The sequence below is a fragment of the Nucisporomicrobium flavum genome (assembly GCF_016464385.1).
Lineage (GTDB): Bacteria > Actinomycetota > Actinomycetes > Mycobacteriales > Micromonosporaceae > Actinoplanes > Actinoplanes flavus_A.
Map to the genome: position 1 here is coordinate 200,775 of NZ_JADMLH010000009.1, position 57,291 is coordinate 258,065.

The following is a 57,291-nucleotide window of genomic DNA, read 5'->3' on the forward strand; positions in this document are numbered from 1 at the left end:
GTTTGGGCGGGGGGGCTCCCCCCCAAGGTTGACAGCGCCGACCTGTCAACGTAAGTTGACACCATGACCGAAGCAACCGATCTGGCCGCCGCGGCGGGCAGCGCCGACCCGAGGGTCGGGCTGCGCGCGGTCGTGGCGCTGCGCCGCCTCCTGGAGGGCCTCGAGCACCTCCAGGTGGCAAACGCCCGCCGGAAGGGCTGGTCCTGGCAGGAGATCGCCGACGCCCTCGAGGTGACCCGCCAGGGCGTGCACAAGAAGCACGCGAACCGGATGCCGATGCACGACCCACGGGAGGACTGAGATGCTGGAGCGATTCACCCAGGCCGCGCGCGACGCGGTCATCGGCGCCCAGGAAGCGGCGCGCGACCTGCGACAGTCCCCGATCGGGACGGAACATGTCCTGCTCGCGATGCTCTCCGCCACGGACGGCCCGATCGCCACCGCCGCCGCCCTGCGCGAGAAGGAGGTGGATGCCCGCTCCTTCCGCGCGGAGATCCTGCGCCGGGTCGGGCCCGGGACCGCCCCGGCGGACCCGCTGCCGGACGCCGACGCCGAGGACAAGGCGGCGCTCAAGTCCATCGGGATCGACCTCGACGCCGTCCGGCGCGCGATCGAGGACACCTTCGGGCCGGGATCGCTGCACCTGCCCCGCGAGACGCCCCGCCGCAAAGGCCTGTTCGGCCGCTTCTACGGCAGCGGGCACATCCCCTTCTCCCCGCGGGCCAAGAAGGTCCTCGAGCTGGCGCTGCGCGAGGCGATCCGGCTCAAGCACCGCTTCATCGCGCCGGAGCACCTCATGCTGGGGATGATCCGCGACGACGGTGGACTGGCGATGCAGATCCTCGCCGAGCGCGGGGTCGACCTGACGGAACTGGGTGCCGAGATGGCGCGCTCGCTGAAGTCGCAGGCCGCCTGACCAGGTCTACTTTGAGTCGCCGCGGGGTACAGGCACGCCCATGACGTACCGGGTCGAGTACAACGGCGACGACATCGAGCTCGCCACCCTGGACGCCGCCCTGGACAACGCCAAGCACGCGATCGCCGACGACGTGGGCCCGGTCAGCGGCTGGGCCGTCGAGCACGACGAGACGATCAACGACTGGTTCGTCCAGGGCGTCCGCGACGGCCGGGCCGTCGGGCCGACCGCGGTGGTCACCGGGCCGGAGCCGACCATGGCGGCGCAGACGTTCCCGCGACACGCCCCCGCGGCGGCCGAGGATTCGGCCCGGCGCATGACGTTCACCGGCAAGACGCCGGCGGAGGCCCTGGAGATGGCCGCGGGCTGGCTCGCCGGCCGCCCCGAGGTGGTCGACGTCGACGACGTGGGCTGGCATCCCACGCGCACCGGATATGAGGTACGCGTCTACTACCGGATCTGACTACCCTGCCCATGTGACGGATTACGCCCGCTTCGTCGCCGCCGCCTCCGCCGACCCCGGCGTGCTCGGCATGATCCTCACCGGCTCGCACGCCCGGGGCACGGCGACCGTCCATTCCGACCACGACGTCGTGCTCGTCGCGGCGGACGGCCACGAACCTCGGCGTACGGCCACGCTCGACGTCGCGGTCTGCACGGTCGAGGCTCTCGCCGACACCTCGGTCCTGTGGCCCCGGTACGGCTTCCGCGGCGCGAAGGTGCTGCTGGACCGGCTCGACGGCCGGATAGCGGAGCTGGTGTCCCGGCAGGCGACGCCCACGCCCGACGAGGCGGCACAGTGGGCTCGCGAGGGCCTCGACGGGTACGTCAACTTCCTCTACCGGGCCGCGAAGAGCCGCCGCGACGGAGACCCGGTGGCCGCGCGCCTGGACGAGGCGGAGAGCGTGTCGTGGCTGCTGACCACGGTGTTCGCGCTGCACGGGCGGCTGCGGCCGTACAACAAGTACCTGCGGTGGGAGCTGGAGACGTACCCGCTGGCACCGCCGTGGGATGCGACGCTGCCTGAGCGGGTGGCCGCGGATCCCGCTTCGCTGTTCCCCGACGTGGCGCGGCTCGCGCGGGATCGCGGCCACGGCGACGTCCTCGACGGATGGGGAGACGACCTCACGCTTATACTCCCCTGAAGAGGAAAACTGGGGGACGCGTGGATCCGACCACCATCGAGGCCGTGCTGTTCGACATGGACGGCACCCTCGTCGACTCCGACGCCGCCGTGGAACGGGCCTGGCGGGTGTGGGCGCGCGAGCACGGAGCAGACCCGGCGGCGGTGCTGGAGATCGCCCATGGCGCGCCGGCCGAGCGTACGGTCCGCCTCATCCGCCCCGACCTGGACGAGGCCGGGGTGACCGCCGCCGCGGCCCGCCAGCTGGAGCTGCAGTACGACGACCTGTCCGACGTCGTGGCCACGCCCGGGGCTCATGAGCTGCTGGCCGCTCTGACGCTGCCATGGGCGGTCGTGACCAGCGCCGACGTACGCCTCGCGAAGGCCCGGCTCGGCGCGGCGGGGATCGCGGCACCGGTGCTGGTCACCGTCGAGGACATCACCGCCGGAAAACCCGACCCCGAGGGATACGTACGCGGCGCCGAGCTGCTGGGCGTGGCACCGTCGCGGTGCCTGGTGGTCGAGGACGCCGAGGTGGGCGTGACGGCCGGCCGGGCCGCGGGGGCGACCGTGGCGGCGCTCAAGGGAGTGGACGGGGACCTCGCGATCCGGGACCTGCACGAGCTGGCCCGGCTGCTCGGCGTGTGACCGGGGTCCCGTACCCCTGGTATTTCAGATTTTAAAGAGTTAGCGTCGGGGCATGGCCGAACCGCTCGACGCCGCACAGCAGGCTTGCTGGCGCGCCTACATCGAGAGCAGCTGGGCGCTGCAGACCCGACTCGAGGACGACCTGCGCGCCGCCACCGGCCTCAGCATGGCCGACTACCACGTTCTCGTGGTGCTCTCCGAGGCATCGGGACGCCGGCTCCGCATGGGCGAGCTCGCCAGCCGGATGGTCTTCTCGCCCAGCCGTGTCACGTACCAGATCACCTCCATGATCAAACGCGGCCTGGTCCGCAAACAGAGCTGCCCGGCCGACGGCCGCGGCCAGGAGGCCGTGCTGACCGACGCCGGCATGGCGGCGCTCGTCGCCGCGGCGCCGCTGCACCTGGCCACCGTGCGGGACAGCTTCATCGACGACCTCGACGACACGGAGATCGCCGTCCTCGCGGAGGTGTTCTCCCGGCTCGGCGCGCGGCTCCGGCCCGGCACGGCCGCCTCGACCTCCGCTGCGGCTTCGCCTTCCTCCGGCCGCACTCCCCCGGCGGCTCCTTCCTCCGGCCGCGCCTCGCCTGCTTCTTCTTCCGGCCGCACCTCATCCGCTGCTTCTTCTTCCGGCCGCATCTCGCGGTCGTCAACCACCGCCTGAAGGGGGCTGTCATGCCCGCGATCACCGTCGACGACGTCCTCGTCCTCCCCCGCCTGCCGCGGCTCGACGAGGCCACCACCCGCTACCGCCCGCTCCGCCGCCTCACCACCGCGCCCACCGGCTACGAAGGCGAGGGCTTCCCGGTCCGTCGCGCGTTCGCCGGCGTACCGCTGAGCGAGCTGGACCCGTTCATCCACCTCGACCAGATGGGCGAGGTCGACTACGCGCCGGGCGAGCCGAAGGGCACCCCGTGGCACCCGCACCGCGGCTTCGAGACCGTCACGTACATGATCGACGGCACGATGGACCACCAGGACTCCAACGGGGGCGGCGGCACCATCACCAACGGCGACACCCAGTGGATGACAGCGGGCGCGGGCATCCTGCACATCGAGGCCCCGCCGGAACGCCTCGTCATGAGCGGCGGCCTCTTCCACGGCCTGCAGCTGTGGGTGAACCTCCCCCGCACGGCCAAGATGATCGCCCCGAAATACCAGGACATCCGCGGCCGCGAGGCGGCGCTCCTGACCACCCCGGACGGCGGCAGCCTCATCCGAGTCATCGCCGGCACGGTCGCGGGCCACGACGGCCCCGGCTCCACCCACACCCCGATCAACCTCGCCCACGTGACCCTCCAGCCCGGCGCGCAACTCGACCTGCCCTGGCAACCGGACTACAACGCCCTCGTGTACGTCCTCGCCGGCCGCGGCACGATCGGCACGGACCGCCGCCCCCTGCAATCCGGCCAGCTCGCCGCCCTCTCCGCCGGCGACGCGATCCGGGTGACGGCGGACGCGGACCAGGACAGCAACACCCCGGCGATGGAGCTGTTCATCCTGGGTGGACGCCCGATCCGCGAACCGGTGGCGCACTACGGGCCGTTCGTGATGAACACGCGGGAAGAGCTGATGCAGGCGTTCGAGGACTACCAGAAGGGGCGGCTGGGGGTCATCCCGGCGGAACGGCTCCCGCACACGAGCTGAGCGGGGCCGGTCCTGACGTGGTGTGCGGCGCCGGGCCACCTCGCGGTACTCGGCGCCGGCTCGCCGCGCCGTCGCACGGGGGTGGGCCGGGCGGGTCGCGTTGCGCGGAACCGGCTCGCCTACCTTGCGCGGGAGGCGAGCCGCGTCGCGTTCCGGCGCGTTCGTGAGGCCCGCGGTTTTGTCGGTGGTCGCCGATAGCCTGCGGGGCATGGCTGTGGACATCGGCGAAATGCTGGATCGGCTCCTGACCGAGGGCGCGCGACACTCCGACGACGCCCACGACTACGAGCTGACCATGGTCCCGCTCGGCGACGTGACCCTCCCGACGGGCCGCGTCGTCGCGTGCGACCCCCTTGCCCGCACCGGCGAGGCGCTGCCCTTCACCGTCAGCGTGCCCCCGGGGCGCTACCCGCTTCGCGCGTGGGTCGCCGTCGCGTACCTGGCCGTGAGCGGGCTCATGCCTTGTCGCAGCCTCGCGACCGTCCCGGCCGCCCCCGGGCCACTGTGGCTCAACCGGGTGGAGGCGGACCGGCGCACGGCGGCTCTCCACCTCGTCATCCGCGACGAGCCGATCACATCCTGGGAGCCGGCGCTCGTCACGGGTCCGGCCGAGCTGGACGAGGACGGCTTCGTCGTGCACCCGGTCGACACGGGCCTCGCCACGCTCGCCGACGAGCGCGCGCTGGAGGCGCTGTCCACATGGGACTATGCGGATGTCGAGAAGGTCTTCGTGCCGTCCGTCCCGCCCGACACCCCCGGATTGGTGGGCACGGTGACCGATCCCGCGACCGGCGCCACCGTGCTGGCGGTCGAGCCGGGGAGCGGCGACGGGGCGTATGCGAGCTTTGTCGGGCGTACGGCGACCGGAGAGGTGGCCGCCTTCGTCACCGACTTCCGCGTGCTCTGACAGCTCCCGGAGCGGCCGCGGCCCATCCGGCCCAGCTCGGGCCGCCGTGCCGTATGCCGACCAACCGACGGGACGAGGCGGTCGGCCGCGCTGACGCCCCGCCGGTCGGAGAACCGCCACGGACGCAGGCCAGCCGCCCCGAGCCACGCCACGGTCGGGCAACCGCACAGAAGGGGAGCGCGGAACAGGCGCCAGACCTCCGCAAGCCGGCCGGGAGCAGAAGCCCCGCACGCCGCAGCCCGAGGGCTGAAACCCGCACCCCACGAGCCCGGAGGCGGAAACCCGGGAGCAGAAGCCCCGCAAGCCGCAGCCCGAGGGCGGAAACCCGCACCCCGGAAGCGAGAACCCCGACCCCACGAGCCCGGGGGCGGAACCCCGCACCCCAGACGCCGGAGCTCGGACAAGCGCCACCGTCGAACCGAGCCGCCCACCCCGACGCCGGTGCCGGCGCCGCGCCCGCCCACCCCGACGCCGGGCGCCGGGCGTCGGAGCGGGAGGGGTCAGTTCGGGAAGTTGTTCGGGTCGACGTCGCTTGTTGAGGCGTTGCCGCCGATGATCGGGGTGAGCGTGATGGTCCAGATCGACGACGAGTACGACGTGGTCGTGAACTTGAACGTGTCGTCGAACTTGCTGAACGCGCAGTCCCGGGTGAAGCCCTTGCCGGCCTTGTCCCAGTCCTCGCCCGACGCCGAGTAGATGCGGTACGTGCCGTCGCGGATGCCCTTGGCCGTGAACGAGCCGCCGCCGCGGACGTAGACGGTGAAGATCGGCTTGGGCTTCTTGCCCTTGGCGGGGACCAGCGAGATCGTCGTGTCGTCCGCGCCGTTCTTGATCTTCAGGTGGCCGAGGCCGCCCGTGCTGGTCCGCTTGATGAACGTCCCCGTCTTGAGGCGGCGGTTCTGTTCCTTGGGGGCGGCCGGCAGGAACGTGCCGAACTTGTACGCAGGGTCGGCGGACGCGAGCTTGCGTGCGTCGGCGCGCAGGTTGTCCGCCCAGCCGGACTGGAGCACCGACGTGTACGGCGACGCCGCGGGACAGTCCTGCTTGGCGCTCGCGGTCTCCTCCACCATGTCACCGAGGCTCTGCAGCTCGAGGGCCAGCTGGGCGTGCGCGGCCTCGGCGCCCGGCGGAGGTGTGGTGGCGCGCAGCTTCTGCGCCTCGGCGCGGATCGTGCCGGCCGCCGCCGGGGCCGCCCTGGCGAACGCGGCGTCGTCCGAGGTGTTGAGCTTGACGAACGTGGCCTTGATCGCGTTGTCCGAGCCGGCCAGGAGTTGCGCGTACTGCTCCTTGGTCACCGGGCCGGAGGTGGTGGCCCCGGTCGTGACGGTGATCCGCCGGGGGTCGGCCTGCGGGGTGTCGTCGTCGCCGCTGGTGACGAGACGGATCGCGCCGCAGCAACCGACGATCAGGACCGCCGCGAGCGCGATGCCGATGATCTGGTTGCGCCGGCCCGTGCGCGGGGTGGCCTGGGGCGGCCCGGCGAAGGCGGGACCGGGACCATAGCCGGGCGGATAGGCACCGGGCGGATACGCGCCAGGCGGATAGGCACCGGGCGGGTAAGCGCCAGGCGGGTAAGCACCGGGCTGCCCGGGCGGGTAGCCACCGGGCGCCCCCGCAGGGAAAGCGCCGCCGGGCCCGGGAGGGTACGCCCCGGGAGGATAGGCACCCTGCGGAGAACTCCCGGGCGGAGGGAACCCGCCCGGAACGGGAAAGCCGCTGGAAGGCGCCGGAGGCCCGGACGCAGGCGGCCCGGAAGCCGGGAACGGAGGTGGCGGCGTGAACGGCGACGACACCCGGATGGTCACCGCCACCCGGCCGGCCGGCGAGTCGACCCACACCACCGCGCCGTCGACCGTGCCCGGCGGCACCGTCACGGTGAGCGAGCCGTGGGTGGGCGACCAGAGCGCCCTGGTCGTGCCCGTCGCCGCCTCCGCGGGCGGGACTTCGATCATTGCGCTGCTGAAAGCCGGCTCCCCCGTCATGACGACGAGTATGGATGACCCGTACGACAGAATGCTGCCCGGTTCCCGTCAGCCGGGTCGCGCCGCGGGACAAGCCGGGCGCTTCGGATCACCCGGCTCCCGGAAAACCCTCCTGGGTGATCAAGAGCACAGCGTCAGGACATCAGGAACATGGCTCCGACGCCCAGGACGACCAGGAGCAGCATCGCGATCAGCAGGCCGCGCTCGGAAGCGGCGGCGGCGTCGGTCGGGGTGGCGGTGGTGGCGAGGGGTTCGCTGCTCATGAGGGGTCCTTAACAAGGGGATTACCTGCGGCTCAGGGTGCGGGCGGCCGTCAAGGGGCCTACCGTGAGGGCGTCGTCGACCTCGGAAGGGCTGCCCCGTGTCACTGGAGGACTGGCTTCTGACTGCGGACGAGCGCGGCAACCCGGACTCACAGATACCCACCTGGTGCCGGGGAAACACCGCCGAACCGCTGTTTCACGGCGCAACGTATTTCGACCGTCTGGCGACCGAGGTGGAAACGCTGGGTGACGGCGACCATCTGTTCTTCACCGACTGGCGTGGCGACCCGGACGAGCGGCTGCGCGACGAGGGACCCACCATCGCCGAGCTGTTCTCGGCCGCCGCCAAGCGCGGCGTCGTCGTCAAGGGCCTGCTGTGGCGCTCGCATCTCGACAAGATGCAGTACAGCGAGGAGGAGAACCGCAACCTCGGCGAGGAGGTCGAGGCCGCGGGTGGCGAGGTGCTGCTCGATCAACGGGTACGACGGGGCGGCTCGCACCACCAGAAGGTGGTGATTCTGCGTCACCCGAACGCACCGGAGCGTGATATCGCGTTCGCCGGCGGCATCGACCTGTGTCACAGCCGGCGGGACGACGCCGACCACCGTGGTGACCCGCAGGCGGTGAGCATGTCGTCCGCGTACGGCAAAAATCCGCCCTGGCACGACGTGCAGCTGGCGTTGCGCGGCCCGGTGGTCGGCGCGCTGGATCTGGCGTTCCGTGAACGCTGGAACGATCCCACGCCGCTCGACCAGCACGGCCCGATCTCGACGCTGACCGACAAGCTCAAGCATGCCGACCTGCGCGCCGACCGGTTGCCGCCGCAGCCGCCGGACCCGCCGGAGTGCGGGCCGCACGACATCCAGGTGCTGCGGACCTATCCGGCGATGCGCCCGCCGTACCAGTTCGCGAAGCTGGGCGAGCAGAGCATCGCGCGCGGCTACACCAAGGCGATCAAGCGGGCGCGGCGGTTGATCTACCTCGAGGACCAGTACCTGTGGTCCAGGGAGGTCGCGCAGCTGTTCGCCGACGCGCTCAACGACAACCCCGGGCTGCACCTGATCGCGGTGGTGCCGCGGCATCCGGACGTGGACGGGCGCTTCGCGCTGCCGCCCAACATGGTCGGTCGGGAGGAGGCGATCTCGCTGTGCCGCCGGGCCGCTCCGGACCGGGTGCACGTCTTCGACGTGGAGAACCACGAGGGCACGCCGGTGTACGTGCACGCGAAGGTCTGCGTCGTGGACGACGTGTGGGCCAGCGTGGGCAGTGACAACTTCAACCGTCGTTCGTGGACACACGACAGTGAGCTCTCGTGCGCGGTGCTCGACCGTACGCGTGACGAGCGCTCCCCCACCGATCCCGCCGGTCTCGGCGACGGTGCGCGCGTCTACGCGCGCGATCTGCGGCTCGCGCTGCTGCGCGAGCACCTGGACCGGTCCGACGACCAGGACCTTCTCGACCCCGATTCCGTCGTACGGGCGGTGAACGCGTCCGCCGATGCGCTGCGTGACTGGCACCGTGACGGCGAGAAGGGTCCCCGCCCGCCGGGGCGCCTGGTGCCCCACGAGACCGAGCGGCTCCCGTGGTACCAACGGCTGTGGGCGATCCCGGCGTACCGGTTGATGTACGACCCGGACGGGCGTCCCTGGCGGGCCCGTCGCGCCGGCACCTGGTAGAGCTGGGTATACCCCGGAAGCTATGCCTGGTGGGCTGGGGTCATCCACCCCCGGCTGCCTACGGTGACCGGGTGACCACGCCAGAAGCTCCGCTCCGAGCCGTCCTGAACCGCCGCTACCTCGCCTCGGCAGGTCCCTGGCGGGCCCTCGTCTACGTCCTGACCACGCTGCCGATCGCCGCGCCGGTGAGCGCGGCCATGGCGGTACTGGTCCTGCCGTGGCTGGCCGCGCTCTCCCGGCTCATCGACGGCAACCTCCCGACCCGCACCGTCTTCATCCTCATGACCGTTTCGCTGCTGCTCTTCACCGGGCTCGGCCCGCTGGCCGCCGTCCCGCTGGCCATGATCGAGCGGGCCCGCCTCGCCCTCATCGACCCCCGGCCGCTGCCATCGGCGCACGCGCCGGCGCCGCAGGACCCCTTCCGATGGGTACGGACGCGCTACGCCGAGACGGCCACGTGGCGTGAGCTCCTGTACGCCGCCTTCCTCGGCCTGATCGTCCCCGCGGTGTACGGCACGTACGCGCTGCTCGTCCTGTTCGACGTGGCGTTCGTGCTGAGCCCGTTCTTCGCGAGCACCGGCACGGCCACCTGGACGTTCGGCGCGTTCACCGTGCACTCCGCCGCCGAGGCGACGCCGTTCGCGATCCTCGGCGTGCTGTTCGCGCCGGTCCTCGCGTACCTGTTCGGACTGATCGGAGCCGGTCAGGCTGCGACCGCCCGCGCGCTGCTGGGCGACCGTACCGGCATCGCCCTGCGCGAGGTGGCCCAGTCCCGCGCCCGCCTGGTGGACGCGTTCGACCTGGAACGGCGGCGCATCGAACGCGACCTGCACGACGGGGCGCAGCACCGGCTGACCAGCCTCACCCTGCAGCTCGGCATGGCGCGGCTGGACGTACCCGAGGACTCACCCGCCGCCGGGCCGCTCGGCCAGGCCCACGACCAGGCCAAGGACCTGATGGTCGTGCTGCGTGACCTGATCTACGGCATCCGCCCGCAGGAACTGACCGACCTCGGACTCCCGGCCGCCCTGCGCGAACTCGCGGGCCGGTCACCCCTGCCGGTCGCCGTCACGGTCGCCGACGGCGTTCCCCGCCCCGCCGAGCAGATCGAGGGCACGGCGTACTTCGCCGCGTCCGAGGCGCTCGCGAACGTGGTCAAGCACAGTGGCGCGACCAGGGCGGACATCCTCCTGGCCCGGGCCGGCGACGTCCTCGTCGTGGAGATCCGCGACGACGGCCAGGGCGGCGCGGACCCGGCACGCGGTACGGGATTGACCGGGCTGGCCGACCGGGTCGCGGCTGTGGGCGGCCGGCTGCTGGTGTCCAGCCCCGCGGGCGGCCCGACGCTGCTGCGCGTGGAGTTGCCGTGGCGTTCGCCCGGGCTGGTGCTGCCTGCCGCAACCACCCCGGGACAGGCATGACCAGCGGCGCGGCCGCGGGCGGGACCGGCGGCGCGGCCGCGGGCGGGACCGGCGGCGCGGCCGCAGGTGGGATCCGGGTCGTGCTGGCGGAGGACGGGATCCTGCTGCGGGAGGGTCTGCTCGGGGTGCTGTCGCGGTTCGGCTTCGAGGTCGTCGCCGCCGTCGGGGACGCCGAGGAACTGGTCGCGGTGGTCGCCGAGCACGCACCCGACCTCGTGATCACGGACATCCGCATGCCGCCGGGCTTCCAGGATGAGGGCCTGCGCGCGGCGGTCGCGATGCGCCGGGTGCGCCCGGACCTCCCGGTCGTCGTGCTCAGCCAGTACGTGCAGGACGAGTACGCGGCGGCGCTGCTGGACAGCGGCGACGGGCGGGCGGTCGGCTACCTGCTCAAGGACCGGGTCGCCGACGTACGGGACTTCGTCGCGGCGCTGCGTACGGTGGCCGAGGGCGGCACAGTCGTCGACCCGGACGTGATCCGCCGCCTCCTGCAGCGCCCCAAGGATCCCCTCGCGGCCCTGTCGGGGCGGGAACGCGAGGTGCTGTCCCTGGTCGCCGAGGGCCACTCCAACTCGGCGATCGCGGCCCGCCTGTACGTGACGGAGGCGGCGGTGGGCAAGCATGTGGGCAGCATCCTGGCGAAGCTAAACCTGCCACCGGCCGAGGACACGAACCGGCGGGTGCTGGCGGTGCTCGCCTACCTGCGGGCCTGAAACGACGCGTCCCCCGGCGGACCGGTGCCCGGCCACCGCAGGCCACGGCGGACCGGTGCCCGCCCAGCCCGGCCAAAGGCGGACCGGTGCCCGCCCACCCCGGCCAAGGCGAACCGGCGCCCGCCCACCCCGGCCAAGGCGAACCGGCGCCCGCCCACCCCGGCCAAGGCGGACCGGCGCCCGCCCACCCCGGCCAAGGCGGACCGGTGCCCGCCCACCGCGGCCCATGGCGGACCGGTGCCCGGCCACCGCGGGCTACGGCGGACCGGTGTCCGGGCCGGCTCGGGGTACGTCGAGGGTCCAGCCGGCCGGGCACCAGATCGGCGCGCCCGGGTCGCCGGCGAGGGCGAGGGTGATGCGCCACGCCTGCATCGGCGGGCGGCCCGCCGCCTCCCAGCGGTCGGCGATCCCGGCGGCCTCCGCGGCGTACCGGCCCGCCTGCGAACCGCCGGCGGCGACCGCGCCGTCGGGCAGGATCGCCGCGCCGCCCGTGCCGGTCTCGTCGAGCAGGACGAGCGTGCTGCCGTTGTGGCCGATCACCGGGGCGTGGGTGGCTCGGGTGCTCCAGACCCCGGCCGCGTACCAGAGGTCCCGGTAACCCAGCGAGCCCAGCGGCCGCGCCCAGCGCGCGGGAGCTACCAGCGCGAAGTCGGCGAGTGCGCCCGGCGGCGAGGCCGGGTGGGTGCGCGGATGGCCGGCGGCGAGCGGACCGGCGGCGCTCATGAAACCCGAGGGGCACACCACGGACGCGGTGACCGGGCCGTCCGGGTGACCCCGCACGGCCAGCACCGGGTGGGTCCCGGCATGCTCCACCGGTACGACGATCAGCCCTCCGGCCTCGGACCCGGGCCGCCCCGGCGCGGCCTCCTGAGACGTCTCCCTGGCGCTGCCCGGGCCCGCCGGCGCGGCGTCCTGAGACGTTTCGCCGGGGGTGCCCGGGGCCGCCGGCGCGGGTGGCTGAACTTGGCGGAGCCAGTGCGGGGACACGCCGGCCACGCCGACCGTGACGATGACCCGGTCGAAGTGTTCGCCCGGGGCTCCCGCGTAGCCGTCGCCGGCGTGGACGCGTACGGCATGGACGCCCGCCCGGGCGAGCGCCGCACGGGCTCGCTCCGCCACGTCGGGCTGGACGTCGATGCTGGTGACGTCCGCGCCGAGCGCGCTGAGCAGTGCGGCGTTGTAGCCGGTGCCGGCGCCGATCTCGAGGACGCGGTGTCCCGGCCGTACGTCCAGCGCCGCCAGCATGATCGCCATGAGGGACGGCTGGCTGGAGGAGCTGACCGGCGTTCCGCCGTCGACCTTGGTGACCAGCACGTCGTCGCGGTAGACGACCTCGAGGAAGTCGGCCGCGCCCGGGGTGGCCCACGTGCCGTCCCGCCGCTGGAAGCCGTCCGCCACGAACGCCTCCCGCGGCACCGTCCCGAACGCCGCCGCCAGCTCCGGGGTCAGCGGCGCGCCGTCGTGGCGGAGCTGCTCGACGAAGCGGCGGCGCAGGTCAGTCACGCTCTCACCGTAGGTCCTTCCCGCGCCGGCCGCCCGCGCACGGTCCCGCCGACCACCGCCCGCGGACCGCCATCAGCTCCGACCACGGCCCTCACCCGACCCGCGCGGCCGCGACCGCCGCGGTCAGCTGCTCCGGGACGTCCGCCTCGTGGTACGGCCGTTCGGAGTCCTCGATGTGGTCGAGGAAGTTCTGGTAGACCGCCGCCGCCCGCAGCGCCGCGATCGGCCGGATCAGCGCCACCGCGGTCTGCGGGTCGCAGCCCGGCACGCTGCGCCGCCAGCGGCCCGCCCACTGCTCGATCAGCGCGGCTGCCTCCGTCTCCGGGAGGTGGCCGGTCAGGCGGAGGATGTCGTACGCCGGGTGCGCCACGCTCGCGTCCCCCCAGTCGACGATGACCCGTCCCGCCGCGGATTCCCGCACGTTGCCGGGGTGCAGGTCGCCGTGCGCGAGGGTGTCGGGGAGGCCGCACGCGTCGATCGCCGTCAGCCGGGCGGGGAGTTCGTCCATCAGCTCGGCGAGGCCGTCGATCGTGTCCAGCCAGGGTGCGGCCACACGGGCGATGCGGTCGAGTTCGAAGCGCCGGTCGGGCACGCCCGCGGCGAGCAGATCGCCCGTCCGGGTGACGTAGTGCTCCTGGATCTGGTGGATGTCACGGGCGACATCGGCGCAGAAACCGGCGTCGGCGCCGTAGCGGTCCTCCCCCGGCACGTGGGCGAGCAGCATGCGCCCGGCGTCCCCCGCGGCCAGCACGGTGGGGGTGAGCCCGGGCGCGGCGGTGGGCAGCAGCCGGAGCAGCGGCGCCTCGTGGGCGAAGAAGACGGGGACCTGTTTGAGCCAGGCCACCGGTTCGCCGCCCGCGTCGAGGCGCCAGATGGCCGACAGGTTCCAGGTGCGCTGCTGCACCGCCACGGCGCCGTCGCGGCCGAGCTCCTTGAGGGCCCAGGCGACGGACGCGGCCGGGCCGCCCGGCACCGCCCACGGCGCCCGCCGCGGCTCCGGCGCCGATTCCCCATCGAGACCGGAGAACGACGCCGCGGGGCCGAACGGTGGGGCCGGGTCGAGCGCGAGCGGCGCTGCGACGGGCCCGAGGACCTCGGCGGCGTACGTGACGTGGCCGCCGGGTTGGGCGGGTTTCTCGGTGTGCATGAGGCGCAACACCGTCACGTCGATCCCGTGCCGGTCGCGGACGGCCGCGACGATGTCGCTGACCTCCGGCCACCACGGCACTTCCACATCGAACGGCGGCAGCGCGCCGAGCACGCCGCCCCGCCCGTCCACGAGCACGAGAGTCACAGTTCTGCCCACGCGAGGAACCGTAGCCCGATCGGCCCAGCCGCCGCGGAAGGCTGTGGACAACTTGCTACAAGCCGACCGCGACCCGCTGCCAGGGGAGGCAGCCGATCTGGACCGCCGCTGTCACGTCGTCGCCTCGTAGCGGGCGCGCAGGGCCGCCATGTCCGGGCGGCCGTGCAGGCGCAGCCGGGCCATGCCGCCGTCCGGGAAGATGTCGAGCCGCACGTGCGTCGCGACCGGGACGACCGGGACCGGGAAGCGGTGCCGGGTGTCCGGGCTCAGCCGGATCTGGGGCAGCAGCTCGAACCAGTCGGCGGGGTCGTCGAGCAGGCCGGTGCGGGTGTCGATGCCGCGCAGGGTGGCGCTGCCGGGCGCGTTGCCCTTGAAGTGGCTGGTGTCCAGTTCGGCCAGTTCGACGACCGCCGGCGCGGCGAGCTGCAGCAGAACCCAGTCGTTGCCGTCGTCGCGGCGGCGGGCCGTCTCCCAGCCGTCGCCCATCGAGCGGGCCAGGCCCGGGTGGATCAGGTTCTGCGGGTGGCCGTAGAACATGTTGCTGCAGCCGGCGATGCGGGCACCGTGCTCGGCGGCCGCCACGTCGAAGACGCTCGGCAGCAGCCTCGGGTCGGGCACGATCTCGCCGTGGACGCGCAGCCGGGCGACGCCACCGTCGGGGTAGATCGTCAGGCGTACGTGGGTGAAGCGCTGCCGTGAGTCCACTGTGAACAGATTCTGGCTGTCCCCGGCGAGCGGCGAACGCGGCACCAGCGGCACCCAGGGCGCCTCGGCGAGCTGGATCGGGTCCGGGTAGCCCTGGACGGCGCAGCCCTCGACGGAGGCGTACGGCGGGTAGTTGCCGGTGAAGAACGCCGTGTCGATGTCGATGCCGTGGACGACGCCGGGGGCGCCGAGCCGCACGATCGCCGTGTCGTGGCCGGGTTCGCGCCGCCGCCGGGTCTCCCAGCCGTCGTACACCTGGCCCTTCTGCCCGAAGGTCCGGGGCGCGAAGACCGGCGCCGCCGGCTCGACCAGGTGGTCGGCCGCGGCGAAGAACTCGTCGTTGGCGGCCATCACCCCGCCGCCGAACGTGCGCGACGCCAGGTCGGGCAGGAGCGTGAAATCTTCCATCAGCGGACCTCCGGTGTCACGAACGGGTCAGGAAACGGCCCTGCCGGGCCTCACCGGTCACCGTGCGCCCGCGCAGCCAGGTCGTGCGGACCACTCCGGTCAGGGTCTTTCCGGCGTACGGCGTGACGGGGTTGCGGTGGTGCAGCCGCCCCGGGTCGACGACGAACGTGGCGTCCGGGTCGAGGGCGACCAGGTCGGCGTCGGCGCCCACGGCGATGCGGCCCTTGCCGGTGAGCCCGACGAGGTCGGCGGGGCGCCGGGCCATCCAGTCGGCCACGTCGGCGAGGGTGTGCCCGCGCTCGCGGGCGGCCGTCCAGATCACCGGGAGGCCGAGCTGGACGGACGCGATGCCGCCCCACGCCGCGGCGAAGTCGCCGGTGTCGCGGCGCTTGAGGTCGGGGGTGCACGGCGAGTGGTCGCTGACGATGCAGGTGATGAGGCCGTCGGCGAGCGCCGACCAGAGCCGGTCGCGGTTGGCCGCGTCGCGGATCGGCGGGCAGCACTTGAACTCGGTGGCGCCCGCGGGGATCTCACCGGCGTCGAGGGTCAGGTAGTGCGGGCACGTCTCGGCGGTGACCCGGACGCCGTCGGCGCGGGCGGCGGCGATCAGCGGCAGGGCGCCCGCCGCGGACAGGTGCAGGATGTGGACGCGGGCACCGGCGGCCCGGGCGGCCTCGATCGCGGTGGCCACGGCGGCGTGCTCGGCCTCGGGCGGCCGGGAGGCCAGGAAGTCCGCGTACGCCGGGGAGGAGGCGGCCGCGTGCAGGTGGGCGGGGTCCTCGGCGTGGATGACGAACAGCGCGTCGACGGCGGCGAGCGCCTCGGCGAGTTGCCCCGGGTCCAGCGGCGGGAACTCGGGCACGCCGGAGTCGGCGAGGAAGGCCTTGAAGCCGAACACGCCGGCGGCGTCCAGGGCGGGCAGGTCGGCGGCGTTGCCGGGGACCGCGCCACCCCAGAAGCCGACGTCGATGTGGAGCTGCCCGGCGGCCGCGCGCTGCTTGACCGCCAGGGCGTCCGCGGAGACGGTCGGCGGGAGGCTGTTCAGCGGCATGTCCACGATGGCGGTCACCCCGCCGGCGGCGGCCGCCCGGGTGGCGGTGGCGAAGCCCTCCCATTCCGTACGGCCGGGCTCGTTGACGTGCACGTGGGTGTCGACCAGCCCGGGCAGCAGCGCGAGGTCGCCCAGGTCGGTGTCCTCGGCGGCCGGCACGTCGGCGTCGTACCCGTCGACGGCGACGATGCGCCCGCCCGCGACCGACACGGCGGCGGGCCGCTCGCCGCCGGCGGTGACGGTACGGCGGGACCGCACCACGAGATCCACCATGGCCCGAGCCTAACCGCCCGGCGTGATCGGACGGTTACGCCGCGCAAAGCCGTCCGAAGATGCGAGGGTGCTCAGGCCAGCTCGTGCAGCCGCTCACGGGGGAACCCGACGGCGGCGGGTTCCAGCGCGCCGCAGTCCAGCCCGCGCAGCAGGTAACCGGCGAGGGCACGCGCGGTGGCCGGCTCGTCGAGGATGCCGCCGGCCTGCCGTTCGAGGTAGCGCCGTAGCCGCAGCACCGCCGCGTCGACACCGTCGGCGAAGAACGCGTACGTCGCCGCGAAGCGGGTGGGCAGCTGGGCGGGGTGCAGGTCCCAGCCCTGGTAGTAGCCGCGTTCGAGGGAGCGCCGGACGAGCCGGTGGTGCAGCGCCCACGCCTCGTGCACCGCGACGCCGGAGCCGACCGGGAGGATGTTGGTGGAGCCGTCGGACAGGCGTACGCCCGTGCCGGCCGCGGCCGCCTGCATGACCGCCTTCGCGTAGTCGGCCGCCGGGTGGTCCATGGCCTGGTACGCCGCCGCCACTCCGGCCGCCGCGCTGTAGTCGTACGTGCCGTAGTGCAGTCCCGCGCAGCGCCCCTCGGCGGCGGTGATGAGCCGGGCGACCGTGGCCGTGCCGTCGGCACCGAGCACGGCGGCCGGCAGCTCGATCTGGATCTCGAAGCGCAGCGTGCCCTCCGGCAGCGCGTACGCGCACTCGAGCCGCCGGCACAGCTCGGCCATCGCCGTGACCTGGTCGGGCCCGCTCACCTTGGGCAGCGTGACGACGAACGGGTGCTGGTAGTGCGCCAGCCACAGGTCGAGCGTGCGCAGCGCCCGCCGCCGGGTGGGCTCCTCCAGCGACTTGATCCGTACGCCCACGAACGGCGGGCGGGGACCGTCCAGCAGCACCGCCGCGGCGTCCCGGACGGCTGCGTCCTCCTGGTCGTCGCCGCGGACGCCGTAGCCGTCCTCGAAGTCGACGCGCAGGTCCTCGATCGGCTCGGTGCCGAGCTTGGCGCGGACCCGCTCCTCCAGCGCGGCGGGGAACGGCAGGGGTGGGTGCTCGTCGAGCGCGGTGAGCGCCTGCCGCCCCCAGTCGCGGAACCCCGCCACCCGGTCGGCGGGGACGTAGACGGTGTGCACCGGCTGCCGCCCGGCGCGTTCGCCCGGGTAGCGGGCCTTGAGGAACGCGTCGTGGGCGGCGAGCCGGTGCTCGAGCGCGGCGTAGTCGTCGTCGCTGAGCCGCACGGTCAGTCGATGGAGTCGTAGGCGGCGGTGGTGAGGAAGTCGGCGAAGTCGTCGGCGAGCGCGACGCGTTCGAACAGCTTGCGGGCGTCGTCGAAGCGGCCGGCGGCCCACACCTCGTCGCCCACCGCCTCGCGGATCTTCGCCAGCTCCTCGTCCTCGATGCGCCCGACGAGGTCGGCGGTGATCGGCGTGCCGTCCTCGAGGCGTACGTCGTTGTGGATCCACTGCCAGACCTGCGACCGGGAGATCTCGGCGGTGGCGGCGTCCTCCATGAGGTTGAAGATCGCGACCGCACCGTTGCCGCGCAGCCAGGCCTCCAGGTACTGCAGGGCGACGGAGACGTTGTTGCGCAGGCCCGTCTCGGTCACCGCACTCCCGGTGGCCGCCACGTTGAGCAGGTCCTCGGCCGCCACGTCGACGTCGGGGCGCTGCTTGCCGAGCTGGTTGGGCCGGTCGCCGAGCACCCGGTCGAAGATCTCCCGGCAGACCGGCACGAGGTCGGGGTGCGCCACCCAGGAGCCGTCGAAGCCGTCCCCGGCCTCGCGCTCCTTGTCCTCGCGGACCTTGGCGAGCGCGACCTCGTTGACGGCCGGGTCGCGCCGGCTGGGGATGAACGCCGCCATGCCGCCCATCGCGAAGGCGCCGCGCCGGTGGCAGGTGGCCACCAGAAGTTCCGTGTACGCCCGCATGAACGGCGCCGTCATCGTGACCGCCGCCCGGTCCGGCAGCACCATCGAGGGGTTGTCGCGGAAATACTTGATGATGCTGAACAGGTAGTCCCAGCGGCCGGCGTTGAGCCCGGAGATGTGTGGGCGCAGCGCCCACAGGATCTCGTCCATCTCGAACGCGGCGGGGATCGTCTCGATGAGCACGGTCGCCCGGATCGTGCCCACCGGGATGCCGAGCGCCTCCTGCGCGTAGGTGAAGACGTCGTTCCACAGGGCGGCCTCGTGGTGCGACTCCATCTTGGGCAGGTAGAGGTAGGGCCCGCTGCCACGGGAGAGCAGCTCGGCGGCGTTGTGGAAGAAGTAGAGGCCGAAGTCGACGAGGGCGCCGACGGCCGGCTCGCCGTCGACGGGCAGGTGCCGCTCGTCGAGGTGCCAGCCGCGCGGGCGCATGACGATCGTCGGGTACGGCCCCGGGCCGAGCTCGTAGGTCTTGGCGTCGGTCTTGAGCGTGATGGTGCGCCGGATGGCGTCGAACAGGTTCTGCTGACCGTCGACCACGTTGGCCCAGTGCGGGGTGTTCGCGTCCTCCATGTCGGCCAGCCATACCTTCGCGCCGGAGTTGAGCGCGTTGATGGTCATCTTGCGCTCGGTCGGGCCGGTGATCTCGACCCGCCGGTCGGTGAGGTCGGCGGGCGCGGGCGGCACGGTCCAGTCCCCGGCGCGGATCTCGGCGGTCTCGGGCAGGAAGCCCAGCGTGCCGCCGGCGGCGATCTCGGCGCGGCGCTCGGCACGGCGGGCCAGCAGCTCGTTGCGGCGAGGACGGAAGCGGCGGTTCAGCTCGGCGACGAACGCCAGGGCCTCGTCGGACAGGATCTCGGTCACGGGCGGCGACTCCCTTCAACGGCGAAGGCTTTCCCGTACCGTATCGGTCCGCGGACCCACCCGCTCCCGGGCTGTGGACAACGTCTCGCCGGGACGGGCGCAGCGGCCCCCGCGGGGAACCGAGGGCCGCTGCCTTTATCACCCCTCCGGCTGGGGATGACCGGAAGAGGTCAGAAGTTGCCGAACGAGTCGCACTTGGCCTTCTGGGTGATGCAGTTGCGTACCCGCTGGGCCAGCGGCTTGGTCTCCCAGGCGTTCATGAAGTCGCCGTGCATCGACGACGCCATGCCGCTGGAGAGCTGGAAGCCGGCGCTGCTGCCGCTGGTCGGGTAGCCGATCACGAACGAGATCGACGGGATCGCGACCGGGAACCTGCCGCTGGCGCAGGTGCCGTCCGGGCCGGTCGGGCCGACGTGCGACTTGTGGTCGGGGCTGTCCAGGTGCACGCCGTCCCAGCAGTCCGGGAACGTCAGCTGGTACGTCAGCTCCGCGGTCTTCGCGCACACCGGCCAGTTGCCGTCGGCGCTGCGGCCCGTCTCGCCGCCCGCACCGGCGCACCAGAACTGTGCGGGGGCGCCCTTGCCGGTGGCGACCTGCTTCTTGGCGTCGCCGGTGATCATCCGGAAGCCCTCCGGGAACGGCACGGTCTTCGTCGGGTCCTTCAGCCGGGAGCCGTAGTAGACGGTGACGCCGTGCGGGTCGACCGGCTTGCCGTTCTCCAGCAGCGTGGGGATCCAGTACGCCGACCGGTCCTCCTTCGGCTCGCAGCTGGTCTCCAGGCCGGCGAACAACGACGCGTTGGTCGAGGCGGCGCTGGTGCTCTTGTTGCCCATGAAGGTGTGCAGGTGCGAGGCGCCGGCCATGCCGGGGAAGACGATGGGGTCGTCGGACAGGCGGTGGCTCACCTTGCAGCTGGCGTTGAACTCGGGCACCCGCACATTGCCGGCCGGCACGGGCTTCGCCACGGTCGCGTTGTACTCGGCGAGCTGCTTGTCCCACTTCGCCTTGTCAACAGGCACCCAGCCGTCCCCCGTGGGTACCGAGGGAGCTGGAGCCGGCGCCGCAGCACCGCCGAGGGTGAACCAGTTGAGGTTCACGAAGTCGCTCTTCTGCGCGCTCTTCATGACGGCGAACACGGTCTGCGCGCCCGCAGGCACGGACTTCGCCGTCGCGGTGACCGTGGTCCACTTCTGCCAGCCGCCCGTACGCGCCACCGGGAACGTCGCGAGCAGCGTGCCGGTCTGCGAGCCGAGGTGCAGCTCCACCGACCCGCCGGCGCTGTTGTCGGAGGCGATCCGGGCGGACAGCGCCGTACCCGTGACCGCCACGCCGTCGAAGCGCAGCCAGTCGCCGTCCGCGAGCCAGCCCACGTTCTTGCCGCCGTCGGCGTCGCCGGTGCCCTCGGTCTGCGCGCCCGACTGCGCGGCGTACGACTCGGCCTGCAGGCGGCCCGCGACGGTGGTCTCGTCGGCGCTGGCGCCCGCGATGTAGACACCGCTGGCGCCGAGGGCGGCGGTCACCGCGCCGGCCAGCACGATATGGGTGAGGCGTCGACGCTTCATCACAATTCCTTCGCTTCGGCAGAGCGTTTCCGCGAAGGAGTATGCGCAGCTCACATGGCTTGCATCAAGGCGCGAAAGAAGATTTCAGAATGGGCCGGAGAAGCGTCGCTGGTCGCCGCCGTACCGTTTCCCGATAACATTTTTCCCGGGCCTGAACCTTAATTCTTCCTTAACCGGGAAGCCGCCCGGCGGGCCCCCCGCGCCAGCGCCTCGGCGTCCGCGTGGACCAGCTCGCCGCGCTCCACCACCGGGCGGCCGCCGACCAGCGCCAGCTCCACCGGCGCCGCCGGGCCGAACACCAGCGCCGCCACCTTGTCGGCGATGCCCTCGTGGCCGAGCCCGTCGAGGCGCCACAGCACGAGGTCCGCGAGCTTACCGGCCTCCAGCGAGCCGAGGTCGTCCTGCCGGCCCAGGCAGCGCGCCCCGCCGATTGTGCCCATCCGCAACGACTCCCGCGCCGTCAGCGCCGCCGGGCCGCCGCGCAGCCGGGCCACGTACAGCGCCTGGCGCAGCTCCTCGCCGAGGTGCGCGGCCTCCTGCGACGCCGAGCCGTCCACGCCCAGCCCCACCGGCACGCCGGCGTCCAGCAGGTCCCGCACGCGGGCCAGGCCGGCGCCCAGGCGGGCGTTCGAGCTGGGACAGTGCGCCACCCCGGTGCCGGTCGCGCCGAGCCGTGCCACGGCCGCGTCGTCCAGGTGTACGCCGTGAGCCAGCCACACGTCGTCACCGAGCCAGCCGAGGCTCTCCGCGTACTCCACCGGGGTGCAGCCGAACTTCTCCCGGCAGAAGTCCTCCTCGTCGGCGGTCTCGGCGAGGTGGGTGTGCAGGCGTACGCCCCTGCGACGGGCCAGGTCGGCGGCCTCGCGCATCAGCCGCGACGTCACGGAGAACGGCGAGCACGGCGCGACGCCGACCCGTAGCAGCGACTCCGGCGACGGGTCGTGCCAGCGGTCGATGGCGGCCTCGGTGGCGGCCAGCGCGGCGTCGGTCTCCTCGACCACGTGGTCCGGCGGCAGCCCGCCCTGCGACTCCCCCAGGTCCATGGAACCGCGCGTCGGATGGAACCGCAGGCCGATCCGCTGGGCCGCCTCGATCTCCGCGGCGAGCACGTCACCGCCGTCGCGCGGGAACACGTAGTGGTGGTCCAGGCTGGTCGTACAGCCCGACAACGCCAGCCAGCCCAGTCCCGCGCCCGCCGCCGCGCCGACCGTCTCGGCGTCGATGCGGCCCCAGATCGGGTACAGCATGGTGAGCCAGCCGAACAGCGTCTCGTCCTGCGCCAGGCCCCGCGTCGCCCACTGGTACAGGTGGTGGTGCGTGTTGATCAGGCCCGGCGTCACCAGGCAGCCGGTGCCGTCGACGCGGCGTACCGAGCCGTGGAACCGGCCCGCGTGGCCGGACCCGACCGTCACGATCCGGCCGTCGTCGCCGACCACCACGTGCCCGTCGGCGTACTCGGTGCCGGCCGCGTCGACCGTGGCCACCGCCGCGTTCTCGATGAGGATCACAGGTACCACTCCGCGCGGGCCGGCGGCGCGTCGTCGCGGGTCACCGTGCCCTCGATCAGGCCGTACGGCCGGTCCCCGGCGATGAACACCTCCCCCGGGTTCGCCAGGTCGAACGGCGACAGGTCGGCGAGGTAGTGGTGCCTGTTCGGCAGCGCCAGCCGGATCTCCGCGATCTCGGGGCGGCTCTCCAGCACCCGGCTGCCCATCGAGAACAGCGTCTGCTGCAGCGAAAGGCTGTACGTGTTGACGAACGCGTTCACCATCGCGTCCTTGGCCTTCTCGAACGACTCCGCCCAGTCCGTGGTGTCGGACAGGTGCCGCCAGCGCGCGTCGACCTCGGTGGCGAGGATGCGGTCGGTGGTCTCGGCCAGCGTCGTGTAGCGGTCGCGGCGGAACCCGTGGAACTCCGACGCCGTCGAGTTCAGCACCACGAGATCCTTCAGGCCGGACACGACCTGCGTGAAGCTCTCCTCCACGGTGACGACGCACAGGCGCGTGAAGTCGCCCTTGCGGCGGAACGAGTGCGGGCCCAGCCGCTCCCAGCCGGTTGCCTCGATCGTCACCCGGGCGCGGACCACCTGCGGCTGGGTGCCGACGAAGTGCCGGGCCAGCAGCAGCGCGAACGCCTCGGGCTGCCCGGCGCCGTGCTGCTTCGCGAACGCGTACACCGTGTTCTTCATCGTGTCGGTCGGCAGGACGCCCGCGTTGTCGCCGGTCAGGTGGGTCGCCGTCAGGTCACCGGACAGCGCGGTGCCCACCGTGAACTCGGTCAGCCCGTGCGTGTCGCCGTCCCGGGTGACCTGCACGAGCCGGGTCTCCGCCTTGCCGTAACGGTTGGGTCCCAGCACGATCGCCACGCGTCAGCTCCCTCGGTAGGTGGTGTAGCCGTACCGGCTCAGCAGCAGCGGCACGTGGTAGTTCCGGTCCGGGTCGTGCACCTGGAACGCCACGGTGATCTCCGGGAAGAACACCTCGCCGCCCAGGTACGGCTCCACATAGAACACCAGCCGGTAGCCGCCGGCCTGCCAGTCGTGCACCGGCAGGCGGTGCTTCAGCCGGCCGTCGTCATCCGTACGCCCCTCAGCGAGCAGCCGCCACCCGTCCGAGTCGCGGCGCTCGAGGCGCACGTACACGTCGCGGGCGGGCTCGCCCGACACCGTGTCCAGGATGTGCGTGGAGATGCGTGCCCGGGTCTCCGCCGCGAACCGCTCACCCGAGCTCATCGAGCAGCCTCTCCAGCCGCAGCAGCGCGATCCGGCGCAGCTGGTCGGCGACGATGGGCCGCTCGGCCGCCTCGTCGTTGCCGAGCCGCTCCCGGGCGGCCGCGAGGATCTCCGCCCGGCTCCGGCCGCTCGCGAAGATCAAAAACACGTGCCCGAACTTCTCCTCGTACGCCCGGTTGGCCGCGATCAGCGCCTCCGCCGTGGCCTCGTCCGCGTCGGCCGCCGCGGACTGCTCCCGGCGCGACCAGGCTGCCTCCTTCGAGTCGCCCGCGGCGCGCTCCCCGATGCGCGGGTGCGCGGACAGCGCCGCCAGCACGTCGGGCCGGCCCAGGTCGCGCAGCGCGGCGTCCGCCGCCGCCACGATCGCCTGCCGGGACGGGTACGGGCGCCCCGCGATCATCGCGGCGACCCAGCCCGGAGCCGCGCACACGGCGGACAGCTCACCCGCGGGCAGGGAGTTGAACGCCTCGACGCCGCCCACCGATCACCCCCTGGATCTCCGCCGACAGTCAATCACAGCCGCCGCGGCCCGTACGCCAGACTTGTCCGGTGCTGATCCCCGCAGACGCCCTGCCGGACCTCCCCGTCCGTACGGCCGTCCCCGACGTGACCGCCGCGCTCGCCGACCGCGGCGCGGCGGTGCTCGTGGCGCCGCCGGGCACCGGCAAGACCACCGTGGTTCCGCTGACGCTGGCCGAGCCGGGCGGCGGCCGCGTGATCGTGGCCGAGCCCCGCCGGGTCGCCGCCCGGGCCGCCGCCCGCCGCATGGCCGCGCTGCTCGGGGAGCAGGTCGGCGCCCGGGTCGGCTACACCGTGCGGGGTGACCGGAAGGTCTCCCGCGACACCCGCGTCGAGGTGGTCACCACCGGCGTCCTCGTCCGCCGCCTGCAACGCGACCCGGAGCTCGCCGGCACGGCCACCGTGATCCTCGACGAGTGCCACGAGCGGCACCTCGACTCCGACCTCGCCCTCGCCTTCCTCGTCGAGGTACGCGCCGCCCTGCGCCCCGATTTGCACGTGCTCGCGACCTCCGCGACGGCCGAGGCGCAGCGCCTGTCCGAGGTGCTCGGCGACGCGCCCGTGGTCGTGGCATCCGCCGCCCTGCACCCGGTCGAGGTGCACTGGTGCCCGCCGACGCAACCGGTCGCTCCACCGCACGGGTTGCGGGTCGACCCGCGGCTGCTCGACCACGTCGCCGCCACGACCCGGCGGGCCCTGACCGACGGCGACGGCGACGTCCTGGTGTTCCTGCCGGGCGCCCGCGAGATCGCGACGGTCGCCGGGCGCCTGGGCGGGGCGGGGGTGGACGTCGTCACGCTGCACGGTCGCCTGTCCGGATCCGAGCAGGACGCCGCGCTGCGCCCGGGCTCCGCGCGCCGGATCGTGCTCGCCACCGCGGTGGCCGAGAGCAGCCTCACCGTCCCCGGCGTCCGCGCGGTCGTCGACGCGGGGCTCAGCCGGGTCCCGCGCATGGACCACAACCGCGGCCTGGGCGCGCTGGTGACCGTGCCGGTCTCCCGGGCGGCCGCCGTGCAGCGCGCCGGCCGGGCCGGGCGGGAGGCGCCCGGGCGCGTGTACCGCTGCTGGTCACAGGCGCAGCACGACCGCCTCCCGGCCCAGCCGGAGCCGGAGGTGGCCGCCGCCGACCTGACCTCGTTCGCCCTGGACCTCGCGTTGTGGGGGCATCCCGACGGCAGCGGCCTGGCCCTGCCCGACGCACCTCCCGCGGGCGCGCTCCAGGCGGCCACGGGCACGCTGCGGGCCCTCGGCGCGATCGGCGCCGACGGCCGGGTCACGCCCCGGGGACGCCTGCTCGCCGACGCCGGGCTGCACCCGCGGCTGGCCCGCGCGCTGCTCGACGGCGCCCCGCTCGTCGGCGGCCGCCGCGCGGCGGAGATCGTCGCCCTGCTGGACTCCGACCGGCTCGCCGACGACCTGATCGCGGCGTGGCGCCGGGCCCGCTCGGGCGACAGCGCCTGGCGGACCGAGGTACGCCGGCTGTCGGCCGTGCTGGACCGGGCGCGGCCGGAGCCGTCCGGCCGGCCGATCACCGACGACCTGGCGGCCGGGCTCGTCGTGGGCCTCGCGTACCCGGAAAGGGTCGCGCGGGCACGGCGGCCCGGCTCCCCGGCGTACCTGATGACGGGCGGGACCGAGGCTGAGCTGGCCGGCGGCAGCGGGCTGGCGGGGACGACCTGGCTGGCCGTCGCGGACGCCGACCGGGCACCGGGCGCACGGTCCGCGCGTATCCGCAGCGCCGCCCCGCTGGACGAGGCGACCGCCCGCGAGGCGGCGGCGACGCTGGCCGCCACCGCGACGGAGATCGGCTGGATCGACGGCGACGTGGTGGCCCGCCGGGTGGAGCGGCTCGGCGCGCTTCCGCTGGCCGAGCGGCGCCTCGACGACCCCGACCCGGCCCTGGTCCGGGCGGCGCTGCGCGAGGGCCTGCGCCGGGAGGGCCTCGGCCTGCTCACCTGGACGCGGACCGCGACGGAGGTACGGCACCGGATGGCGTTCGCGCACGCGGCGCTGGGCGACCCGTGGCCGGACGTGTCGGACGACGCGCTGGCCGCGGCGGACTGGCCGCACCTGGGCAGCGCCCGCCGCCGCGCCGACCTCGCCCGCATCGACGTGGCCGCCGCCCTGCGCGAGCTGCTGCCGTGGCAGGTCGCGGGCCGGCTCGACGAGGTGGCGCCCGAGCGGCTGCCGGTGCCGACCGGCTCCCGGATCCGCGTCGACTACACCGACCCGGCCGCGCCGGTCCTCGCGGTGAAACTGCAGGAGACGTTCGGCTGGCAGGACACGCCGAAGCTGGCGGACGGGCGGGTGCCGGTGGTGCTGCACCTGCTGTCGCCGGCCGGGCGGCCACTGGCCGTGACGGGCGACCTGGCGTCCTTCTGGACCAACGTCTACCCGCAGGTACGCGCCGAGATGCGGGGCCGCTACCCGCGCCATCCGTGGCCTGAGGACCCGCTGATCGCCGAGCCGACGAAGCGGACGAACCGCCGCGCCCGGTGAGCCCGGCGGCACGGCCCCTCCAGCGTCCTAGGAGGCTAGGTGTGCGGTCGTCGCCGGGCCCGGCTGGGCCGGGATGCCGAGTCCCCGCGCCGGCCCCGGCTGCCCGAACAGATACCCCTGCCCGAACCGGCATCCGAGCCCGGCCAGGGCGGCGGACCGCGCCGGCGTCTCGATCCCCTCGGCGATCACCGCGATCCCGAGGTCGGCGCAGATCCGCAGCACCGAGCGGCACAGGTCGCCGGCACGCTCCGCCACGTCCACATCGGTCAGCGAGGAGTCGAGCTTGACGATGTCCACCGGCAGCGAGTGCAGCTGGGCCAGCGCGTTCCAGCCGCTGCCGAAGTCGTCCAGGGCCACGCGTACGCCCCGGCGGCGCAGGTGCTCCAGCACCTCCACGGCGCGCGGGAGGTCCGGGATGCGCAACGTCTCGGTGATCTCCACGACGAGGCGGGACGGGCGTACGGCGTGCCGCTCCAGCGCCTGCAGCACCGACTCCTGCAGCCCGTGCCGGCCGAGCCGGGCGGCGGAGACGTTGACGTGCACGTCGATCGGGCGCCCGTACGCGTTGGCCAGCGCCGCCGCATCCGCGCACGCCCGCTCCAGCACGAAGTCGTCGATGCCCGCGACCAGTCCGGTGCGTTCGGCGACGGTCACGAACACGTCGGGGTCGACCGGCCCCGCCACCGGGTCGGTCCACCGGGCGAGCGCCTCCACGGCCACCACCGCGCCGTCGGTGAGCCGCACGATGGGCTGGTAGTGCACCTCGAAGCCGTGCTCGGCGGGATCGCCGGACAGCGCGCGGGTCAGCAGGTGCGGCAGGTCGGCGTTGGGGCCGCCGTCCGCCGCCCCGGAGTAGCGGGCGAGGTCGTTCTTGCCCCGGCGCTTGCTCACGTACATCGCGGCGTCCGCCCGGCGCAGCAGGACGTCCGCCGACAGCTCCTCGTCGCCCGGCTCGGGCAGCACCAGGCCGAGGCTGGCGCTCGCACCGACCGTGTGGCCGTCGAGCTCGTACGGCTCCCGCAGCGCCGCCAGGATCCGCCGCCCGGCCTCCTCCGCCTCCGGCCCGCGCCGCTGGAGCAGCACCGCGAACTCGTCGCCGCCCAGCCGCGCCACCACGTCCTCGGGCCCGACGCAGGCGAGCAGGCGTTCCGCGACCCCGCGCAGCAGCCGGTCGCCCACGGCATGGCCGAAGCCGTCGTTGATGAGCTTGAAGTCGTCGAGGTCGGCGAAGAGCAGCGCCACCGGCACGCCCTTGAACCGGTACGCGTCCAGCGCCAGCACCAGCCGCTCGCGGAACAGCGCCCGGTTGGCCAGGCCGGTCAGCGGGTCGTGGTACGCCTGGTGGTGCAGCCGCTGGCGCCCCTCGGACACCCGCGCGAGCAGCACGGTGTTGTCCACGATGGTGAACATCTGCCGGGCCACGACCAGCCCGAGGCCCAGCCAGCCCAGGTACGCCTCGTACGAGGTGAGCTGCCCGCCGGTGCCGGTGCGGACGGCGATCACGATGCCGGTGGCGACCACGGGCACGTACGGCAGCAGCAGGTGCAGCCACTCCGCGTCGGACCGGTCCGGGGCCGCCGTCTCGCCCAGCCCGGTGTTGCTCCACGCGGCCAGCGCCAGCAGCGCGGGTCCGGCCAGGTAGCCGGCGGACTCGATCGGGTCCGGCCCGCCGGCGCTGAGGTGCAGCAGCCGCAGCGTGTCCGACCAGCCCAGCGCGGCCATGGCGAGCACCATGAGGCGCAGCGGCACCCGCCCGGCGCGCGACGACGGCCGGGTGGTGAGCAGCAGCAGCCCGGCAACGATGATCACCAGGTCCACGACCGGGTACGCCGCGGCCACGCCCACGACCCACGGGTTCTGCCCGGCCTCGTCGAAGAGCCGCCCGGGCACCGCCGACCAGACGAGCGCGAGCAGCGAGCCGCCGATGAGCACGCTGTCGATGAGCAGCACGACGCGGTCGCGGCGCAGCGAGGACTGGGCCGGCCGGGGCAGCGCCATCGATCCGGCCAGCAGCGCGGCGAGCGTGAACAGCGGCAGCGTCAGCAGGCCGATGTCGGCGATCGTGGCGGTCGCGCCCCACTCCGGCCGGAACACGTCGCGGATCGTCCACCACAGCCGGGCGAGCGCCCACGTCGCCAGGCCCACGCCGAGCAGCAGCCGCCAGCGCGCCCGCGGCCCGGCCCGGTCCCGGGCGGCGGTGAGGCAGGCGTACGCGGCCAGCGCCCCGGCCGCGAACTGGGCGGCGTCGCCGTACAACCGCTGTGCGGAGCCGGGCGGTACGGCGTACGCGCCGACGGCCGTGACGGCGGCGACGAGCGCCAGCGCCACGGCCAACCGCACGGACAGCCGTCCCGTCGTCATCACCACCTGCTGCGCACCGTTGTTCGAGCCGATCGCGGCCGGCCCGCCGACGCACGATCGCAGTAAGGTACCGCAGCCCCGGCCACCTGCAAGAAGGATGAGCCGCGCGGCTCGCGTCCGGGTCAGTCCCCGAGCGCGAGATCGGCGACGATCACCGTGACGTTGTCCGGGCCGCCGCCCTGCAGCGCGAGGTCGACGAGGCGCTCGGCGCAGCTTTGCGGGCCGTCGCAGGCGAGCAGCTCGGCCTCTATGCCCTCGGCCGGCACGACCGTGGTCAGGCCGTCGCTGCACAGCAGCCAGCGGTCGCCGGGCTCGGGCTCCACGATCACGTACGACGGGCTGACCGGCTCGCCCTGCAGCGCCTGGGTCACCACCGCGCGCCGCGGGTGGCTGCCCGCCTCCTCGGGCCGGATCAGCCCCTGGTCGACAAGCATCTGGACGTACGTGTCGTCCTTGGTCAGCTGGTTGAGCCGGCCGTCGCGCAGCAGGTACGCCCGGCTGTCGCCGACGTGGGCGAGGGCGGCCCGGTCGCCGGAGAAGATCACGGCGGTGAGCGTGGTGCCCATGCCCTGCAGGGCCGCGTCGCCGGCGACGGTCTCGGCGATCCGCCCGTTGGCGACCTCGAGCGCCTTGTGCAGGGCGTCCATCTGGTGGTCGTTGTCGATCGGCACGTCGAGCGACGCCATGGCCTCGACGGCGATGCGGCTCGCCACGTCACCGGCGGCCATTCCGCCCATGCCGTCGGCCACGACCAGCAACCGGTCACCGGCGTAGTAGCAGTCCTGATTGCTGCTTCGCACGTGGCCTCTATCGGTGACGGCCGCCCACCGCAGGTGCAAGGTCATGGCGTGCAGCCTGCCAGGTCGGGTCCAGCCTGTCTGCACGTGGTCGGCGGCGCGCCGCCACAAGTGCTCACCAACTGCGAAAACGCCACCGTCAACGGGGGTTCAGCGGCCGGCCGAGGCAGCGCGGGTCGACGCCGGTCACCGGCCGGGTCGGCGCGGCCCACCCCAGCGCCGACTGGTCGACGGGCCATCCTCGTACGGTGATCCGGCTCTGCTGGGGGCGTACCGGCTCGGGGCACAGCGTCTTGGAGAGCACCTGCGCGTTGGGGATGAACACCACCTCGCCGCCGCGCTGCAGCATCGTGGTGGCGGTGTCGTCGACGGTGATCAGCTGCCCGCGGACCACCTGGACCGCCGCGGTGCCGTCCCGGATCTCGACGGCGCTGTTCGGCAGCACCGGCGCCCGGAGGAACACCACGCCGATGACGAACGGGGCGACCAGCGCCGCGCCGACGGCCGGCCAGTGCGTCGCGAGGCGGGCGGCGCGCGGCGGCACCGGCCCGGTGAGCAGCCAGCCGAGCAGCGGGGGCACGCCCAGCAGCACCGCCGTGCCCGTCTCCCCCACCGACAGCGCCGCGCGGATGCCGGGCCAGACCCACAGCAGCACGAGCAGGCCGATCGCGGCGGGCACCACGAGTGTCGTGAAGGTGAGCATCCGGCGCTCGCCCGGGTACCGCTGCACGGCGGTCAGCCCGAGGATCGCCACGACCAGCATCAGCAGGGCGGGCAGCATCCGCATCTGCCACGTGAAGCCCGCCAGGCCGATGGCCAGCAGCACCACCCAGTCGGGCATCCGCAACGCGGTCAGCGCGAGCAGGGAGCGCCGCGCGGCCTCGTCCGGGTCGGCGGAGCTGACGAGCAGGATGCCACCGAGCGTACGCAGCACCAGGACCACCGCCGGCACGGTCCAGATCAGCGTGATGACCAGCGCGCTGATCATGCCGAGCGGGCTGATGTACTGCACCAGCAGCAGCATCGTGGGCAGGTCCTGGCGGCTCAGGTACCAGAGCCGGAGCACGAGCAGCACCAGCGGAAAGGCCGGCAGCGCGGTGAACAGCCAGTTCAACTGCGTCCGCCGCAGCCGCGGCCGGCGGTTGACAATCTGCACGGCGGTCATGGGGTGAGGTTCTCCCAGGGCAGTTCACGCACGTCGGGCCGCGACGTGAACGGCTGCTGCGGGCGTGCGAGCGGGACCCGCTTGTTCTCCGGATCCACGTTCGCGGCGAGCTCGGGCCGGATGTTGTTCTCGTAGGCCAGCTCCCAGCGGGAGTCCTTCGGGTCGGCGTAGGACCGGTAGAGCGTGAGGTCGACCAACTTCTTCAACGCCACGTTGTCACCGACGTTGACACCCCAGGCCTCGGTCTTGTCGTAGCCGAGATCCCAGTGGTCGTACTTGCCCGGGTCCTTCGCCTTGTACCCGCCGAGGATCGCGGCGTCGGTGCTCACCGCGTCGGCCGTTCCCTTGTCCAGCTCGGCGAAGCATTGCGACACCCGGTTGCGCCCCATCAGCTTCGCGCCGGACGCCGCAGCGGTCTTCGCGCTGGTCGAGGCCGACAGCGTGCAGACCGTCTTGTCACGGAACTCCTCGAGGCTTGCCACCTTGGCGTGACCTTTGAGAGTGATCACCGACTGCTCGGTGTGCAGATACGACTGCGAGAACGTGACGTTGGGCTCGTCCTCGCGTTCCTTGGTGATGCTGTAGCTGGCGATCACCATCTTCACCGGCACCGGCTCGCCCTTGAGGTCCGCGGCCTCCATCCGGGCGCGGTCCTCGCTCTCGATGCCGTAGAACTGCACCTCCTCGCGGCGGAACCCGAGATCCTCGGCGATCATGTACGCGATGTCGATGTCGAACCCGCTCCAGCTGCCGTCCGGCTTGCGGTACGCGATCCCGGGCTGGTCGTCCTTGACGCCGATCGGCAGCGTCCGCCATTCGTCGACGCCGGACGCCCGGCGCAGGTCCTCGACCGACGACGACCCCACGTGGAACAGCCCCACCCACGAGAACGCGAGCACCAGGGCGATCACGACGCCGACCGCCCCCAGCCGCCATGGCGCGAGCGAGGCGCCCCACGTCCGGAGCACCTCGTCAGGGCGCGCGAAGGTGCGCCGCAGGCGGGTCAGGGCCCGTTCGCCGCGCCGCTCCCGGGCACCCAGCGAGCGCCTCGGTGTGCTCCGCTGCCGCGGCGGGCGGCGTACGACCACCTTGCGGACCCCCGCCGCCTGCTCCCCCGCCGGGCCCCCGCCCAGCGCTTCACCGCGGCCGTCACCCGCGTGCGCGTCGTCCATCGTCGACACAGAACTCCCGTCCCCATTCCGGAGCGACCATCGTGCCGGAGGAAGGTCACGGAACGGGGTCGGCGGTCCCGTACGCGACACCGGGCCGGCACCGGCTCAGCCGCCCGGCGGTCAGCCGCAGCCCCCGGCGCGTGCCGTACCGCCGGACCGCCTCCAGACCGTACGCGCTGCAGGTCGGCGTGTAGCGGCAGCGGGTGGGCAGCCGCGGGGACACCCGGCGGTACCCGCGGATCGCGGCGCTCACGGCCCGCGCGGACGCCGAGCCGGGCGCCTCCTCCGGCCGCCCGAAACGGGCGACGAGCAGCAGCATCGAACTGATCAGACCGAAGTCGCAGAACGGGAGATCACAGACATCGCAGATGGCGCAATCGCAGCCGTCGTACCACTTGTTGCGCTTGTTGCGCTTTTTCCGCCCCCACATGATGACCATGGTGGCGCATGGCTGCGACAAGTTCGGGTACCCCCGCCCGCATGAGGATCGGGCGTGCAGTGGCGGCGGCAGGCGCGGTCGCCGTCGGGGTCCGGATCGCGCACTCGCGGACCCGCCGTTTCCTGCATCCGGACGGCCGGTCGTTCACCGGCGAGCTCGAGGTGTGGGGCCTGGGGGCGCCGGCCGGTGCCGCGCTGCTCGACCGTCCGGGCCGGCACCCCGTGACGCTGCGGATCTCGAAGGGCGCCGGCACGCCACCGGGCTACCCGGACGTGCTGGGCGTCGCCGTGCGGGTGCACGGGCCGGTCGCCGGTCACCGCTGCGACCTGCTGTTCTCGACGGCCGGGCGGGGACGGTGGCTGCGGCACGTGCCGACGCTGCGGCGCAGCTTCGACACCGTGTACGGCACGATCGTCGCGTACCGTACGGCCACCGGACGCAAGCTGTACCTGAGCGTCCAGCCGGACCTCGACGGCGCGGCTCTGGGCCGTACGCTCGAATCGGTCGTCGCCGCGGCGGACGGAGACGGCGCGCAGCTGCTGCTCGGCGCGGCCGACGGCGACGCGGCGGTCCGGCTCTTCGGCCGCGTCCGGTTCGGGCAGGAGCTCGCCGCCCGCGCGGACGCCGAGCTGGCGTTCGACCCGGTCCGCAACGCACCGCGCGACCTGCACCCCACCGGCTTCATCCACGCCTCCCGGGCGGTGGCCTACCGGCTCGGGCAGAAATGGCGCGGTGCGCGCCCCGCGGACTCGAACCCGGCCGCGGTGGCGCGCACCAGCGCGCACAGGTAATTACCTCGCGTAGACCACCGCGGCGGTCTCGGCCGGGAGCTCGATGCGGTCGCGCTGCAGCACCACGCCCTGCTCGGTGGCCAGCAGCACCCGGCTCGGCACCGACCGCAGGCTGACCGTCTGCGGCACGCCGGCCAGGTTCGCCGCCACGATGCAGCGGCCGCGGCGCATGACCACGTACTGGTCGCCGTGCCAGACCTCGACCCGGTCCAGGCGCGGGTCGGACAGGTCGGCGTGCTCGCGGCGCAGCGCGATCAGCCGCTTGTGCAGGTCGAGGATCTCCGCGTGGCCCGGCTTGTCCCGTTCCGCCCAGTCCAGCTTGGAGCGCTCGAAGGTCGCCGGGTCCTGCGGGTCCGGCACCTCCGCCTCGGCCCAGCCGTGCTCGGCGAACTCCCGCCGGCGCCCGGTCTGCACCGCCTGGGCCAGCTCGGGCTCCGGGTGGCTGGTGAAGAACTGCCACGGGTTGCTCGCCGCCCATTCCTCGCCCATGAACAGCATGGGCGTGAACGGCGAGGTCAGCAGCAGCGTCGCCCCGACCCGGAGCAGGCCCGGCGACAGCGTCGCCGAGAGCCGGTCGCCGACCGCGCGGTTGCCGATCTGGTCATGGTTCTGCAGGTACGCGACGAAGCGGTGCCCCGGGACCCGGGCGCGGTCCACCGGCCGGCCGTGGTGGCGCCGGCGGAAGCTCGACCACGTGTTCGCGTGGAAGAACGCGCCGGTCAGCACCGTCTCCAGGCACTCGAGCGAGCCGAAGTCACCGTAGTAGCCCTGCCGCTCGCCGGTCAGCAGCGTGTGCAGGGCGTGGTGCACGTCGTCGTCCCACTGCGCCTGCAGGCCGTACCCGCCGGCCTCCCGCGGGGTGATCAGCGTGGGGTCGTTGAGGTCGGACTCGGCGATCAGCGACAGCGGCCGGCCGAGGTGCGTCGACAGGCTCTCCACCTCGGCGGCCAGCTGCTCGAGCAGGTGCACCGCGTTGTGGTCGACCAGGGCGTGCACAGCGTCCAGGCGCAGGCCGTCGATGTGGTAGTCGCGCAGCCAGGAGAGCACGCTGTCGATGATGTAGCGGCGTACCTCGTCGGACAGCGGGCCGTCCAGGTTGACCGAGGCGCCCCACGGGTTCGCGCCGGCCGTGCTCAGGTACGGCGCGAACATCGGCGCGTACGCCCCGCTCGGTCCGAAGTGGTTGTAGACGACGTCCAGCACGACGCCGAGCCCCTTGGCGTGGGCCGCGTCGACGAAGCGCTTCAGCCCGTCCGGGCCGCCGTACGCCTCGTGCGGCGCGTACCAGCAGACGCCGTCGTAGCCCCAGTTGTACTCGCCGTTGAAGGAGTTCACCGGCAGCAGCTCGACCAGGTCGACGCCGAGCTCGACGAGATGGTCCAGCCGCTCGATGGCGGCGTCGAACGTGCCCTCCGGCGTGAACGTGCCGACGTGCAGCTCGTACAGGACCGAGCCGGGCAGCTGACGGCCGGTCCAGGCGCCGTCCGACCACCCGAAGGCCGAGTGGTCGTAGACCCGGCTGGGGCCGTGCACGCCCTCCGGCTGCCACCGCGACCGCGGGTCGGGCAACGGGGTGTCGTGGTCCGCGAGCACGTACGCGTAGTCGGTCCCGTGCCCGGCGTCGGGCACGTCGAGCCGCCACCACCCGTCGTCGCCGCGTTCCATGTCGCGATCAGTCCCGCCGATGCGCAGTTTGACCGTCTTCTCGGGGACCCACACCTCGAAGAGACTCATGCTCACTCTTTCACCAGCAGGGCGACGGGGTACGTGCGAAGCAGCTCCGCCACGGACAGGCGGTTCCCGCCGTAGCTGGTGTTCGTGAAGACTTCCGTCCACGTGTGGCCGTCGAGTGTCAGTGTGGTGTCGTGCCAGCCGCCGTGGCGTGACAATCCGACCGGGAGCCGGGTGGCGACCGCCACCACGCCGCCGCGGTCGAAGGCGAGCACGTGCTCGCCGACGCGGCCCTCCGCGAACAGCGGACGGTAGCCGGTGAACAGCTCCGGGCGTTGCCGGCGCAGGCGCAGCGTCCGGCTGGTCACGAGCAGCTTGGCGGCGCCGCTCGCGTCGACGGGCGGCTGCCAGCCGTCATCGAGGCGGGCCAGCAGCTCGCGGCGGGCGGCGAAATCGACCGGCCGCCGGTTGTCCGGGTCGACCAGCGAGTAGTCCCACAGCTCGGTGCCCTGGTAGACATCGGGCACGCCGGGCATGGTCAGCTGCACCAGCTTCTGCCCGAGCGAGTTGGACCAGCCGGGCGCGGTGATGGACTCGGCGAAGGCGGCGACCTCCCCGTGCAGCGCCGGGTCGTCGTAGATCCGGTCGACCATCTGCCGCAGCGCCGCCTCGAACTTCTCGTCCGGGCGGGTCCAGGAGGTGCCTACGCCGCTCTCCCGGGCCGACTTCAGCGCGTACGCGTGCAGCCGCTCGCGGTCGAGCGGCCAGGCACCGACGGCGGCCTGCCAGATCAGGTGGGCCATGGCCGGGTCGGGCAGCGGCGCGACGCGCACCCAGCGGCGGACCACCTCGGTCCAGTCGCCGGGCAGCTCGGAGAGCACGGCGAGCCGCGCCCGCACGTCCTCGCTGCGCTTGGTGTCGTGGGTGGACAGCGAGGTCATGCCCGCCGGCCACCGCCGCTGGCGCTCCTGCGTGGTGTCGTGGAACTCGTCGAGGTTCACGCCGAACTTCGACGGGTCGTTGCCCACCTCGTTGCGCGCCGTGAAGCGCGTGTAGCGGTAGAACGCGGTGTCCTCGACGCCCTTCGCCATCACCGCGCCGGTGTACTGCTGGAAGCGCAGGGCCAGCTCGTCGGCGGGGTTGCGCAGCCGGGCGGTGACCCGGTCCAGCGCCGGGATCAGCCCCGGCCGCCGGCGGCCCGCCTCGGAGCGGGCCTTGGCCAGGTGCCGGGCGCCGAACGGCAGGTACGAGCGGTAGACCGGGAAGCAGGCCGCCAGCTCCGCGAGCGCCTCACCGGCCCCCTCGACCTCCGGGATCAGGCGGCACATGCGCGCGTTCTCGGCGGCGAGCTGCGTGGTGGCCAGGTGGTGCTTGGTCCGGTGGACGAGGTCCTGCCAGCTCGTCTCGCCGCCGGTCAGGTGGTGGTCCAGGGTGTCGAAGAACGCCTCGGTGGTGGGGTCGACGAAGACGCCGCACACATCGGCCATCGCGTCGTAGCCGGTGGTGCCGGCGACCGGCCAGTCGGGCATCTCCTCCCCCGGCTCGACGATCTTCTCGACCACCAGCCAGGCGTCCGGGGCGGCCTCGTGCAGCCGCTGCAGGTACTCGCCCGGGTCTCGCAGGCCGTCCGGGTGGTCGACGCGAAGACCCTGGACGGCGCCCTCGGCGTACCAGCGCAGGATCTCGCGGTGGGTGGCCTCGAAGACCTCCGGGTCCTCGACGCGCAGCCCGGCGAGGTCCACGATCGCGAAGAAGCGCCGATAGGTCAGCTCGGCGTCGCCGCGGGTCCAGTTGACCAGCTCGTAGTGCTGCCGGTCGTGCACCTCCCGCGGCGTGCCCTCGCCGGTGCCGTCCGCGATCGGGTACCGCTTGTCGAAGTAGTGCAGCTCGCCGTCCTCGACCCGCAGCTGGTCCAGCGCGTCCGGCTCGTCGGCCAGCACCGGGATCAGCAGCCGGCCGCGCGACCAGTCGATGTCGTAGAAGGTGGCGTACGCGGAGTCCTGGCCGTTCTTCAGCACGTCCCACCACGTCGGGTTGGCGGCCGGCACGGCCACGCCCGCGTGGTTGGGCACGATGTCGACCACCAGTCCCAGGCCCGCCGCGTCAAGCGCGGCCTTGAGCGCCTGCCGGCCCTCCTCGCCGCCCAGCGCGGGACTCACCCGGGTGTGGTCGACCACGTCGTAGCCGTGCTCCGAGCCGGGCGCGGCGGCGAGGATCGGCGCGACGTAGAGATGGCTGACCCCCAGGTCGGCCAGGTAGTCGGCGAGATCGGCGGTGTCCTTGAAGCCGAAATCGGGACGAATCTGGACTCTGTAGGTACCAGAAGGGGTCATCAAACCTTCCTGTCCAACACGATGAGCGAGCGGTCCGGCACGAGGATCGTGTTGCCGGCCTCCACCACGGGGCTGCGGTCGGGCGACGGTTCGGCCGTCTCGATGACCACTTCCCACTTCTCACCGTATTCAGTCGGTGGCGTGGCGAATTCGATGGGCGCATCGTGGGCGTTGAAGAACAACAGGAACGAGCTGTCGACGTGGCGCTGGCCGTACTGGCCGCGCTCGCGGATGCCCTCGCCGTTGACGAACAGCGCGACCGCGCGGCCGAAGTCGTTGCCCCAGTCGTCGCCGGCCATCTGCCGCCCGTCCGGGGTGAACCACTCCAGGTCGGGCAGCGGGTCGCCGCCGCCGCGGGCGGTCACCGGCAGGCCGGTGAAGAACCGCCGGCGCTGGAACACCTGGTGCCGGTGCCGGAAGGCGACCAGCTTGCGGGTGAACTCCAGCAGCGTCTCGTCGGCGTTGTCCCAGTCGATCCAGCTGAGCTCGTTGTCCTGGCAGTACGCGTTGTTGTTGCCCTGCTGGGTGCGGCCCAGCTCGTCGCCGTGCGAGATCATCGGCACGCCCTGGCTGAGCATCAGCGTGGCCAGGAAGTTGCGCCGCTGCTTGGCCCGGAGCGCGAGCACCGCCTTGTCGTCGCTCGGGCCCTCCACACCGCAGTTCCAGGACCGGTTGTGGCCCTCGCCGTCGCGGTTCTCCTCGCCGTTGGCCTCGTTGTGCTTGTCGTTGTACGAGACCAGGTCGTTGAGCGTGAACCCGTCGTGCGCGGTCACGAAGTTGATGGAGTGGAAGGGCTTGCGGCCGTCGTCCTGGTAGAGGTCGGCCGACCCGGTGATGCGGCTGGCGAACTCGGCAAGCGTCGCCGGCTCGCCGCGCCAGAAGTCGCGCACGGTGTCGCGGTACTTGCCGTTCCACTCGGTCCAGTTCGGCGGGAAGTTGCCGACCTGGTACCCGCCGGGGCCGACGTCCCACGGCTCGGCGATGAGCTTGACCTGGCCGACCACCGGGTCCTGCTGGACCACCTCGAAGAAGGTGGAGAGGCGGTCGACGTCGTAGAACTCGCGGGCCAGCGTGGACGCGAGGTCGAAGCGGAAGCCGTCCACGTGCATCTCGGTCACCCAGTACCGCAGGGAGTCCATGATCAGCTGGAGGCTCTGCGGGCTGCGGACGTTGAGGCTGTTACCGGTGCCCGTGTAGTCCATGTAGAAGTTGGGCTGGTCGTCGACGAGCCGGTAGTACGTCCGGTTGTCGATGCCCTTGAGGCTCATCGTGGGCCCGAGGTGGTTGCCCTCCGCCGTGTGGTTGTAGACGACGTCGAGGATGACCTCCATGCCGGCGGCGTGCAGCGCCTTGACCATGCCCCGGAATTCCTGGGTCTGCTGGCCGAGCGAGCCCATCGCCGAGTAGCCGTGGTACGGCGCGAAGAACCCGAGCGTGTTGTAGCCCCAGTAGTTGCGCAGCCCCAGGTCGGACAGGCGGTTGTCGTGCACGAACTGGTGCACCGGCATCAGCTCGACCGCGGTGACGCCCAGCTTCGCCAGGTGCTCGATCACGGCCGGGTGACCGATCGCCGCGTACGTGCCGCGCATGTCCTTGGGCACCTCGGGGTGGCGCTCGGTGAGCCCCTTGACGTGCGTCTCGTAGATGACCGAGTGGTGGTACGGGATGTCCGGCCGCCGGTCGTTGCCCCAGTCGAAGTACGGGTTGACGACCACGCCCTTCGCCATGTGCGGGGCCGAGTCGAGATCGGACATCCGGTCGGGGTTGTCGAAGTCGTACGCGTACAGGCTGGGGTGCCAGTCGATGTCCGAGTCCACCGCGCGGGCGTACGGGTCCAGCAGCAGCTTGTGCGGGTTGCAGCGCAGGCCCCGCGCCGGGTCGTACGGGCCGTACACGCGGTAGCCGTACCGCTGCCCCGGCTCGACACCCGGCAGGTAGGCGTGCCACACGAAGGCGTCCTGCTCGTGCAACTGGACCTTGCGCTCGTTGCCGGACGCGTCGAACAGGCACAGCTCGACCGCCTCGGCAACCTCCGAGAAGATCGCGAAGTTGGTGCCCGTGCCGTCGTACGTCGCGCCCAGTGGATACCGGTGACCCGGCCACACCTGCATCTGTTGCTCCCACCCTCGACCGTCGGTGCCCGCGGCCGCGAGGGTCCTCGCCGCGGGCGGGGCACGTGTGCCCATCCCCCGGAAGGTTCAATCCTCATCGCCGCGTCAGCGGCAATTCTCACCGATCCCGCTGATAACGTCTGCGCGACTGTCCGGTTACCCGCAGATACTTCTCGTCGAGCCTGTGCGAACGATCACCGGTCCGGGTGGTTTGACGCATTCCTGTTCGAGCATAGAGGGCACCGTGCCGCTGACAGAGCCGTTCCCGTCCCTCCCTGCGGACCCTCAGCGCGCCGCGCGGCCCCGGGACGCCCGGACATGACGCTGCCGATCGTCCTCGGCCCGCAGACCTGCGGTTCCCTGTCGCCCGACGGCGGCGCCCAGCACGAATGGCTCGTCACCGACGGGCTCGGCGGATACGCGACGGGCACGGTGGCCGGCCTGCGGACGCGGCGCTACCACGCGTTGCTCGCGGTCGCCGACCCCGCCACGGCCGTACGCCGCGTGGCGCTGGCCGCGCTGGACCTGACCCTCACGCTGCCCTCCGGCGCCCACGTACCGCTCTACACCCACGAGTGGCAGTCCGGTGCGGTCGCGCCGGAAGGCCACCGGCACCTGGAGACGTTCGCCCTGGTCGACGGCCTGCCGCGGTGGCGCTGGCGGGTCGGTGACATCGTCGTGGAGCGCGAGCTGGCTCTGGCGTACGGGCGACCCGCGCTCGCCGTGGTGCACCGAGTGCTGTCCGCGCCCGGGCCGGTCGGGCTCGCCGTGGCAGCCATGTGCACCTGGCGCGACGCGCACGCCGAACGGTACGCGACCGACGGCGAGCCGCACGTCCACCACGTCGCCGACGGGGCGGTGGTGGAGGACGCGTACCGGCTCAGCGGGCCGGGGTGGCAGCCCGGCGGCGGATGGCACCTGGGGGCGTACCAGCGCGAGGAGGCCGCACGCGGGCTGCCCGCCACCGAGGACCTGTGGCTGGCCGGCACGTTCGTCGACCGGCTCGGGCCCGGCGACGCCATGGAGATCAGCGCGTGGGCCGGCGTGCTCGACGACCGGCCGCCCGCCGCCCCCGTCGTGATCGCTGCCGCCCGTGAGCGTGCGCACGCGCTGATCACCGCCGCGAAGGCCGACGATCAGACGGGCACGCTGGTGCTGGCCGCCGACCGGTTCGTCGTCCACGACACCGACGGGCCCGACGTGGTCGCCGGCTACCCGTGGTTCGGCAGCTACCTCGGCGACACGATGACGGCGTACGAGGGGCTTTTCCTCGAGACCGGGCGGGCCGAGGAGGGCCGGGAGCTGCTGCTGGCCCGTACCAGGTCGGCGACCCGGGCGGCCCGGGAGGCGGGCGGGGCGTGGGGACCGCACGGCTCCCTGGACGCGCCGCTGTGGCTGGTGCACGCGGTCGACCGGCACGTACGGCGTACCGGCGACAGCGACCTGGCCGCCTCGCTCGTCAGCCCGCTCAGCCGGCTGCTGCGCGGCCACCTCGACGGCAAGGGCGCGCTCTCCGTCGACCCCGCCGACGAGCTGGTCCGGCTCGACGCGCACGCGGGCAGCTGGATGAACGCGTACACCGAGGACGGGCCGGTCACCCCGAGGGTGGGCAAGCCCGTGGAGATCAACGCGCTCTGGGTGAACGCCCTGGCCGCGCTCGCCGGCCTGCTCGAGGAGGCCGGGCGGGACGGCGCCGACCTGCGCGCCCGGCACGCCAGGGCGCGGGCGTCGTTCGCCGCGCGGTTCCGGGCGCCGGACGGCTGGCTCTACGACGTGGTCGACGGGCCGGCGACGACGTACCCGCTGGGCGCCGGCGCCTTCAACGACGACCCCTCGCTGCGGCCCAACCAGCTCTTCGCCTGGTCGCTGCCGTACGCGCCGCTCGCCGGGCCCGACGACGCCGACCGCGACCGCGCCGCCGTCCGCGCCGCCGGCAGCGCCCTGCTCACCCCGCTCGGGCTGCGCACGCTCGCCCCCAGCGAGTACGGCTATCAGGGCGTGCACCGCGGCGGCCGGGACGAGCGGGACATCGCGTACCACCAGGGCACGGTCTGGCCCTGGCTGATCGGCCCGTACGCGGACGCCTGCGCCGCCATGGGCCTGCCCACCGAGGGACTGCTGACCGGCCTGGAGGCGCACGTGCGCGAATGGGGAGTGGGATCGTTGAGCGAGACGGCCGACGGCGATCCGCCGCACCGGGCCACGGGCAGCCCGTTCTGCGCCCGCTCGGTCGCCGAGGTCCTGCGGGTACGGGGGTACGCGTCATGAGCCGCATCCTGATGCTGAGCTGGGAATACCCGCCGCTGCTGGTGGGCGGGCTCGGGCGGCACGTGCACGCGCTGGCCACCTCGCTGGTGGCGGCCGGGCACGAGGTCACGGTGGTCACCCGGCACTCCCCCGGCGCCCTGCGCGAGGAGTACGCCGAGGGCGTGCACATCGTCCGCGCCCCCGACGACCCGCCCGCGTACCCGGTGGAGGACGGCAACCTCGTCGGCTGGACGACCGCGTTCAACCACACCCTCACCCGGGCCGCCCTGCGCGCCGCCCGCACCGCCCGCTACGACGTCGTCCACGCCCACGACTGGCTGGTCGCGCACGCCGCGGTGACCCTGCGCGAGCACCTCGACGTGCCGCTGGTCGCCACGATCCACGCGACGGAGGCCGGGCGGCACCAGGGCTGGCTGCCGCACCCGCACAACCGCACCATCGACGACGTCGAGCGCTGGCTGGCCGCCGAGGCCGCCCGGGTCATCGTCTGCTCCGAGTACATGCGCGCCGAGGTGATCCGCCAGTTCGGGGTGCCGGCCGGCCGGACCGACGTCGTGCACAACGGCGTCGACGTGCTGCGCTGGTACGCCCGCCCCCGCGCGATCGCCGCGGCCCGCCGCCGTTTCGCCGGGAACGCGCCGCTGGTGTCGTTCGCCGGCCGGCTCGTGTACGAGAAGGGCGTCCAGCACCTCCTGGCCGCCGTGCCCGCGCTGCAGGCGGTCAGCTCCGGGCTGCGCGTGGTGATCGCCGGCGACGGCCCGTACCGTGCGGACCTGGAGGCCATGGCCCCGCCCGGCGTGACGTTCGCGGGGTTCCTGGGCGGCCACCACCTGACCGCGCTGATGGGCGCGTCGGACTGCTACGTCGTGCCGAGCATCTACGAGCCGTTCGGCATGGTCGCGCTGGAGGCGGCCGCGGCGGGCACCCCGGTCGCGGTGTCGGCCACGGGCGGCCTGGCGGAGATCATCGACGACGGTGTCACCGGCGTGACCTTCACCCCGCAGGACCCGGATTCGCTGGCGGCCTCGGTCGCCACGGTGCTCACCGACCGCGAGTACGCCCGTACGCTGGCCCGCCGAGGCCGCCGCCGCGTCCGTGAGGACTTCGCCTGGCCGGAGATCGCAGCCCGCACCCTCGCCGTGTACGCCGCGGCACACTCCCCCGGCGGCGTCACCCGCGAGGCCGAGAACGTGCTCGCCGGCGACCGCCTGCAGCGCGCATGAGGGCCCTCGTCCTGGGCGGCGGCGGCATCACGGGCATCGCCTGGGAACTCGGCCTCCTCGCGGGCCTCCGCCGCCACGGCACCGATCTCGCCAAGGCGGACCTCATCGTCGGCACGTCGGCAGGCGCCTACGTCGGAGCCCTCCTCGCCACGGGCGTGGACCTCGACGAAGCGGTCGCCTCGGCCGCCCGCATCGAGATCGAATTCACCGCCCGCCTCGACCCGATGCTGCTGGCCCAGGGCTTCATGCTCCTCAACGACACCTCCCTGAGCCCCCGAGACATCCGAGCCCGCCTGGGCACCCTGGCCCGCCAGGCCCCGGTCGGCGACGACACCCCGCACGTGGCCCGCTTCGCCGAGCAACTCCCCACCCACACCTGGCCGACCACCCCCCGCCTGATCATCACGGCCGTCGACACCACCACCGGGGACCCGACAGCCTGGGACGCATCCTCGGCCGTCCCCCTCCCGGCAGCGGTCGCGGCCAGCTGCGCCCTCCCCGGCGTCTTCCCCCCGGTACGCCTGGAAGAAGGCTGGTACATGGACGGCGGCGTCAACTCGGTGACCAACGCCAACCTCGCCGCCGGCGCAGACGCGGTGGTGGTCCTGGCACCGAGCGGCGGCATGTTCCGCGCATCGCCGGCCTCGGAGGTGGCCGAGCTCAGAATCGACCGCAGCCTGCTCATCGCCCCGGACGACGCCACGCGGGCGGCGATAGGCGGCAACATCCTGGACCCGCGCCGCCGAGGCCCAGCGCTGGCAGCGGGTGCGGCCCAGGCGGAGAAGGTGGCTGCAGCAGTCGCCGACGTCTGGGACTGACGCGCACGCCAACCGACATCGGCGTGGAGGCCGCGGCAAGATCGCGACCGCTCTGGCTTTTGCGTTGGCTTTGGCCCTCGGCGGGTCTTCGTGGAATGCCAGGCGGCGCCGTTCGGCCTCACCGTCATCGACGATGTCGCCGGCTCCTCCGAGACAACGCCCGCCGCCGGCTCGGCCGCGGCAACGCTCGCAATGACCGCCGGTTTCGCCCTCGCAACGCCCGCAACCACCGCCGGCTCCCCCACCACGACGCCCGCCAGCTCGCCCGCCGGCCCGACCACGGCAACGCCCGCCGGCCCGACCACCGCAACGCCCGCCGGCCCGACCACGGCAACGCCCGCCAGCTCCGCCACCGAAACGCCCGGGACCGCCGCCGGCTCGGGCGGGCCGCAGTCGGCGTGCAAGCGGCGCAGCTTCCTGGCGTGCCGCTGCGCCAGCCCCCATACCCGGTGCCGTGCGTGCTCCCGGCGAAAGCGTTCCCGCTCCGCGGAATAGCGACGCGACGCGGTCGGGTCACGCATCGCGGCCAATTCCGCCGTCGAGAACAATTGCAGCTGCCGCATGGATTAATTGTTCCGCATCCCACCCGTACCGCGGAAATAAACGATCACCCCAAAAAAGCGACAACCGCCACAGCACATTTATCAACCGTCGGCGAAGACGCGCGGGTCGCATCTCGACGCGACCGTGACCACGTGACGCCGACCAGGTGGAGAGTGCTGAACCCGCCCTGGGCTAGTCCTTACACGCTCCTGACGAAAGCGCTCCCGCGATGCGGAATAGCCATGCGCTTCCGTCCCATATCGCGGGCCAATAAGGGACCGGGGCGCACAACAGAACTAAATGATCACACCAAAGAACGGGGGACAATCACAGCGCGCGTGCCGGGTCTATCGGTGGGCGGAGTAGATCGAGAGGTTGGTCCAGGCTGCTGAGATCAACGGCGCCGGGACCTTGTGCCGCTCGGCGTGGGTGACCAGGTCGCCCACGATCGCTTCGGCTTCCACCGGGCCGCCCGCCGCCATGTCGCGGTACATCGAGGATGTCGTCGGCACGTCGCGGGCCGTCAGGGAGGCTCGCAGGAAGCCGATCGCCGCCTCGCGGGGTGGGTGGCCCGCCGCCGATGCGATCGCGATGGCCTCGTCGGCGACCGCCGACGCGAATGCGATGCCGCCCGGCGCCGCCGTGATGTCGCCGACCGTCGCTCGCATCAGGGTCGTCACCACGCCCAGGCCGGCCAGGAAGACCCATTTCTCCCACATCTCCTGGACGATCTCCGTGGACGGCTGCGACTCGAACTCCGCGCCCGACAACGCCTCGGCGACCGCTGCCAGCCGGTCGTCGCGGGTGCCGTCGAGGGGGCCGTACAGGAGGCGGTGCAGGCCGGTCAGCTGCACCACGTCGCCCTCGTCGGTGAGGGTGCCGGCGATCATGCAGACGCCGCCGTACACGTGGTCGGCGCCGAAGTGGCCGACCAGGGTGTCGATGTGGCGCATGCCGTTGAGCAGAGGCACGATCACCGTCCCGGTGCCGATCGCCGGGCTGATGTCGGCGAGGGCCTGCTGCAGGTGGTAGCTCTTCACCGCGAGGACGATCACGTCGTACGGCCTGTCGAGCTTGTCGGCGGTGACCGTGCGGGCCGGGACCACGCTCTCCCCGGCGGGCGCGTGGATCCGCAGGCCGCGTTCGGCGAGTTCGGCGGCCCGGCGGGCGCGGACCAGGAACGTGATGTCACGGCCGGCCTCAGCCAGGCGGCCGCCGAAGTATCCGCCGGTGGCGCCCGCTCCCACGACCAGGGTGCGCATCTAGGCGCCCAGCAGCTCGTCGACGAAGCACCAGCGCCAGTTCTCACCCGGCTCGTACGAGCGCATCACCGGATGCCCGGTCTCCTCGTGGTGGCGCGACATGTGCCGCCGCGGCGAGGAATCGCAGCAGGCCACGTAGCCGCAGTCCAGGCACAGGCGCAGGTGCACCCAGTCCTCGAAGCCGCCCGCCACGCATTCGGGGCAGCCGCCGTCGTACGGCGCCCGCGGCGTCGGCTCGGTCGCTTCCTTCAGGTGCTGGCAGGTCAATCGTCACTCCGGTGCAGTTGGGACTCTTCCAGGTCGAGCTCGCGCTGGGCGCGGTTGAGCACCTCCTCGGGGATCCGCCCCTCGTTACGGGCGATCTTGAAGACGTGCCGCTCGGCGGTAATCATCTCCCGGCGCAGCCGGCCGTACGCGGCGGAGGGGGTTTCCTGCTCCTGGTTGCCCAGCCGTTCCCACGCGCCGTTGGAGCGGCTGTCGGTGAGCGCGCGCAGCCGTTCGACCACCGAGGCGGGCGCCCCGTCCGCGGTGGCCTCGAGCCGTTCACGCGCCGCACGGCTGGCGGCGTGCTGGACGCTGGCCTCCGCGAGCGCGTCCTCGGCGCTGGTGTCCTCGCTGACCCCGAGCCGGCGGGCCAGCACCGGCAGCGTGGTCCCCTGCACCAGCAGGGTCAGCACGATGATCGCGAAGGCGACGAACACGAACAGCTCGCGGGGGTAGTCGGCGCTGGCCACGTCCTCGTTCGGGGGCAGGGTGAGCGCCGCGGCGAGCGTCACCACGCCGCGCATGCCGGCCCAGGCGATCACCGTGGGCACGGTGGGGGGCGGGCGTTCCTCGCGGGCACGGACCCGCGGGATGAGCCGGGCCAGGTACGTCGCCGGGTACATCCACACGAAGCGGACGACGACCAGGGTGAGGAAGACCGCCAGGGTGACCCGCACGGTGGTGGCCATGCTGGTCTCGATGTTGCCGATCAGCTCGCGCAGCTGCAGGCCGACGAGGAGGAATACCACGCCCTCGAGCAGGAACGTGATCAGCCGCCACACCGCGTCCATCTGCAGCCGCGAGGTCGCCGACAGCAGGTACGGGATGCGGTGCCCCAGGTAGAGGCCCGTCACCACGACCGCGACGATGCTCGACGTCTTCGCTTCCTCGGCGACGATGACCACGACGAACGGTGTCAGCACCGACACGGCGTCGTCGAGCAGCGGGTCGGTGATGCGTTTGTGCAGCCAGGCGGCGCCGAACGCGAAGGCCAGGCCGAACAGGACCCCGCCGCCGGCCTTGAGCGCGACCTCGCCGGCGATCTCCCAGAACCCGACGGCGGAGCCGAGCAGCGTGCCGACCGCGACCCGCACCAGCACCAGCGCGGTCGCGTCGTTGAGCAGGCTCTCGCCCTCGAGGATGGTGACCACCCGCCGGGGCAGCCCGATGCGCCGGGCGATGGCCGTCGCGGACACGGCGTCGGGCGGCGCCACCACCGCGCCCAGCGCCACGCAGGCCGCCAGCGGCACGTCGGGCAGCAGCGCGTGCAGCACGAAGCCGACCGCGAACGCGGTGAGCACCACGAGGACGACCGCCAGCAGCAGGATGGGCCGCAGGGCGCGGCGGAACGCGACGAGGTTGGTCTGCAGCGCCGCCACGTACAGCAGGGGCGGCAGGATGCCGATGAGCACCAGCTCGGGCTCGATGTGCACCTCGGGGACGCCCGGCACGTACGACAGTCCCAGCCCGGCGACGAGCAGGACCAGCGGCGCGATGAAGCCCAGCCGCCGCGCGAGGGCGGCACCGAGCACCGAGATGGCCACGATGACGACCGTGTCGACGATGCTCTCCATGGGAGGAGAGCTTAGAGACCTCGGGGCCGGTCCCGCCTGTGGCGCGACCCACGGTCGCGGCCGCCGGCCGTCATGAGTCCGCGGGGCCGGGTCAGAATGAGCCGTTCTACTCACGCCGGGGACGCCGGCCATGATGCAGGCTGGCGCCCATGACCTTGACCGTTGCCCGCGTGGGCATCACCGCGGTGGCGAGTTCCCTGCCCGAGCGGGAGGTGACCACCGCCGACCTGCAGGCACGCGTCGCCGCCGCGAGCGGCCTCCCGCTGCCCGCGGGGACCTTCGCGCAGACGACCGGCATCGATCGGCGCCGGGTCGCCGCCGACGACGAGTACGCCTCCGACCTGGCCATCACCGCCGCGCGGCGGGTCCTCGCCGACGCGGACCTGGACGCCCTCGACATCGACCTGCTGCTGTACGCCTCGGCCACCCGCGACATGGTGGAACCGGCCACGGCGCACGTCGTCCAGGCGGCCCTGGGCAGCCGGGCGCACGCCCTCGACGTGACGAACGCCTGCAACAGCTTCCTCAACGGCATCGACCTCGCCCGCTCGATGATCCTGGCGGGCCGGGCCAGGCGGGCGCTGGTGGTCACCGGCGAGACGCCCACCCGGTCGATGCGGCCGCGGCTGGACGGCATGGCTCAGGCCCGTACGGCGTTCGCCGGGTTCACGTTCGGCGATGCGGGGGCCGCGGTGCTGGTGGAGCCGGTGGAGGCCGGCGGGATCGTGGACGTCGACAGCGAGACGTATTCGGAGCACTGGGCGGTCGGCGGCATCTTCGGTGGCGGCTCGCGGCACCCGCGCGGCGACGAGCACACGTACTTCACCGGCAACGGGCACAAGCTGCGCGGCGTCTTCGAGAAGATCGGGCTGGGGCTGCTGGAGCGGGTCGCGTACCGCACGGGGTTCGGCTGGGACGACTACGCGAAGGTGCTGGTGCACCAGGTGACCGTGCCGTACCTGCAGCGTTTCGTGGAGGTGGCCGGGGTGCCGGCCGGCAAGCTCGAGCCCACCCTGCCCGAGCTCGGCAACGTTGCCAGCGCCACGCTCGGCGTCCAGCTCGACCGGGTCCGGCCGGGCCTCGCCCCCGGCGACCGGGTGCTGTTCGTGGGGCTCGGCGGCGGGGTCAGCCTCATGACCATGGTCTGGGAGGTCTCGTGACGCAGCTGTGGGTGATCGTGCCGGCGTACGACGAGGCGGCGCGGATCCAGCAGACGCTCGACGCGCTCGCCGCGCAGACCGACACCGGCTTCGAGCTGCTGGTCGTGGACAACGGTTCGACCGACGGCACCGCGGACATCGCGCGGGCGTTCCGGGCGCCGTTCCCGGTCCACGTCCTGGTGGAGACCGAGAAGGGCGTCGGCTGCGCCGTCGACACCGGTTTCCGGTACGCGATCGCGCACGGCGCGCGGCTGCTGGCGCGTACGGACGCCGACTGCCTGCCCCGCCCGGGCTGGGTGGCGGCGGCGCGGGCCGGGCTCACCGGCGGCGCCGGGCTGGTGTGCGGGCGGATCACGGCGCGCCGCGACGAGCACGGGCTCCTGGGGCGGGCGTTCTTCTCGGGCCTCGTGGCCGTCGCCGCCGCGTTCGGCAGGCTGCGCCCGGCGCACCGCGGGAGCGGCTACAAGGCGCCGTACCGGATGCACGCGGGCAACAACATGGCCATCACCGCGGAGCTGTACGAGGCGTGCGGCGGGATGCCCCGGCGGCCGTCGCCGACCGATCGCACCTTCCTCAACCGCGTACGCCGGACCACCTCGGCCATCCGGCACAGCCGCACGATGGTCGTGGAGAACTCGACCCGGCGGCTGGCCGCGTACGGGATAACCGGCACGGCGAAGTGGTATCTCGGCCGCGGCAGCGGCCCGCTGACGGCGGATCCGCGCTGATGCTGGGTGATCTGCTGGCGAGCCTGCGCGACGACGATCCACGCCCGGCGGTCCTGGGCTGCGGGCGCACCGGAAGGCCGGTCGTGCGCGCCACCCGGGCCGACCTGTCCCGCCTCACCACCGGTTACGCCGCGGCTCTGCACGCCCGCGGCCTCGTTCCCGGTGACACGCTCGGGGTGGCCGTACGCCCCGGCCCGCGCTCGCTGGCCGTGCTGCTGGCGGCGTACCACCTGGGTCTGCGCGTCGCGGTGCTGGACCCGACCGCCGGCCCGGACGTGCTGCTGGCCCGGCTCGGGGCGGCCCAGCCGCGGCTCGTGGTTGCCGACGCCGCGGCGCAGGCGGTCGCGGGGTGGGCGGCGCCCCTGGCCCGCCGCGCCCACCTGGCGTTGCCGGAGCTGGCCGCCCTCGCGCCCACGGTGACCGTCGGCCGGCGCCTGCCCGGCACCGCGCCCGCGTTGCCGCTCGCCCCCGGTCCGCGGCCGCGCGGGTACGACGGCGACGGCGACGCGGTGATCGTCTTCACCTCGGGAACGACGAGCCGGCCGCGCGCGGTGGTGCACACCCGGGCGAGCCTGACGGCCGGCATGCGCGCGGTGCACGACCTGGTCCGCCCGGTGCCGGAGCGGGCCGTGCTGGGCGGGACGTTCTTCGTGCTGGTCCCGTCCCTCGCCGCGGGCGCGGCGGTGGCGCTGCCGGCCCGGACGCCGCGACGGCTGGTACGGCAGGCGGCCCGGCTCGCTCCGCAGGCGACCTATCTGACGCCGCCGCAGGTGCGGGCCGCCCTGGCAGCGGGCATGCGGTTCACCGGCCGCGTCTACAGCGGCTCGGCGCCGGTCAGCGCGGAGCTGCTCGCCCGGGTCCACCGCGCCGGCGCCGACGAGGCCTGGGGCGTGTACGCGCTCACCGAGGTCTTCCCCGCCGCCGCGGTCGAATCGACCGCCAAGAGCGCCTTCACCGGCACGGGTGACCTGGTCGGCGAGCTGCTGCCGGGCGTACGGGCGCGGACCGCGGCGGACGGGCAGCTGCTGCTCGCGGGGCCGAACGCGGCCGACCGCTACCTCGGCGCCGACCGTACGGAGTGGGTCGAGACCGGGGACGTCGGCCGGGTCGAGGGCACGCGGGTGGTGCTGGGCGGCCGCCGCAAGGACATGATCCTGCGCGGGGCCGAGAACATCTATCCCGGCCTGTACGAGCCGGCGCTGCACGTACCGGGCGTCGACCTTGCCGTGATCGTGGGGGTACCGGCCGGCGACGGCGACGAGCGGGTGGTCGCCGTGGTGCAGCCGGCCGCCGGGGTGCCGGCGGAGGCGGTGCGGGCCGCTCTGCGCGTACCTCTGGATCGGATGGGGTCCGCACGGCCCGACGCGGTCGTCGTTGCGCAGGTCCCGCTGGCGGGCCGGTCGCGCAAGCCGGACCGGGCCGCGGCGGCGCGGCTGGCGGCGGCGTCGTGAGGGAGCTCGCCGTCGTCGTGCCCGCCTACAACGAGGCGCGGCTGCTGCCCGGCACGCTGGCCGCCCTCGCCGCCCAGACGGACCGGGACTTCACGCTCGTGGTCGTGGACAACGCCTCCACCGACCCGACCGCCGAGATCGCGGCCGGTTTTCCCGGCGAGGTCGAGGTGGTCGGCGAGCCCGAGCCGGGCGCGGGCACGGCCGCCGACACCGGATTCCGGTACGCGATCAGCCACGGCGCGACGAAGCTGCTGCGCACCGACGCGGACTGCCTGCCGGCGCCGGACTGGGTCGCCGCGGCCCGGTCCCTCCTGGACGCGCACGACCTGGTCTGCGGCCGCAGCGTGCCGCGCGCCGACGAGCAGCCCGGCTGGGCGCACCGTGTGCTCTACCCGCTGGTGGTCCGGCTGGCCGCCCGGGCCGGCCGGTGGCTGCACCGCTCGCCGTCGGCGCTGGCGCCGTTCGTGCTGGTCCACGGTCACAACCTGGCCATCACGGCGGCCCTGTACGAGCGCTGCGGCGGCACGCCGAGGGAGGCGCTGGGTGACGGCGCCGAGGACGTCACGCTGCTCAACCGCGCCCGCCGGCACAGCGCCCGGATCGTCCGGGCCGAGCATCTGGTGGTCGAGACGAGCCTGCGACGGCTTCGCGCCTGGGGTGGCCTGCGGACGCTGCTGTGGCACTGGGACCGCCGCTACCGGCCCGCGCCGGAGGAGGTGCATGTCCGATGAGCGCCCGCAGCCGGGACCGCCGGGTCTACCTGGGCAGCCATCCGGTGCTGTTCGCGCTGCTCGCGGCGACGCGGCGACGGCCCGTGACGCGGCTGGGCCGGACGCTGCTCATCCACGACCGGGAGGCGTTCGTCGCGGGGCTGACGCGGATCCCGCTGGACCGGACCGCGCCCGGCACCACCGGCGGCGCGGCCGGCCGGCTGACCGGCGGTGACCTGCTGTTCGACCAGCAGGGCGACGACCATCGGCAGACCCGCCGGGCGACCTCCGACGCGCTGGGCGCCACGGGCGTGCAGCGGCTGCGTCCGCTGTGGACCGGGCTGCTCGACCGGCGGCTCGAGCCGCTCGCCGACGGCGGCCGGGTCGACCTGGTCCCGGTCGCGGCGGAGATCGCCGGGACGACCGCCGCCGCGCTCGTCGGCGCCGCCGTCGACGGTCCGGAGCTCGCGGACGCGGCCCGGGCGGCGGCAGCGGCGGCGGCCAGGGACCACCTGCCGGGGTTGCGCCGCCGCGGCACCGCCGACGTGGCCCGGGCCGCCACGGAACGCCTGACCGCGCTGGTCGCGCCGGACGGCGGCTCGGAGGCGGGCCTGGCGACCATGCTGGCGGTCGCCGCGATCACCACGACGGTCGCCGCGCTGCCGCGGGCCGCGGCCTGGGCCTGCGACGCCGACCTCTGGGCGTACGCGGACAGCCCCGCCCTCGCCGACGAGCTGCTGCGGGTCACCGCCCCCACGCCCCTGCTGCCCCGGGTGGCGGCGGAGGCGGGCGAGCTGCCCGGCGGCTGCCCGGTCCGCGCCGGTGACCGGATGCTGCTCGTCGCCCGCCACGCCGTGGACGCGCACCGCGGCGAACCCGACCCCGAGCGGCCCGCGCCGGCCCGTACGGCCCAGCTGGTCTTCGGGGCGGGACCGCACGCCTGCCCCGGAGCCCGCCTCGCCCGGGTGCAGGTGGCTGACATGCTGCGGGCGCTGGCGCCGTACCGGCCGGTGGTCGTGCGGGCGCGGGTGGACCGGCGCTCAGCGCTGCCGTCCTGGCGGTCCCTGGTGGTGCGGGCGTCGTGAGGCTCGCTGTCACGGGCGCGTCCGGTTTCTGCGGTACGGCAGTCGCCCGGCTCGCGGCGTCCGCCGGGCACGAGGTGGTCTGCGTGGGCAGGCATCCCGGCCCGGTGGGCGAGCACGTGTTCTGGGACGCCACCGCGGCCCCTCCCGACCTGGCCGGCGTCGACGCCGTGGTGCACCTGGCCGCCGCGGTGGGCGATCCACGGCCCGGGCGGGCGGCCGAGGAGGCGTACCGGGCGGTGAACGCCGGCGGGACGGCGCGGCTGCTCGACGCCGCCCGCGGCCGGCCCGTCGTGTGGGTGAGCAGCGCCAGCGTGTACCGGCCCGGCCCGTACGCCGCCCCGGTGCGCGAGGATCATCCGGCCGACGGGCAGCGCGGCGCGTACGGGCGGACGAAGGCGGAGGGTGAGCGGCTCGCCCTGGCGGCGGGCGCGGTGGCGTTGCGCCCCCGGGCCGTGTACGGCGACGGCGACCGGCACCTGCTGCCCCGCCTGCGCCGCGTGGTCCGGGGCGGATACGCCTGGCTGCCCGGACCCGACGTGCGGATGAGCCTGACCGCCGTGGAGAACCTGGCGGCGGCGTGCCTGGCGGCGCTGGACTGGCCGGGTGGCGCGTACAACATCGCCGACGCGGAGCCGTACGGCCGCGACGAGGTGCTGTCCCGGGTGCTCGGCGTACCCGTCCGGCACCTGCCCGCCGGCCTGGCGCGCGGGCTCGCGGTGGTCTCGCCGGCGCTGACCCGCTATGCCGTCGACCAGCTCACCGACGGCATGGTCCTCGATCTCACGCGGGCCCGGGACCAGGGGTACGCGCCGCAGCACAGCGTGGCGGACTACCTCGTGTAGACGACGGGCGAACGGTACAGCGTGCCGGCGTGTGTACCGTCGCCGCTGCGCCGGGTGACCACGGCGTCCAGCGAGAAGACGTAGCCGGTCTTCGGATCGAGGTTCTTGATCGTGGCCGTCATCGGGCCGCAGGCCCGCTGCGGCCTGACCGGCACCCAGCCGACGTCTCGCTGCTTGCCCGGCCGCAGGTCCTGGCTGATCGCGGTGAGCCGGTACTCGACGAGGTTGTAGCCGCCGACGTTGTACCAGGACGCGGTCGCGCTGGTGGTGCCCGCGACGACGTCGAGCGCCTGGATCCGCGAGAAGTGCACGGTGTCCGGCGCGCACGTCCGGCTGGGCGCCGGCCGCGGCGTGGTCTTCAGCGGCAGGAAGCCGGTGGCGGTCGGCAGCGGGTACGGCGGCACGCCGCTGCTGGGCGTGGGCGACGGGGTGGCGCTGCCGCGGGTGACGACGGTCCACGGCGTACCCACGTTGGTGTCCGTAGCCGCTCCCGCCACGCCGGACCCGGAGGAATCGCCGCCGAGCACGCCGCACCCGGTCAGCACGAGGGGCGCGAAGAGCAGCAGCCACCGGTTGCGCTGGCTCATGCGTCCCTCCTTCCTGACGTCGCCGGGCATGGGCCTTACCCGGAAAGCATCGTCAGGGCGGGGAGCGACTTTAGGATGCGCCGGCCGCGCCGCCGTACAGCTCGCGGGCGCGGCGGGCCAGGTCCTTGGTCGCCGCCGAGTTCGCCCACGTGCCCAGCACCATCCCGGCGCCCGGCACCACCTTGGCGACCATCCGCTTCGCGGCGCGGACGCCGGCCATCTGGGCCAGCTTCACGCCGAGCTTGAGCATGACGCCGGTGAGCGGACGGTCGGCGGAGCCGGCGAAGAGCCGACTGGCGCGTTCCCGGCCGGCGGCCACGCCCAGTGCGACGCGGGCGGCCTCGGCGGCCTTGTGCACCCGCTGCAGGACCAGCAGGTCGGTGGCGCGGTCGGGGCCGGTCGGGTCGGCGCCGTACGCGGCGGCGATGTGCAGCACCATCCGCGCCTGGGTCCAGGCCAGGACGCCGACGTCCACGACCGCGCCGGGCAGGCCGGTGGCGCCGGAGACGGCACCGGAGAGGCGGGCGTGGTTGAGGAACCGCCGGGCGGCCTGCTGCGCGAGGTCGTCGGCGGAGATGCCGGGGTCCTCCTCCCGCGCCCGCTGGGCCCAGCGCTGGGCCTGCGGGCCGAGGCGGCGGACCGCTTCCAGCGCGAGGTGCTCGGGGGCGTACTGCGGGTCGGCCTTCATGCGGGCCCAGAGGGTCCCGGGGAGGTCCTCGTCGTCGGGGGTGGCGGGGGCGGGGGGTACGGCGGGCTCGGTCACCGGAACGCTCCGAAGGAAGGGGCGGATGGACGGCTGACGCCATTGTGCCTTGCAGATGCACGTGCATCCCATGGATCGGCGAGATCCCACGCTCCGCGGTCGTACAGTGACGCGACAGCCGTGCCGGTTCTGCTCAGGCCGTACCCCGGGGAACCGATTAGCCAACCCGGAAGCCAGGCAGACCATCGAGGGGACGACACGGCATGACGGTCGACGAACGGCAGGTGGAGCGGCTCCGGCCCACTCCCATGCTGCTGACGGCGGCCGCGGTCCTCGTGATCTCGATCGTGCTGTTCGCGGTCAACTACACCGAGCAGCGCACCCAGGTCGTCTGGGGCTGGATGCCGGCGATGCTCGGCACGGCGGTCGCGGGCTGGTCGTGCTGGCGTACGGCGTTCGCGCCCGGCCTGGACCCGGTCACCGCGCGCATCTGGCGGTCCCTGGCGGTCGTCTGCGTGCTCATCGTGCTCGGCGTCACCGGCGACGCCCGCCTCTACGTGGTCAATCCCGCCGCCGGCGACCAGGACCACGACGCGCCCACCTCCGCGGCGTACGCGCTGGCGATGCTCCTGCTGCTGTGGACCCTGCTCCGGCTGCCGATGGCCCGCGGGCGGGAACGCGAACGGGTCATGCTCCGGTTCGTGCTGGACGCCGCCACGGTCTCCATCACGCTGGGCATCTTCTCCTGGTACCTGATCACCCGGGTGCTCGACGCCTGGGCGGCCGACAGCTCGGCGGCCGTACCCCTGCTCATGCTCACCGCCCTGGGCCTGGTCGGCGCGCTGGCCTTCGTCAAGGTCGCGGTCAGCGGCTTCGGCGGCCTGGACCGGGTCGCGCTGCGCCTGCTCGCCGCCGCGGCGGCCGTCGGCGCGATCGGCGGCGGCCTGCTACCGCTGTTCCTCGAGATGCACCCGGGTCTGAGCGGCTCGATGATGTTCATCCCCGCGACCCTGCTGTTCGTCGCGCTCGCCGCGGACCGCCAGCGCCGCGCCGCCGGTACGGACGTGCCGGTACGGCGGCGCCGCTCGTTCAGCGTCGTGCCCTACCTGGCGGTGGCCGCGACCGACGGCCTGCTGCTCATGGTGGGCGGCACGGCCGGGCACGTGGTGCTGACCGTCGCGCTGGCCGCCGTGCTGCTCACCGCGCTCGTGGTGGCGCGTCAGGTCAACGCGCTGGCGGAGAACGGCCGGCTGCTGCGCCGCGTCGACGCGAACCTGCTCGAGCTCAACCGCTACCAGACCCAGCTCAGCCACCGGGCCAACCACGACGACCTGACCGACCTGGCGAACCGCGCCCTGTTCGAGCAGCGGACCCAGGAGGCGCTCGCCGAGGCGGAGACCGGCGCCGGGGCCGGGACGCTCAGCCTGGCGCTGATCGACCTGGACGACTTCAAGGCGATCAACGACCGGCTCGGCCACGCCGTGGGCGACGCGCTGCTGGTCGTGGTCGCCGACCGGCTGCGCGAGGCGGTCCGCACCGATGACGTCGTGGCCCGCCTCGGCGGCGACGAGTTCGGCCTGCTCCTGCGCGGGCTGCGCAGCGACGAGGCGACCGAGGTGCTGGACCGCATCGCCGAGTCGCTGACCCGGCCGGTGCACGCGCTCGGCTACGACCTGCTGGTCAAGGCCAGCATCGGCCTGGCAGAGGTGTGGCCCGGCGCGAGCCCCCAGGAGCTGCTGCGCCGCGCCGACCTGGCCATGTACGCCGCCAAGGAGCGGGGCAAGGGCCGGCACGCCGTCTACGACGCCCGCCTCGAGCAGGACCAGGCGGCCGACGCCCAGCTGGGCGCGGAGCTGCGCCGGGCCCTGGACAACGGCGACTTCACGCTGGTCTACCAGCCGATCGTGGCGCTGCCGGACGGCCGGTGGACCTCGCTGGAGACGCTGATCCGCTGGAAGCACCCCGAGCGCGGCTTCATCGGCCCCGACGTGTTCATCCCGATCGCCGAGCGCACCGGGCTGATCGTGCCGCTGGGCGACTGGATCCTGCGGACCGCGCTGCGCCAGGCCGCCGAGTGGCAGGACCGCTACGGCACGGCCGCCCCGGGCGAGATCGGCGTCAACGTCTCCGCCCGCCAGCTGCGCGAGCCGGGCTTCGCCGCGGACGTCCGGGCGGCGCTGGCCGACACCGGCTTCGACCCGGAGAAGCTGGTGGTCGAGGTGACCGAGACGGCCGTGTTCGACGGCGGCATCGCGCTGGACACCCTGCAGAACCTGGTGACGCTCGGCGTGAAGGTGGCGCTCGACGACTTCGGTACCGGGCACTCGTCGCTCGGCCTGCTGCGGACCTGCCCGGCGGACACCCTCAAGGTCGACAAATCGTTCGTCGACGGGATCGGCGGCCGCTCCGAGGAGGCGGTCATCGCCACCGCGATGATCCAGATCACGAACGGCCTGCACCTGCAGGCGATCGCGGAGGGCGTGGAGACCGCCGAGCAGGCCGAGACCCTCTACCGGCTCGGGTACCGCTTCGCGCAGGGCTACCACTTCTCGCGGCCCCTGTCCCCGGATCAGGTCGACGCCCAGCTCGCCGCGCACAGCGCGCTCG

The 57,291-nt window shown here is 73.6% G+C and carries 48 protein-coding genes and 1 pseudogene (1 of these 49 cut by a window edge); 23 read left to right on the forward strand and 26 right to left on the reverse strand.

What is annotated here, in order from left to right; translation table 11 throughout:
• Positions 1-63 precede the first annotated feature (63 nt).
• The 8 genes and pseudogenes from IT780_RS22660 (at position 64) to IT780_RS22695 (ending at position 5,238) form a co-directional block, all read left to right on the forward strand.
• Positions 64-300, forward strand: a complete 237-nt coding sequence (locus IT780_RS22660) for a helix-turn-helix domain-containing protein (RefSeq protein ID WP_199513626.1) — start codon at positions 64-66, stop codon at positions 298-300.
• A gap of 1 nt (position 301) precedes the next feature.
• Positions 302-916, forward strand: a complete 615-nt coding sequence (locus IT780_RS22665; RefSeq protein ID WP_199513627.1) for a Clp protease N-terminal domain-containing protein — start codon at positions 302-304, stop codon at positions 914-916.
• Between the two features lie 40 nt (positions 917-956).
• On the forward strand, positions 957-1,379 hold the full coding sequence (locus IT780_RS22670) for a hypothetical protein (protein ID WP_199513628.1): 423 nt from the start codon (positions 957-959) through the stop codon (positions 1,377-1,379).
• 13 nt (positions 1,380-1,392) lie between these two features.
• Positions 1,393-2,061, forward strand: a complete 669-nt coding sequence (locus IT780_RS22675) for a nucleotidyltransferase domain-containing protein (RefSeq protein ID WP_199513629.1) — start codon at positions 1,393-1,395, stop codon at positions 2,059-2,061.
• A gap of 20 nt (positions 2,062-2,081) precedes the next feature.
• On the forward strand, positions 2,082-2,687 hold the full coding sequence (locus IT780_RS22680; protein ID WP_199513630.1) for an HAD-IA family hydrolase: 606 nt from the start codon (positions 2,082-2,084) through the stop codon (positions 2,685-2,687).
• 52 nt (positions 2,688-2,739) lie between these two features.
• Positions 2,740-3,213, forward strand: a pseudogene (locus IT780_RS22685) (MarR family winged helix-turn-helix transcriptional regulator); the annotation flags it as partial.
• 146 nt (positions 3,214-3,359) lie between these two features.
• Positions 3,360-4,331, forward strand: a complete 972-nt coding sequence (locus tag IT780_RS22690; RefSeq protein WP_199513632.1) for a pirin family protein — start codon at positions 3,360-3,362, stop codon at positions 4,329-4,331.
• A 208-nt stretch (positions 4,332-4,539) separates the two neighbouring features.
• Positions 4,540-5,238, forward strand: a complete 699-nt coding sequence (locus IT780_RS22695) for a DUF4241 domain-containing protein (RefSeq protein ID WP_233413304.1) — start codon at positions 4,540-4,542, stop codon at positions 5,236-5,238.
• Between the two features lie 500 nt (positions 5,239-5,738).
• Here the strand turns inward: IT780_RS22695 and IT780_RS22700 are convergent, their stop codons facing one another.
• Together IT780_RS22700 and IT780_RS42770 are read right to left on the reverse strand one after the other, a co-directional pair.
• Entirely contained in the window at positions 5,739-7,220 is a 1,482-nt protein-coding gene (locus tag IT780_RS22700; RefSeq protein WP_199513633.1) for a hypothetical protein, read from the reverse strand.
• A gap of 134 nt (positions 7,221-7,354) precedes the next feature.
• Complete coding sequence (locus IT780_RS42770; RefSeq protein WP_267910118.1) at positions 7,355-7,483, reverse strand: hypothetical protein; 129 nt, start codon at positions 7,481-7,483, stop codon at positions 7,355-7,357.
• Positions 7,484-7,581: 98 nt separating this feature from the next.
• On the opposite strand from IT780_RS42770, the gene IT780_RS22705 reads away from it, so the two are divergent.
• The 3 genes from IT780_RS22705 to IT780_RS22715 all read left to right on the forward strand — a co-directional run bounded on the left by IT780_RS22705 (position 7,582) and on the right by IT780_RS22715 (position 11,293).
• Positions 7,582-9,159, forward strand: a complete 1,578-nt coding sequence (locus IT780_RS22705; RefSeq protein ID WP_199513634.1) for a phospholipase D family protein — start codon at positions 7,582-7,584, stop codon at positions 9,157-9,159.
• 71 nt (positions 9,160-9,230) lie between these two features.
• Entirely contained in the window at positions 9,231-10,580 is a 1,350-nt protein-coding gene (locus IT780_RS22710; protein ID WP_307831318.1) for a sensor histidine kinase, read from the forward strand.
• Positions 10,577-11,293, forward strand: coding sequence for a response regulator transcription factor (locus IT780_RS22715; protein ID WP_199513635.1), 717 nt, complete (start codon positions 10,577-10,579; stop codon positions 11,291-11,293). The genes IT780_RS22710 and IT780_RS22715 overlap by 4 nt, the downstream gene beginning before the upstream one ends.
• A gap of 255 nt (positions 11,294-11,548) precedes the next feature.
• Here the strand turns inward: IT780_RS22715 and IT780_RS22720 are convergent, their stop codons facing one another.
• From IT780_RS22720 to uraD, 11 genes are all read right to left on the reverse strand, one after another.
• Positions 11,549-12,796, reverse strand: coding sequence for a methyltransferase domain-containing protein (locus IT780_RS22720; RefSeq protein ID WP_199513636.1), 1,248 nt, complete (start codon positions 12,794-12,796; stop codon positions 11,549-11,551).
• 91 nt (positions 12,797-12,887) lie between these two features.
• On the reverse strand, positions 12,888-14,102 hold the full coding sequence (locus tag IT780_RS22725) for an aminoglycoside phosphotransferase family protein (protein ID WP_199513637.1): 1,215 nt from the start codon (positions 14,100-14,102) through the stop codon (positions 12,888-12,890).
• 111 nt (positions 14,103-14,213) lie between these two features.
• Positions 14,214-15,215: an allantoicase gene (alc, locus tag IT780_RS22730; protein ID WP_199513638.1), complete on the reverse strand. Its 1,002-nt coding sequence runs from the start codon at positions 15,213-15,215 to the stop codon at positions 14,214-14,216.
• 16 nt (positions 15,216-15,231) lie between these two features.
• Positions 15,232-16,539 carry an allantoinase AllB gene (gene allB / locus IT780_RS22735; RefSeq protein ID WP_199513639.1) on the reverse strand — a complete coding sequence of 436 codons (1,308 nt, stop codon included), beginning with the start codon at positions 16,537-16,539 and terminating at the stop codon, positions 15,232-15,234.
• Between the two features lie 71 nt (positions 16,540-16,610).
• Complete coding sequence (locus tag IT780_RS22740; protein WP_199513640.1) at positions 16,611-17,765, reverse strand: DUF6986 family protein; 1,155 nt, start codon at positions 17,763-17,765, stop codon at positions 16,611-16,613.
• 2 nt (positions 17,766-17,767) lie between these two features.
• Positions 17,768-19,315: a malate synthase A gene (gene aceB / locus IT780_RS22745; protein ID WP_199513641.1), complete on the reverse strand. Its 1,548-nt coding sequence runs from the start codon at positions 19,313-19,315 to the stop codon at positions 17,768-17,770.
• Between the two features lie 170 nt (positions 19,316-19,485).
• Positions 19,486-20,877 carry a DUF1996 domain-containing protein gene (locus IT780_RS22750; RefSeq protein WP_199513642.1) on the reverse strand — a complete coding sequence of 464 codons (1,392 nt, stop codon included), beginning with the start codon at positions 20,875-20,877 and terminating at the stop codon, positions 19,486-19,488.
• A 158-nt stretch (positions 20,878-21,035) separates the two neighbouring features.
• Positions 21,036-22,385, reverse strand: coding sequence for an 8-oxoguanine deaminase (locus IT780_RS22755; protein WP_199513643.1), 1,350 nt, complete (start codon positions 22,383-22,385; stop codon positions 21,036-21,038).
• Positions 22,382-23,242: a factor-independent urate hydroxylase gene (gene pucL, locus IT780_RS22760; RefSeq protein WP_199513644.1), complete on the reverse strand. Its 861-nt coding sequence runs from the start codon at positions 23,240-23,242 to the stop codon at positions 22,382-22,384. The genes IT780_RS22755 and pucL overlap by 4 nt, the downstream gene beginning before the upstream one ends.
• Positions 23,243-23,245: 3 nt before the next feature.
• Positions 23,246-23,608: a hydroxyisourate hydrolase gene (uraH, locus tag IT780_RS22765; protein WP_199513645.1), complete on the reverse strand. Its 363-nt coding sequence runs from the start codon at positions 23,606-23,608 to the stop codon at positions 23,246-23,248.
• Complete coding sequence (uraD, locus tag IT780_RS22770; protein WP_199513646.1) at positions 23,595-24,089, reverse strand: 2-oxo-4-hydroxy-4-carboxy-5-ureidoimidazoline decarboxylase; 495 nt, start codon at positions 24,087-24,089, stop codon at positions 23,595-23,597. Before uraD ends, uraH begins: the two co-directional genes overlap by 14 nt.
• A 74-nt stretch (positions 24,090-24,163) precedes the next feature.
• On the opposite strand from uraD, the gene hrpB reads away from it, so the two are divergent.
• Positions 24,164-26,626, forward strand: coding sequence for an ATP-dependent helicase HrpB (hrpB, locus tag IT780_RS22775; RefSeq protein ID WP_199513757.1), 2,463 nt, complete (start codon positions 24,164-24,166; stop codon positions 26,624-26,626).
• Between the two features lie 27 nt (positions 26,627-26,653).
• On the opposite strand, the gene IT780_RS22780 is transcribed toward hrpB, so the two are convergent.
• The 5 genes from IT780_RS22780 to yidD all read right to left on the reverse strand — a co-directional run bounded on the left by IT780_RS22780 (position 26,654) and on the right by yidD (position 32,551).
• Positions 26,654-28,987 (reverse strand): putative bifunctional diguanylate cyclase/phosphodiesterase, encoded by a 2,334-nt coding sequence (locus IT780_RS22780; protein ID WP_199513647.1) that lies wholly within the window; start codon positions 28,985-28,987, stop codon positions 26,654-26,656.
• A gap of 122 nt (positions 28,988-29,109) precedes the next feature.
• Complete coding sequence (locus IT780_RS22785; protein ID WP_199513648.1) at positions 29,110-29,832, reverse strand: PP2C family protein-serine/threonine phosphatase; 723 nt, start codon at positions 29,830-29,832, stop codon at positions 29,110-29,112.
• A gap of 91 nt (positions 29,833-29,923) precedes the next feature.
• Entirely contained in the window at positions 29,924-30,949 is a 1,026-nt protein-coding gene (locus IT780_RS22790; RefSeq protein WP_199513649.1) for a hypothetical protein, read from the reverse strand.
• Positions 30,946-32,121 (reverse strand): transporter substrate-binding domain-containing protein, encoded by a 1,176-nt coding sequence (locus IT780_RS22795; RefSeq protein WP_199513650.1) that lies wholly within the window; start codon positions 32,119-32,121, stop codon positions 30,946-30,948. Before IT780_RS22795 ends, IT780_RS22790 begins: the two co-directional genes overlap by 4 nt.
• 55 nt (positions 32,122-32,176) lie before the next feature.
• Positions 32,177-32,551 (reverse strand): membrane protein insertion efficiency factor YidD, encoded by a 375-nt coding sequence (yidD, locus tag IT780_RS22800; RefSeq protein ID WP_233413305.1) that lies wholly within the window; start codon positions 32,549-32,551, stop codon positions 32,177-32,179.
• A gap of 50 nt (positions 32,552-32,601) precedes the next feature.
• Between yidD and IT780_RS22805 the strand changes: the two genes are divergently transcribed.
• The gene (locus IT780_RS22805) at positions 32,602-33,351 is read left to right on the forward strand and encodes a hypothetical protein (protein WP_199513652.1); all 750 of its coding nucleotides are present in this window, start codon (positions 32,602-32,604) and stop codon (positions 33,349-33,351) included.
• Here IT780_RS22805 and treZ read toward each other — a convergent pair whose 3' ends face one another.
• Genes treZ through glgX form a run of 3 tightly spaced genes read right to left on the reverse strand, consistent with a single transcriptional unit; the run spans position 33,352 to position 39,466 of the window.
• A complete protein-coding gene (treZ, locus tag IT780_RS22810; protein WP_199513653.1) occupies positions 33,352-35,085 on the reverse strand; it encodes a malto-oligosyltrehalose trehalohydrolase in 1,734 nt (577 codons plus the stop codon).
• A gap of 2 nt (positions 35,086-35,087) precedes the next feature.
• Complete coding sequence (gene treY / locus IT780_RS22815) at positions 35,088-37,355, reverse strand: malto-oligosyltrehalose synthase (RefSeq protein WP_199513654.1); 2,268 nt, start codon at positions 37,353-37,355, stop codon at positions 35,088-35,090.
• The gene (glgX, locus tag IT780_RS22820; RefSeq protein WP_199513758.1) at positions 37,355-39,466 is read right to left on the reverse strand and encodes a glycogen debranching protein GlgX; all 2,112 of its coding nucleotides are present in this window, start codon (positions 39,464-39,466) and stop codon (positions 37,355-37,357) included. The genes treY and glgX overlap by 1 nt, the downstream gene beginning before the upstream one ends.
• A 318-nt stretch (positions 39,467-39,784) precedes the next feature.
• On the opposite strand from glgX, the gene IT780_RS22825 reads away from it, so the two are divergent.
• Genes IT780_RS22825 through IT780_RS22835 form a run of 3 tightly spaced genes read left to right on the forward strand, consistent with a single transcriptional unit; the run spans position 39,785 to position 43,775 of the window.
• Positions 39,785-41,734, forward strand: coding sequence for an amylo-alpha-1,6-glucosidase (locus IT780_RS22825; RefSeq protein ID WP_199513655.1), 1,950 nt, complete (start codon positions 39,785-39,787; stop codon positions 41,732-41,734).
• Positions 41,731-42,957 carry a glycosyltransferase family 4 protein gene (locus tag IT780_RS22830; protein ID WP_199513656.1) on the forward strand — a complete coding sequence of 409 codons (1,227 nt, stop codon included), beginning with the start codon at positions 41,731-41,733 and terminating at the stop codon, positions 42,955-42,957. The genes IT780_RS22825 and IT780_RS22830 overlap by 4 nt, the downstream gene beginning before the upstream one ends.
• On the forward strand, positions 42,954-43,775 hold the full coding sequence (locus IT780_RS22835; RefSeq protein ID WP_199513657.1) for a patatin-like phospholipase family protein: 822 nt from the start codon (positions 42,954-42,956) through the stop codon (positions 43,773-43,775). The genes IT780_RS22830 and IT780_RS22835 overlap by 4 nt, the downstream gene beginning before the upstream one ends.
• A gap of 890 nt (positions 43,776-44,665) precedes the next feature.
• On the opposite strand, the gene IT780_RS22840 is transcribed toward IT780_RS22835, so the two are convergent.
• From IT780_RS22840 to IT780_RS22850, 3 genes are read right to left on the reverse strand one after another with little or no spacing between them, the layout of a single operon-like run.
• Positions 44,666-45,580, reverse strand: coding sequence for a ketopantoate reductase family protein (locus IT780_RS22840; RefSeq protein WP_199513658.1), 915 nt, complete (start codon positions 45,578-45,580; stop codon positions 44,666-44,668).
• Entirely contained in the window at positions 45,581-45,847 is a 267-nt protein-coding gene (locus IT780_RS22845) for a UBP-type zinc finger domain-containing protein (RefSeq protein WP_199513659.1), read from the reverse strand.
• Positions 45,844-47,418: a Na+/H+ antiporter gene (locus tag IT780_RS22850; RefSeq protein ID WP_199513660.1), complete on the reverse strand. Its 1,575-nt coding sequence runs from the start codon at positions 47,416-47,418 to the stop codon at positions 45,844-45,846. Before IT780_RS22850 ends, IT780_RS22845 begins: the two co-directional genes overlap by 4 nt.
• Before the next feature lie 149 nt (positions 47,419-47,567).
• Here IT780_RS22850 and IT780_RS22855 point away from each other — a divergent pair, with 149 nt between their 5' ends.
• Genes IT780_RS22855 through IT780_RS22880 form a run of 6 tightly spaced genes read left to right on the forward strand, consistent with a single transcriptional unit; the run spans position 47,568 to position 53,394 of the window.
• Complete coding sequence (locus IT780_RS22855) at positions 47,568-48,578, forward strand: 3-oxoacyl-ACP synthase III family protein (protein ID WP_199513661.1); 1,011 nt, start codon at positions 47,568-47,570, stop codon at positions 48,576-48,578.
• Positions 48,575-49,306 (forward strand): glycosyltransferase family 2 protein, encoded by a 732-nt coding sequence (locus IT780_RS22860; RefSeq protein WP_199513662.1) that lies wholly within the window; start codon positions 48,575-48,577, stop codon positions 49,304-49,306. The genes IT780_RS22855 and IT780_RS22860 overlap by 4 nt, the downstream gene beginning before the upstream one ends.
• Positions 49,306-50,757, forward strand: coding sequence for an AMP-binding protein (locus IT780_RS22865; protein WP_199513663.1), 1,452 nt, complete (start codon positions 49,306-49,308; stop codon positions 50,755-50,757). The genes IT780_RS22860 and IT780_RS22865 overlap by 1 nt, the downstream gene beginning before the upstream one ends.
• Positions 50,754-51,488 (forward strand): glycosyltransferase, encoded by a 735-nt coding sequence (locus IT780_RS22870; protein ID WP_199513664.1) that lies wholly within the window; start codon positions 50,754-50,756, stop codon positions 51,486-51,488. The genes IT780_RS22865 and IT780_RS22870 overlap by 4 nt, the downstream gene beginning before the upstream one ends.
• On the forward strand, positions 51,485-52,552 hold the full coding sequence (locus IT780_RS22875) for a cytochrome P450 (RefSeq protein WP_199513665.1): 1,068 nt from the start codon (positions 51,485-51,487) through the stop codon (positions 52,550-52,552). The genes IT780_RS22870 and IT780_RS22875 overlap by 4 nt, the downstream gene beginning before the upstream one ends.
• Complete coding sequence (locus tag IT780_RS22880; RefSeq protein ID WP_199513666.1) at positions 52,549-53,394, forward strand: NAD-dependent epimerase/dehydratase family protein; 846 nt, start codon at positions 52,549-52,551, stop codon at positions 53,392-53,394. Before IT780_RS22875 ends, IT780_RS22880 begins: the two co-directional genes overlap by 4 nt.
• Here IT780_RS22880 and IT780_RS22885 read toward each other — a convergent pair.
• Together IT780_RS22885 and IT780_RS22890 are read right to left on the reverse strand one after the other, a co-directional pair.
• Positions 53,382-53,981 carry a hypothetical protein gene (locus tag IT780_RS22885; protein WP_199513667.1) on the reverse strand — a complete coding sequence of 200 codons (600 nt, stop codon included), beginning with the start codon at positions 53,979-53,981 and terminating at the stop codon, positions 53,382-53,384. The two genes, IT780_RS22880 and IT780_RS22885, sit on opposite strands and share 13 nt — an antisense overlap.
• A gap of 70 nt (positions 53,982-54,051) precedes the next feature.
• On the reverse strand, positions 54,052-54,816 hold the full coding sequence (locus IT780_RS22890; RefSeq protein ID WP_199513668.1) for an EcsC family protein: 765 nt from the start codon (positions 54,814-54,816) through the stop codon (positions 54,052-54,054).
• Between the two features lie 131 nt (positions 54,817-54,947).
• Here IT780_RS22890 and IT780_RS22895 point away from each other — a divergent pair, with 131 nt between their 5' ends.
• Positions 54,948-57,291, forward strand: the 5' portion of a protein-coding gene (locus IT780_RS22895; protein ID WP_199513669.1) for a putative bifunctional diguanylate cyclase/phosphodiesterase. Its footprint extends 8 nt past the window's final position; the window shows 2,344 of its 2,352 coding nt (coding positions 1-2,344); its start codon is at positions 54,948-54,950; its stop codon lies beyond the right edge, outside the window.

What these genes read in the sequence shown, in the direction of transcription:
- IT780_RS22660 (WP_199513626.1), top strand. Translation starts at nt 64, where the DNA reads ATGACCGAAGCAACCGATCTGGCCGCCGCGGCGGGCAGCGCCGACCCG.
- IT780_RS22665 (WP_199513627.1), top strand. Translation starts at nt 302, where the DNA reads ATGCTGGAGCGATTCACCCAGGCCGCGCGCGACGCGGTCATCGGCGCC.
- IT780_RS22670 (WP_199513628.1), top strand. Translation starts at nt 957, where the DNA reads ATGACGTACCGGGTCGAGTACAACGGCGACGACATCGAGCTCGCCACC.
- IT780_RS22690 (WP_199513632.1), top strand. Translation starts at nt 3,360, where the DNA reads ATGCCCGCGATCACCGTCGACGACGTCCTCGTCCTCCCCCGCCTGCCG.
- IT780_RS22695 (WP_233413304.1), top strand. Translation starts at nt 4,540, where the DNA reads ATGGCTGTGGACATCGGCGAAATGCTGGATCGGCTCCTGACCGAGGGC.
- IT780_RS22700 (WP_199513633.1), bottom strand. Translation starts at nt 7,220, where the DNA reads ATGACGGGGGAGCCGGCTTTCAGCAGCGCAATGATCGAAGTCCCGCCC.
- IT780_RS42770 (WP_267910118.1), bottom strand. Translation starts at nt 7,483, where the DNA reads ATGAGCAGCGAACCCCTCGCCACCACCGCCACCCCGACCGACGCCGCC.
- IT780_RS22715 (WP_199513635.1), top strand. Translation starts at nt 10,577, where the DNA reads ATGACCAGCGGCGCGGCCGCGGGCGGGACCGGCGGCGCGGCCGCGGGC.
- alc (WP_199513638.1), bottom strand. Translation starts at nt 15,215, where the DNA reads ATGGAAGATTTCACGCTCCTGCCCGACCTGGCGTCGCGCACGTTCGGC.
- allB (WP_199513639.1), bottom strand. Translation starts at nt 16,539, where the DNA reads ATGGTGGATCTCGTGGTGCGGTCCCGCCGTACCGTCACCGCCGGCGGC.
- IT780_RS22750 (WP_199513642.1), bottom strand. Translation starts at nt 20,877, where the DNA reads ATGAAGCGTCGACGCCTCACCCATATCGTGCTGGCCGGCGCGGTGACC.
- uraH (WP_199513645.1), bottom strand. Translation starts at nt 23,608, where the DNA reads ATGAGCTCGGGTGAGCGGTTCGCGGCGGAGACCCGGGCACGCATCTCC.
- IT780_RS22780 (WP_199513647.1), bottom strand. Translation starts at nt 28,987, where the DNA reads ATGACGACGGGACGGCTGTCCGTGCGGTTGGCCGTGGCGCTGGCGCTC.
- IT780_RS22785 (WP_199513648.1), bottom strand. Translation starts at nt 29,832, where the DNA reads ATGACCTTGCACCTGCGGTGGGCGGCCGTCACCGATAGAGGCCACGTG.
- IT780_RS22790 (WP_199513649.1), bottom strand. Translation starts at nt 30,949, where the DNA reads ATGACCGCCGTGCAGATTGTCAACCGCCGGCCGCGGCTGCGGCGGACG.
- IT780_RS22795 (WP_199513650.1), bottom strand. Translation starts at nt 32,121, where the DNA reads ATGGACGACGCGCACGCGGGTGACGGCCGCGGTGAAGCGCTGGGCGGG.
- yidD (WP_233413305.1), bottom strand. Translation starts at nt 32,551, where the DNA reads ATGTGGGGGCGGAAAAAGCGCAACAAGCGCAACAAGTGGTACGACGGC.
- IT780_RS22805 (WP_199513652.1), top strand. Translation starts at nt 32,602, where the DNA reads ATGAGGATCGGGCGTGCAGTGGCGGCGGCAGGCGCGGTCGCCGTCGGG.
- treZ (WP_199513653.1), bottom strand. Translation starts at nt 35,085, where the DNA reads ATGAGTCTCTTCGAGGTGTGGGTCCCCGAGAAGACGGTCAAACTGCGC.
- treY (WP_199513654.1), bottom strand. Translation starts at nt 37,355, where the DNA reads ATGACCCCTTCTGGTACCTACAGAGTCCAGATTCGTCCCGATTTCGGC.
- glgX (WP_199513758.1), bottom strand. Translation starts at nt 39,466, where the DNA reads ATGCAGGTGTGGCCGGGTCACCGGTATCCACTGGGCGCGACGTACGAC.
- IT780_RS22825 (WP_199513655.1), top strand. Translation starts at nt 39,785, where the DNA reads ATGACGCTGCCGATCGTCCTCGGCCCGCAGACCTGCGGTTCCCTGTCG.
- IT780_RS22830 (WP_199513656.1), top strand. Translation starts at nt 41,731, where the DNA reads ATGAGCCGCATCCTGATGCTGAGCTGGGAATACCCGCCGCTGCTGGTG.
- IT780_RS22835 (WP_199513657.1), top strand. Translation starts at nt 42,954, where the DNA reads ATGAGGGCCCTCGTCCTGGGCGGCGGCGGCATCACGGGCATCGCCTGG.
- IT780_RS22840 (WP_199513658.1), bottom strand. Translation starts at nt 45,580, where the DNA reads ATGCGCACCCTGGTCGTGGGAGCGGGCGCCACCGGCGGATACTTCGGC.
- IT780_RS22850 (WP_199513660.1), bottom strand. Translation starts at nt 47,418, where the DNA reads ATGGAGAGCATCGTCGACACGGTCGTCATCGTGGCCATCTCGGTGCTC.
- IT780_RS22855 (WP_199513661.1), top strand. Translation starts at nt 47,568, where the DNA reads ATGACCTTGACCGTTGCCCGCGTGGGCATCACCGCGGTGGCGAGTTCC.
- IT780_RS22865 (WP_199513663.1), top strand. Translation starts at nt 49,306, where the DNA reads ATGCTGGGTGATCTGCTGGCGAGCCTGCGCGACGACGATCCACGCCCG.
- IT780_RS22875 (WP_199513665.1), top strand. Translation starts at nt 51,485, where the DNA reads ATGAGCGCCCGCAGCCGGGACCGCCGGGTCTACCTGGGCAGCCATCCG.
- IT780_RS22885 (WP_199513667.1), bottom strand. Translation starts at nt 53,981, where the DNA reads ATGAGCCAGCGCAACCGGTGGCTGCTGCTCTTCGCGCCCCTCGTGCTG.
- IT780_RS22890 (WP_199513668.1), bottom strand. Translation starts at nt 54,816, where the DNA reads ATGGGATGCACGTGCATCTGCAAGGCACAATGGCGTCAGCCGTCCATC.